The organism is Peptoniphilus catoniae, from assembly GCF_901447155.2.
GTDB classification, from domain to species: Bacteria; Bacillota; Clostridia; order Tissierellales; family Peptoniphilaceae; genus Peptoniphilus_E; species Peptoniphilus_E catoniae.
The window spans coordinates 1-48,835 of record NZ_LR588420.1; the positions used below are offsets into that span (position 1 = coordinate 1).

Consider the following 48,835-nt stretch of genomic DNA (forward strand, 5'->3'; position numbering starts at 1 on the left):
CTCCGCCGTATCTTTTGTTCATTATTAGGGTTATTGCTGCTGTTAGGGTTGTTTTACCGTGGTCTACGTGTCCGATTGTTCCTATGTTTACGTGTGGTTTGGTTCTTTCAAATTTTGCTTTTGCCATTATTATAAACCTCCTAAGGATTAATTTTTATTTTTTCCATCAAGTACTTCTTCTTTTATTGAGTTAGGTACTTGTTCGTAGTGATCGAATTGCATTGAATAAGTTGCTCTTCCTTGCGTATTTGAACGTAGTGCTGTTGCATATCCAAACATTTCTGCAAGGGGTACGTAACAAGTCACTATTTGAGCATTTCCAACTAATTCCATACCTTCCATTCTTCCTCTTCTTGAGTTAATGTCTCCAATTACATCGCCCATATATTCTTCAGGTGTTGTAATTTCAACTTTCATCATAGGTTCAAGAAGTATAGGATCTCCGTTTTGAAGAGCATCTCTTAAAGCCATTGATCCGGCTATTTTAAATGCCATTTCTGATGAGTCTACATCGTGGAAGGAACCGTCATATAGGGTTACTTTTATATCAAGTACTTCGTATCCTCCAAGTACACCTGATTGAAGTGCTTCTTCAATACCTTGTTGGGTTGGTCCAATAAATTCTTTTGGTATTGCTCCTCCAACAATTGCATTTTCAAATACAAATCCGCTACCTGGTTCAAGGGGTTCTACCTTAATCTTAGCGTGTCCGTATTGACCACGACCGCCTGATTGACGTACGTATTTTCCTTCTCCTTCTGCAGGCTTTGTAATTGATTCTCTGTAGGATACTTGTGGGTTACCTATGTTTGCTTCTACCTTAAATTCTCTTAACATTCTGTCTACGATAATGTCAAGGTGAAGCTCTCCCATTCCGGCAATTATTGTTTGTCCTGTTTCTTCATCTGTATAGGTTTTGAAGGTAGGATCTTCTTCTGCAAGTTTTTGAAGTGCTATTGCCATTTTATCTTGTGATGCTTTGGTCTTAGGTTCTATTGCTACTGAAATTACAGGTTCAGGGAATTCCATACTTTCAAGAAGTACAGGTTCTTTTTCATCACATAATGTATCTCCTGTGCCTGTTTCTTTAAGTCCTACTGCTGCAGCAATTTCTCCTGCATATACTTCTTCAACTTCTTCTCTCTTATTGGCATGCATTAAAAGTATACGTCCAATTCTTTCTCTTTTGCCTTTTGATGAGTTGTAAACATATGATCCTGCTTTAAGCACTCCTGAGTAAACTCTGAAGTATGCAAGTTTACCTACATAAGGGTCTGTTACTATTTTAAAGGCAAGGGCTGAAAGTGGTTCGTCATCTGACGCGTGTCTATCTACTTCTACATCGGGATCATCCACTGCTGTACCTACTATTGCCGGTATATCTATAGGTGATGGTAGGTAGTCAATTATAGCATCAAGAAGTAGTTGTACTCCCTTATTTTTATAGGATGAACCGCAAGTTACAGGTGTCATTTTAACTGCAAGTGTACCTGTTCTTATAGCCCTTTTAATAGCCTCATCTGTTACTTCTTCGCCTTCAAGATAAGCCATCATAAGGTCTTCATCAAATTCTGATACCTTTTCAATTAGCTCTTCTCTGTATTTTTCAGCCATTTCAAGGTAATCTTGCGGAATATCTGTTATTTCAATTTCTGTTCCGTCTTGGTTCTTATATACTTCAGCAACCATTTCAACCAAATCTATCATTCCTATAAAGTTTTCTTCTGCTCCCATTGGAATTTGAATTGGTACCGGGTTACCTTGTAATTTTTTATCTATAGTTTGTACTGATCTGAAAAAGTCAGCTCCTGTAACGTCCATTTTGTTGATATGGGCGATTCTTGGAACTTTATATTTGTCAGCTTGTCTCCAAACTGTTTCAGATTGTGGTTCTACCCCGCTTTTGGCGTCAAATAGAGCTACAGCTCCATCAAGAACTCTTAAAGACCTTTCTACTTCTACTGTAAAGTCAACGTGTCCCGGAGTGTCTATAATGTTAAGTCTGTATCCTTTCCAGAAGGCTGTAGTAGCTGCAGAGGTAATTGTTATACCTCTTTCCTGCTCTTGCTCCATCCAGTCCATTTGTGCCGCACCTTCGTGGGTTTCACCGATTTTGTGAATTTTTCCGGTATAATACAGAATACGTTCTGTAGTTGTTGTTTTTCCGGCATCAATGTGTGCCATGATACCTATATTTCTAACTTTATCTAGTGGTATTGCACGAGCCATTCGGCTATCCCCCTTTTACCATCTATAGTGAGCAAATGCCTTGTTGGCTTCTGCCGTTCTGTGCATTTCTTCTTTTCTCTTCACACTGCCGCCTAAACTGTTAGATGCGTCAAGTATTTCTTTTGCAAGTCTTTGAGACATGGTTCTTTCTCCTCTAGCCCTTGCATATCTTACTAACCATCTAAGTCCAAGTGTTTGGCGTCTTTCAGGTCTAACCTCCATAGGTACTTGGTAGGTTGCTCCCCCAATTCTTCTACCCTTTACTTCAAGTACGGGCATTACATTGTTTAAGGCCTTTTCAAATACTTCTATGGCATCTTGTCCTGTTGATTCACTTATGAAATCAAAGGCTCCATATACTATTCTTTGGGCTGTTCCCTTTTTGCCGTCTAACATTACATTATTAATAAGCTTTGTTACTACGACATTATCATATTTAGGATCAGCCATTACTTCCCTTTTTTGAATATGTCCTTTTCTTGGCATAAACTTCCCTCCTTAACTATATAGTCGATTCATTGGTACTCGGTTTTGTCCGTAAAGCCAAAAATCTATATATACGCATTAAAATCAAATTAATTCTTTGGTCTTTTAGTACCGTATTTAGATCTAGCTTGTCTTCTAGCATCTACTCCAGCTGTATCAAGTGTTCCTCTGATGATGTGATATCTAACACCCGGAAGATCTTTTACTCTTCCTCCACGAATAAGCACAACACTGTGTTCCTGTAGGTTATGTCCTATTCCTGGAATGTAAGCCATTACTTCATATCCGTTTGTTAAACGAACTCTGGCTACTTTTCTAAGTGCTGAGTTAGGCTTCTTAGGTGTAACTGTTCTAACCGCTACACAAACACCTCTTTTTTGAGGGGAGTTAACCTTGGTTTCTTCTTTCTTAAGAACGTCATAGTTTACATCAAGTGCTGGTGATTTTGATTTTGTTGTAATTTTCTTTCTGCTGTTTCTTATTAGTTGATTAATTGTAGGCATTCACGCACCTCCTTAAATATATTTATATTAATATTGCCGCAGTAGCAGCATTAATACCTATTCCAAAAAGTTTTCCCAATTCTTTTTTACTGTCTAAATACTTAATTTCAACCTTATGCTTTTCGCATAAGTCTACAAGACTTTCTTTTAAAAATCTGTCAGTATTTTCAGCTATGAAAACTTCTTTTGCCAATCCTTTTGTTACTGCTTTTCTTACTTGGTTCGTGCCCACTACCTTATTCAAATGAGCACCTCCTATCCTTACATAATTAAAACTACCTGGTTAAAAGGTAGTCTAAATATTTCAGATACTGTAATATTCTATCATTTCAAGCATTTTAAGTCAATAAGTTTATTTAGTGACTTTTACCCTTATATTTTACATCTATTATTTTTAAAATCAAATAAATTTTTAAAGGATATTTCTTTTTAAAATAACATATTCTTAATTTATTCATACTTTAAATTTTAATCTAATCAACAACCTACTTAGAGTAAGGTAGAGAATATATATTCATTGACATACAAAAGAAAAAGAGAGGTTGCCCTCCCCTTTTTCTTTTATCTTATTCAGTTGCTTCTACTTCTTCTTTATCAATAGCCTTTGTATCAAGAACTTCTGAGTCTTCAAGAAGCATGTAATTTTCCTTTAGCTCATCGCTAATGGCAACTTGCACTTTCTTGTTCTTTCTTACTCCTGTACCTGCAGGTATAAGCTGTCCTATTATTATATTTTCCTTTAAGCCTGCAAGAAAATCCTCTTTACCTTTTATGGCCGCATCTGTCAAAACTCTGGTGGTTTCTTGGAAAGATGCTGCTGAAAGGAAGGAATCCGTTGCAAGGGAAGCCTTGGTTATACCTAAAAGAGTTTGTTCTCCCTCTGCAGGTGCAAGCCCTTTTTCTTCCAGCTTCTTGTTTTCGGCCTTAAACTCTGCTGAATCTACAAGGGATCCTGGCAAGAATTTGCTATCTCCTGAGTCAAGAACCTTATACTTGGAGAGCATTTGCCTTACAATAATTTCTATATGCTTATCGTTAATGTCTACCCCTTGAAGTCTATATACTCTTTGTACTTCCTTGACTATATATTCTTCTACTCCCTTTACACCTTTTACCCTTAAAAGGTCTTGTGGGTAAACTGAGCCTTGTGTAAGTTCTTGACCTTTTTCAACAACGTCGCCTTCTTTTACTTTAAGCCTTGAACCATAAACTATATTATAGGTCTGAGCTTCTCCGCTCTCATTTGTAATTGTTACTTCACGTTTGTTGTTTTGCTCTTTAATTGAGACTGTTCCGTCAATTTCAGCAATTACTGCTAAACCCTTAGGCTTTCTTGCTTCAAAAAGCTCTTCAACACGTGGCAAACCTTGTGTAATATCTGCTGCTGATGCAACTCCTCCTGTATGGAAGGTACGCATAGTAAGCTGAGTACCAGGTTCTCCAATGGACTGAGCAGCTATTACCCCTACGGCTTCTCCTATTCCTACCTTATTGCCTGTAGCTAAGTTTCTGCCGTAACAATGGATACATACTCCGTCTTTACATTTACAGCCTAAAACTGATCTTACTTTAACTTCCTTTATTCCGGCAGCCTCAATTTTTTCAGCTATTTCATCTGTAATTTCTTGGTTGTTTTCAACAATTACTTCGCCGGTAGTAGGATTCTTTATTTCTCCTGCAGAGAATCTGCCTTCTATTCTGTCCTTTAATTTTTCAATTATTTCATTTCCATCTTTAAAGTCTTTTACAGTTATATATTCATCAGTTCCGCAATCTTCTTCCTTAACAATTACCTGTTGAGATACATCTACCAGTCTACGAGTCAAATATCCTGAATCGGCTGTTCTAATAGCTGTATCGGCAAGTCCTTTTCTGGAACCGTGGGCTGACATGTAAAATTCCAATACTGAAAGCCCTTCGCGGAAGTTTGAGGTAATCGGAACTTCTATGGTCTTTCCTGATGGAGATGCCATAAGCCCACGCATACCTGCAAGCTGTCTTATTTGGTTTTTGGAACCTCTGGCTCCTGAGTCCGCCATAATATAAATATTATTGAGTTTATCAAATCCTGCCATAACCTCATCAGTTAATTCTTCTGTAGCATCGTTCCAAATTTGTATTACCTTTTCATAACGTTCTTCGTCAGAAATAAATCCTCTTCTAAATACTTTTTCGTATTTATTTACTTCTTTTTGAGCCTTATCCAATATTTCCTGCTTAGTTTCAGGAATTTGAATGTCGGACATGGATATTGATATTGCGCCTACCGTAGAGTAGTGATACCCCGTTGATTTAATTGAATCAAGAAGTTCGGCTGTTTTTATATTTCCATGTTTCTTGTAGGTTTTTTCTATTATTCTTCCAAGATATTTTTTGTCTATTACATCATCTATTTCAAGGGAATATTTATCCTTGCTTCTATCAACAAAGCCAAGGTCCTGAGGTATAAAGGAATTAAATATAAATCTTCCTGCTTGTGAATAAACTATTTTACCAAGCTTGTCATCTTCACCTGCAAATATTCTAACTCCAACTTTTGCGTGTAAGCTCAGCTTATGTGAATAATAAGCGTGCATAAGCTCGTCAAAGTCTGTGAATATCATGCCTTCTCCCTTTAGTCCTGTTTGCTTTGTATCAACTGTTAAATAATAGCATCCAAGTACCATGTCTTGAGTAGGTGTTGTAATAGGCTTTCCGTCTTTAAGTGCCAAAATATTATTAGTTGAAAGCATTAAAAGTCTCGCTTCAGCCTGTGCTTCTGTTGAAAGAGGAAGATGGACTGCCATTTGGTCTCCGTCAAAGTCGGCATTATAGGCTGTACAAGCCAAGGGATGAAGTTTTATGGATTTACCTTCTACAAGAACAGGTTCAAAGGCTTGAATACCTAATCTATGCAAGGTTGGAGCTCGGTTTAACAGAACCGGATGATCCTTAATTACTTCTTCAAGAACGTCCCAAACCTCGGACTTTCCCTTCTCAACTATTCTTTTAGCGGATTTTATATTGTGAGCATGACCTTGTGCTACAAGTTCCTTCATAACAAAAGGTTTGAAAAGTTCAAGAGCCATATTTCTAGGCAAGCCGCATTGGTAAAATTTAAGTTCAGGGCCTACAACTATTACTGAACGGCCTGAATAGTCTACACGTTTACCTAAAAGATTTTGTCTAAAACGACCTTGCTTACCCTTTAGCATCTCAGATAGAGATTTTAATGGTCTGTTTCCAGGTCCTGTAACAGGTCTACCTCTTCTTCCGTTATCAATTAGAGCATCTACTGCTTCTTGAAGCATTCTCTTTTCATTTCTTACTATTATATCCGGTGCATTTATGTCCAAAAGTTTTTTAAGTCTATTGTTTCTGTTAATTATTCTTCTGTATAAATCATTTAAGTCAGATGTGGCAAATCTGCCTCCATCTAATTGAACCATAGGTCTTAAATCAGGCGGAATTACAGGGATTGCATCCAGTATCATCCATTCAGGTTTGTTGTGTGATTGTATAAAGGCTTCTATAACTTCAAGTCTTCTTGAAATTCTAACCTTCTTTTGACCTGTTGCCCCTTCAAGCTCCTCTGTTAGACTTTTAGATTCAGCTTCAAGATCTATGTCCAAAAGAAGATCTTTTACCGCTTCAGCACCCATTTTTGCAGTAAACTTATCTCCAAACTCTCTCTTATACTCTCTATATTCAGTTTCTGTGAGAATCTGCTTAACGTAAAGTGGAGTTTCTCCTGCTTCTACCTTAGTTACTACAAAGGCTGCAAAGTAAAGTATCTTTTCAAGAGCCCTTGGGCTCATGTCAAGTACAAGGCCCATTCTTGATGGTATGCCTTTAAAGTACCAAATGTGTGATACCGGAGCCGCCAACTCAATGTGACCCATTCTCTCGCGACGAACCTTCGCCTTTGTTACCTCAACGCCACATTTTTCGCAGACTACTCCCTTGTATCTTACTCTTTTATATTTTCCGCAATTACATTCCCAGTCCTTGGTAGGTCCAAAAATCTTTTCGCAAAATAATCCTTCTTTTTCCGGTTTTAATGTTCTATAGTTAATTGTTTCCGGTTTTTTTACTTCTCCATAAGACCATTGTCTGATCTTTTCAGGAGATGCTAAACCGATTTTTATTGAATTGAATAATTCGTGTTCGCTCAAGGAGCACCTCTCCTTTCCTCGGTAAATCACTCATCGTAATCTTCAGGTTCTTCTATTGAAAAACCTTCATTGAAGCTATCCTCATAATCTTCTTGTTCATCATAGTCATCAGAATCATAAGCATCTGAATTATTTGATATTTTTCTAATAGCTGAAGTGCTTGATTCAGAATTTTCTCCTAATTTATCACTTTGTGCATTGTTGCCATTATCAGAAATGTTATCTATTCTATCTAAATCATCATCATCTGATTGTAAATCTACTTCATTTCCTTCTTCATCAAGTACCTTTATTTGAAGTGCCAAGGATTCAAGTTCCTTAATAAGAACCTTAAATGATTCAGGAACTCCAGGTTGAGGTATATCTTCTCCCTTAATAATAGCTTCATAGGTTTTAACCCTACCTACTATATCGTCACTTTTTACTGTAAGCATTTCTTGAAGAGTATAGGATGCTCCATAAGCTTCAAGGGCCCAAACTTCCATCTCTCCAAATCTTTGTCCACCAAATTGAGCTTTTCCTCCAAGAGGTTGTTGTGTTACAAGAGAATAAGGACCAATGGATCTGGCATGGATTTTTTCATCAACTAAGTGGTGAAGCTTAAGCATATACATATAACCTACAGTTACCGGGTGATCAAAGTTTTCTCCGGTTCTTCCATCTCTTAGTTGAATTTTTCCGTCTTCAGGGTATCCTGCAAGCTTTAAAGAATCTATAATATCCTGCTCGTTGGCACCGTCAAATACAGGTGTCGCAACGTGCCATCCAAGCTTTTTAGCAGCAAGTCCAAGATGAACCTCAAGTACCTGACCAAGATTCATACGTGAAGGTACCCCTAAGGGGTTAAGTACTATTTGTATAGGTGTTCCGTCAGGCATATAAGGCATATCTTCCTTAGGAAGCACTCTTGAAATTACACCCTTATTACCATGACGACCGCACATTTTGTCTCCAACTTGGATTTTTCTCTTTGTTGCTACAAAAACTCTTACCATTTCATTTACTCCAGGTTGAAGCTCATCTCCCGCAGCTCTGGTAAAGGTCTTAACATCTACTACGATTCCGGATTCTCCATGAGGAAGTCTTAGAGATGCATCTCTTACTTCCCTGGCTTTTTCGCCGAAAATAGCTCTAAGCAGTCTTTCTTCAGCTGAAAGCTCGGTTTCTCCCTTAGGAGTAACCTTGCCTACTAAAATACTGTTAGGCTTTACTTCTGCTCCTACTCTTATTATTCCTCTTTCGTCAAGATCTTTTAGCATATCATCTCCGACATTAGGAATATCTCTTGTTATTTCTTCTGCTCCAAGCTTTGTATCTCTCGCCTCAGATTCATACTCTTCTATATGAAGTGAAGTAAGGGTATCATCTATTACAAGTTCTTGGTTAACAAGAACCGCATCTTCATAGTTGTATCCTTCCCAGTTCATAAAAGCAATTAAAATATTTTTACCAAGAGCCATTTCTCCCATATCTGTTGAAGGTCCGTCAGCTATTACATCGCCCTTTTTCACCTTTTGACCCATTTTTACTATAGGTCTTTGGTTTATAGTGGTGCCTTGGTTACCTCCGACAAACTTATGAAGCTTAAACTCTTTTGTATTTCCGTCTGAGTCATCCTTTAAAAATATATGATCTGAATCGACTTTTGTAATTTCTCCATCGCAAGGTGCAACAACGACTACTCCTGAATCCTTTGCCGCTCTGTATTCAATTCCCGTACCTATTATAGGTGCTTCAGTTTTTAACAAAGGTACAGCCTGACGTTGCATGTTGGCTCCCATTAAAGCTCTGTTTGCGTCGTCATTTTCAAGAAAAGGTATCATAGATGTACCTACAGCAACAATTTGTTGAGGGGATACATCCATATAGGTTACGCTTTTTGAGTCAAATATATCTACTACTCCCTCGTAACCTCTTGCTACAACCCTGTCATTTACAAATTTGCCGTTTTCGTCAAGCTGTTCATTTGATTGGGCAATAATTTGTTTATATTCTACATCCGCTGTAATATATTCTATTTCATCTGTTACAATTCCCTCTCCAACCTTTACCTTTCTGTAAGGTGTTTCTATAAAACCATACTCGTTAATTCTTGCATAAGTTGTAAGAGAGGTTATAAGACCTATGTTTGGTCCTTCAGGGGTTTCTATAGGACACATTCTTCCATAGTGTGAGTTATGGACATCACGCACTTCAAATCCTGCTCTATCTCTGCTTAGCCCACCAGGTCCAAGTGCAGACAACCTTCTTTTGTGAGTTAATTCTGATAGAGGGTTATTTTGATCCATAAATTGTGATAATTGTGACGAACCGAAAAATTCTTTAATCGCCGCAGTTACAGGTCTTATATTAATTAGGGATTGGGGAGTTGTTGCATCAACATCTTGAACTGTCATTCTTTCACGAATAACACGTTCCATTCTTGATACTCCGATTCTAAATTGATTTTGCAAAAGCTCTCCCACTGATCTTATTCTTCTGTTGCCTAGATGGTCGATGTCATCTACGGTTCCTATCCCTTGGAAAAGTCCGAATTCATATGAAACAGCTGAAATAATATCATCTATAATTATATGTTTAGGACTTAATATCTTAATATTCTTTTTAATTTCATTTTTAAATTCTTCCTCATTTTCTGAAAACTCATCATGTAATTGATTAAATAAAGGAAGATAAACTTTTTCTTTTAGCCCGAGATCTCTTAAGCTGAAGCCAAGATCTTTTTCATCTACATAAGCAAAATTATTACCTACAACTTTTACGTCCCTATCTTCTTCGTATTCCCTTTGGGCCTTAATTGTAACTATAATTTCGTTAATTCCGGCTCTTTCAATTTCTTGAGCTTTCTCTTCAGTTATAAGCTGTTCCTTTTCAACAAGAATTTCCCCGGTCTTAGGATGAACAATATCATCTTTAGCATAATGGTTTGCAATTCTTGCAGATATACCGAGTTTTTTGTTGAATTTATACCTTCCCACATGAGCAAGATCATATCTTCTATTATCGAAAAACATGTTTTCAAAAAGTGATGTTGCCGAATCAATTGTTGGAGGCTCTCCCGGCCTTAACTTTTTATAAATTTCAATTAAAGCTTCTGTTTTGTTAGTTGTAGAATCTTTTTCAAAGGTCTTACTTAATTGTTCGCTTTCCCCTAAAAGTTCTGTGATTTGTTGATTTGATTCTATTCCTATTGCTCTAAGCAAAATAGTTGCAGGTATTTTTCTAGCCCTGTCAATTCTTACATTAATAACCCCTTGAGCATCGGTTTCAAATTCTAACCATGCTCCTCTGTTAGGTATTAAGGTTGAAGAAAACAAATCATCTCCGGCCTTATCGGTCTCGCCTTTATAGTAGGCTCCAGGACTTCTTACAAGTTGTGATACTACAACACGTTCCGCACCGTTAATTACAAAGGTGCCTGTAGGCGTCATAAGGGGTAAGTCCCCCATAAATACCTCTTGCTCTTTAACTTCTCCGGTTTCGGTATTAATTAACCTTACCTTTACCTTTAAAGGTGCCGAATAATTAGTATCTCTTTCTTTTGCCTCGTCTATAGTGTATTTAATTTCATCTGATAAATAATAATCGACAAACTCTAAAATTAAATTCCCGGAATAATCCTCAATTGGAGATACGTCATCAAAAACTTCCTTAAGTCCACTTTTTAAAAGCCATTCAAAGGAAGATGTCTGAACCTCAATTAGATTCGGTATTGAAAGTACCTCCGGTATTCGAGAAAAACTCATTCTTTCTCGAACTCCATACTTTACAGGATGCACCATTTTTTTCACCCCTTAATTTCTAAATAAGTGTCTGCTACCTAATTTAGAGAATACTACACCAGTTTATTTTATTATATGCAATTTATTATTATAACATATATTGCAAGAACATCAAACATTTTAAGAATATATTCTTAACAAAATAAATATTTAATTTTCAGGCAATTTAATTACCGCCTTTATTAAATAAATTAATTTTAAATAAATAAAAAAGACCTATATTTTATAATATAAGTCTTCTATAATTCCTTATTATTAAATTTCTATTTTTCTAAATCCGGATCCCATTATTTCACTTGTTTCAGTTACTGCCATAAACGATGAAGGGTCAACTTTTTTTACTATTGCCTTTACAGTTACAAGTTCTCTTGAGGAGCATATAATAAATATTATCTTAACCTGATTATGCTTGTAACCGCCTTCGCCGTCAATATAGGTAATTCCCCTTCTCATATTATTATAAATTTCATTTTTTATGTCCTCATGTTTTCCTGAAACTATAAGTACCTGCTTTTGTTTTCCTACTCCCAGTTGAACCGCATCGGACACTTGATAGCCTACAAATAAGGCTATTAATGTAAACATTGCTTCATCAAAACTAAATATAAATCCTGAAATAGTTATAAGTATAAAGTTAATAGTCATTAAAATGCTACCTATTTTAATGTTAAATCTTGATTTTATAAATGCAGCAATTATATCAAATCCTCCCGTGGAGGTTCCGTTTCTTAAAGTTATGCCCATGCCCAAACCATTTAAACTGCCGCCGAATATACAGGCAAGGAGTATGTTATCTGTAAACTTAAATCCAACAGGTAGTGCCTTGGATATAAGCCCAACATAAAAAGATACTACAAATACAGACATCATTGAAAAAACCATAAATTTTTTAGGTAAAAATTTTAACCCTAACAGTACTAGAGGTAAATTTATAGCAAGTATAAGAATTGATATTGATATACCGGTTACGTGACTTATAAGGGTACTCATACCCAAAACTCCTGCAGGAATTAAGTTATTTGGTTTTAGAAAAATTACCAATGCGGTAGCACACAAAAAATTTCCAACAATTACCGCTAAAAGTTTTCTTATTAAAATATCTTTATCTAAATTAAGTTTTAAATTCATTTTTTTCCTCCAAGAGAACTTACCTAAAAAAATTATAACAAGAAGAGCATAAGCCCCTCTTGTTATAAGTATATAGCTATTTACTTGTCTTTTGTCAAGACATTATTGAAGATCAAGTTTAACCTTTGCTTCAACTGCCTCAAGTATAATGTCATTTGCAAGTAGTTCAGTTGCTTTTTCAAGTTCGTCATAGATTTCAACGTCTTTGTCTTTTTCTATGAATTTAACTTCTTTTCTAAATGCGTCATAAGCTGCTTGTGTACCTACTCCTAGTTTGTAGCCTTCTTCTTCTCTAAAATCTATAGCTTGACATGCAGCCATAGTTTCGGTTGCAACTACTCTTAGAGCGTTTTTGATTATTTCTCTTGCTTTTCTTGCAGCTATAGTTCCCATTGATACAAAGTCTTCTTGGTTTTCGCAGGAAGTAATTGAATCAACAGATGCAGGGTGTGCAAGAACTTTATTTTCTGATACAAGTGCTGCTGCTGCATATTGAGTAATCATAAAACCTGAGTTTAGTCCGGGTTCCTTTACTAGGAAAGAAGGTAGACCTGAAAGTTGATGGTTTACAAGTCTTTCAACACGTCTTTCACTTATGTTTGCAATTTCTGATGCTGCGATTCCCAGAAAGTCAAAAGGTTGTGCCATAGGTTCTCCATGGAAGTTACCTCCTGAAATTACATTTCCATCAGGTGTAACTATTGGGTTGTCTGTTCCGGCATTAATTTCAATTTCAACTTTTTCTTTAACATAGTTAATTGTATCTTTGTTAGCTCCGTGAACTTGAGGCATGCATCTTAAGGTATAAGCGTCTTGTACTCTAATTTCAGCTGTATGAGTAATAAAGGTTGAACCTTCTACAAGTGCTCTAAAGTTCTTAGCAGTTGCAAGACATCCCTTATGAGGACGAATTAAATGAAGTTTTTCATAGAAAGCATCTATTATACCTCTATGTGCTTCAAGTGAAAGTGCTCCTGCTATATCAGCTAATTTTAGAAGTTTAATTGCATCATAAGTTGCAAGAGCTCCTATTGCTGTTAAAACTGTTGTGCCGTTAATTAAAGCAAGTCCTTCTTTAGCTTCAAGTTTAATTACCTTAACTCCTGCCTTTTCCATAGCTTCCTTGCCGCTCATTAACTCTCCCTTATAATATGCACGGCCAAGACCAAGCATAGGAAGTACCATGTGAGCTAAAGGTGCTAAGTCTCCACTTGCTCCTACTGAGCCTTTTTCAGGAATATGAGGAACAACACCTTTGTTAAGCATATCAAGAATTGTTTGAACTGTTTCAAGTCTGATTCCTGAATAACCTTTTACCAAAGAATTAATTCTAATAAGCATAACTGCCTTTACTTCTTCTTCTGATAAAGGATTGCCATATCCTGATGAGTGAGTACGAATTAGGTTTTCTTGTAATTGTGAGCAATCTTCTTTTGAAATGCTTACTTCACTTAGAGATCCGAAACCTGTTGTAACTCCGTATACAACTCTTTCTTCTTCAACTATTTCATCTACTATAGCTCTTGATTTTTTTACTTTTTCAATACTATCTTTGGAGATTTCAACTTTAGCTCCTTGTCTAGCTACTGCTACGACATCTTCAAGGGTTAAGTTTTCTCCGTTTAATATAACTTTTTCCATACAAATTCCTCCCATTCATTATTAATAACATTTTATCGACTCTACTACAAAAAATAATAGCCAATAGAACGGAATTTTACAAGTGCAATTTTACATAAGATGTAAAATCCTCTCTTCCTAAATTAAAGCATCATTGATCCTATTACGCCACCGATAATTAGGAATACGTCGAAGGCTATAAAGGTAGGAACGCAAGTGTCCCAAATGTGATTGTGTTGACCGTCGGCATTAAGTCCTGATGTAGGTCCAAGAGTTGAGTCTGAAGCCGGTGATCCCGCATCTCCAAGAGCTGCCGCAACACCTATTAGAAGTATTGTTGCATGTGGTGAGAAGCCAAGTTTCATACATAAAGGAACATAAATTGCAGCAATAATAGGTATTGTTCCAAATGAAGTACCTATACCCATTGTAATTAGAAGTCCAATTAAAAGCATTATAAATGCTGATACAGCCGGTGATCCTTGCATATAGCCTGCAGCTGTTTCTACAAGAGATTCTACTGCTCCACTTGAAGTTAATACATTACCATATCCTGCAGCAACAAGCATTACAAAAGCTATAAAGCCCATCATGTCAATGCCGCCGTTCATAACTTCATCAATATCTTTCCATTTGATACATCCTGTAATAACCATAGTAAGAAGTCCTGCAATTGCAGCGTAAGGTAGAGATGTTGTAATTATAGATACAACAACTGTAACTAAGCAACCTATAAGTGCTCCCCAAGCTTCCTTGGTCATTTTAACTTCTCCTTGATCTTCTTCCTGTCCGGGAACAGGTAGGTCTTCATAATGTCTGTCTCTTCCGTATAGAAGAAGCACTGTAAGAACAAGTCCTACTAACATTGACGCTCCGCCTATCCACATTACACTTGCAGTATCCTTAATAGTAACTGCCATACCAAATTGAGTTATATTGTCTTCAAGTATTTGGTGAAATATTAGTCCAAATCCTACAGGAATTGATACATAAGGCGCTTTTAGACCGAAGGTAAGGGCGCAAGCCACTGCTCTTCTGTCTATTTTAAGCTTGTTCATTAGAGGTAGTAGCGGTGGGATCAAAATAGGAATAAATGCGATGTGTACCGGTACCAAGTTTTGTGAAAAACAAGCTATAAATGCAAGGGCAAATATCATTACAAATTTTTTGCCTTCCAATACCTTTGAAAGTTTTTTGGATAAAATTGTACCAAGACCTGACTTTGCAAGTCCGTAAGCAAAAGCTCCCAATAATATATAACTTAGTGCCGTAGCTGAGTTTCCACCCATTCCGTCAATTAACACTTCGATAATATTATTAGTTGCACCTTCTTGATAAATAGGCATTCCGGCAGTAAGGCCTGCAACTATTGCAGCTACTAGAATGGATAAAAGCACGTTGAACTTAATAAGGCAAAGTGCACACATTACTATTACCGAAATAACCACGGGATTAAATAACAACATTTTTGTACCTCCTTAATATAATATATAAAAACAAGCACAGGCTTGTAATTACCTAAACAATTAACTTATAATTTTATGTAGAAAATAGATTTATCTAATTTAAAAGATTGTAAACCAATAAATTTGTTATAAAATCGTTTTCAAAGCCACCATTCCAAACATTAAACAGAGGTCTTATTAGAACTCTTGCTAGAAAAAGACGGATAAGAGCATCAGTGCTTTAATCAGATATCAAAAAAACGTTATCACTTTATAACTTCTAAAAATATCCCATTAAACAAATACAACTTAGCACTAAGCGGAAATCCCTCTCCGTCTAACCCTAAGTTTAAATACATTAATTGTTTAAATTTTATTTCTGCCTTAATACTATCATTAACTTTAAATAATTTCAAGAAAAATAAAATTAAATTGCAGGTTTATTTCTTAATCCTTAATTTTATTTTTAGAAATTAATATAGAATCTTAAGATGATAAAATTAATATTCTGCGGTTTTTAGACGGTTATGCTTCTCTATTTATTTAATTTATAATTTTCTACTGTTTTACTCTAATCCCTTTTATATAGCCTTATGCTTCAAAATTTTACTTTTAATTTTATCTTTTTATATTTAAATTCTTTATTTATAATCATGTTTATTGACACTAAATTTTACTTGAATTATACTTATAGTCAGATCGAGGGCATTATTATCTGCCTATTCATAGTCTATTTTTAGGCAGACTTACATAAAGGAGTTTTTAGTTAATTTTATATATAACTTATTTAGAAAGGATGTATATATGGCGAAAATCTACGCGAAATTATTCGGAGTTCCGCAAATATTAAAAAATGGAGAAAAAGTCTTTTTCCCCTACGCCAAAATAAACGCTCTAATCTATTATGTAATCATAAACAAAATAGTTTCAAGAGATGAAATGGCAGGACTTTTGTGGCCTGATGAAAATGAAAAAATTGCAAAGAAAAATCTTCGTAACGCCCTTTATCAGGCAAAAAAATGTCTAGACGTGGATTTTATCGTTTCTCCAAAGAAATCTATTTTAGTTCTTAATGATCAAATAGATATTCAGTCCGACACGGATATTTTTAGCAGAGATCCTAAGAATAATCTTGACTTATACACTGGGGATTTCCTACAAGGTTTCTTTTTAAAGGAAGCGGAATCTTACGAGTACTGGATAACGAATAACAGAAGTGCCTTTCAAGATAAGTTTACTTCAGAGGCTTATCTTAAAATCGAAAATGACATTGAAAATGAAAACTACGATAATATAGAACAAAGAATTAACAGACTTGTTCAAATAGATGAGTTTGATGAAAGAAACTTCAGACTTCTTATGAAGTTTTATCAAAAAACCGGGCGAAACGGCAAGGTTGTAGAAACCTATCACGACTTGTCCAAGCTTTTATCCAACGAGCTTGGTGTAAGTCCTGATGCAGAAACCAAAAAAATTTACGATAAGTCCATTGAGTTAATAAACTTATCTAATACCAAGAAGAAAATTTCCGATCAATTTTTCTATGGAAGGTACAAGGAAATAGCAAATATTGAAAACATACTGAATAATTTTAAGGATGAGGGTATTGCAAAATCCATTTACCTGTCAGGGGAAGCCGGAATAGGAAAAACATTTTTAAAAAACAAGGTTCTTAAGAATCGAAAAAAGGATTTTTTAGTTATAGAGGCTTTTTGCTATCAAGCTGAACAAGGATACTCACTAAGGACTTTATCTGTAATTATTGATAGGCTTGAAGAAATCCTAAAGGATAAAGGAATAGAAATCTCAAGCTTTTGGAACAATACTTTAAATAATATAAATTATGACGAAAGTCACAGCAACATAGAAATGCCTGTATTTGAGTCCAAAGGACCTTTAAGCTCGGAAATACTTTCTCAAACTGTTATTGAGATTATTAAAAAAATCAGTCTTAGCAACAAGTTGATTATAGTAATTGAAGATATGCAGTGGATGGATCAAACTTCAATAAAGCTTTTAACTTCAATTATGCTTCACCTTAATAACGAAGCTCTTTTCTTTTTAACATCAAGACAGCAGTATAACATAGAGCTGGACAATTTAATTTCATCACTCCAAAGATACGACAAAATTGAAAAAATCGAACTTAGCAGATTTGACTATGAAGATTCTTGGGACTTTATTAAAAAGGCCCTACCTGATAAGGAAATTGACGAGAAAATTTCCAAAAAGATTTATTCAGAAAGTGAAGGCAATACTTTCTTTTTAGCAGAATATGTGAACCTTCTAAAGTCAAATAACGACATTGATATTTTCAGCTCTGAAATGATGGACACTCTTAAGTCCAGATTCCTTTACCTGTCTAAGGAAGAAAGGGATATTTTAAATATGCTGAGCTTTTTCTACGACAAGGTTGACATAGGTATAATTTGTCAACTGACCGGCCAGACAGAATTTAAAGTTATAGGATTTTTGGAGGAGTTGGAAAAAAGAAACATAATTAAAGAGATATCAAAATCCGACAATATAAGTATAGTTTTCACTCACTCGAAGCTTAGAGAATATATTTATATGGTTCAGCCTGATTCCAAGAAAAAGATTATCCATAAAAAAATTGGAGAAATTCTTGAAGAAAAGCTTTCTGATAAAAAGAAAAACCCTTACCTTTATTCAAAGCTTGTTTACCACTTTGATAAAGCTGGAGAACTTCTAAAGGCCTTCAGATATAAAATTGAAACTCTTAATTATTACTTAAGCTTTTCCCATGAGCTCTTTCCTATTCTTACAGTTCAGGAGGATTCAGAGGACAATATTTATATTTCAAGAGACCAAATTAGGGAAATGTTTGAAAGTCTTACGGAAAATTTCAATCAGCTTAAGTCCTCCTATCCTTCAGAAGAATTAAATTTAATTGAAATTGAGTTTTTCTATATGAAGGGACGTTATCTTATAAGAGAAGGTAATTATGAGGAAGGTCTAAGCGACATAAGATACGTTATAGGAAAAGCTGAGGAAATTGGAGAAAGAGATTTTGTACTTGACAGTTATAAGCAAATTATTTTCTATGATATTCAGACCAACAGTCCTGAAGAAATGGTTAAGTATATAGAGTTGGCACTGGATCTTGCAGTAAAGTGTAATTATCACAAGGAAATAGGTATTCTTCTAAGACTCAAGGGCTTGTATAATATAATGGTAGGTAACTATATAATGGCTGAAAGACTTCTTAATGAATCTATTACCACCCTTACAGTTACCAAAGAGGTTGCAGACAGGTACTCAATTAACATAGCTGCAGCAAATAATTATATAGGTGAGTTAAGGGCCCTGGATGGAGATTATGATGCCGCTGTTGAAAGATTTAAAAAAGCGATTGAGCTTTCAACAAATAAAAATGCCCTTTCATCCCTTTCAATTTTCTATATTAATTTAGGCAAAACATACTTTGCCAAAAATGAAATTGAAAATGCTAAAAAATACTTTAAATTAGCCTATAGCTTGTATGGCAAATTCGACTCCTTCTGGAAGAGAACAGTACTTGACTCCTATATGACACTTACTGAAATTAAACTTAATAACTTAGAGGAGGCTAAAGCTCACCTACTATCTGCAATGGGCTCTTCAGACACTATGAAAGACCCTAGAGATCTTGGAACTCTTAACTTTGCTCTTTACTTTATAGCTAAGGAAGGAGAAAAAGATAAAACTATTAAAGAAGCATTTAAAGATCTTCTTTCAAAAGAACCTTTACAATATAAGGAAGAAGCGTTAAAATATTTAGATAGGCACAGAGATCTTTATGAAATTAAAATCTTAAATGCCTAAAAAAATATTTTAGGGGAGCAGACGCTGAGAGGAATTAATATTCGACCCTTGAGCTGATCCGGATAATGCCGGCGTAGCGATTGTCTTCTCACCTATTCTTTGAAAGGTGATTTTTTATGGACAAAAAAACAAGAATCTTAACTCAGGCAGGAGTTATGATTGCCATGTCTCAAATTTTATCCTATGTAAAATTTTTTCAAATGCCTCAGGGAGGCTCAGTGACAGCGGCAAGCATGGCACCTGTCATTATTTTTAGTCTGATTTGGGGCGGCAAATACGGTTTGCTGGCTTGCACCACCTATGGCTTTTTACAATTTGCCTTTGGTGGAGAAGCTACGCTTAGTATCTGGTCAATACTTCTTGACTATATCCTTGCCTTTGGTCTTTTAGGTATAGCCGGCTTTTTTAATAAGGACCTTAAATCCGCTCTTTTCGGTACAACTCTGGCTATGTTGCTTAGATACCTTTGCCACTTCCTAAGCGGCTGGCTTATATTCTATATGTACGCACCGGAAGGACAAGCCCCTTGGTTGTATTCACTAATCTATAATGCCTTTATGATACCTGAAATTATAATTACCCTTCCTATAGTGGCAATTCTTTATAAAAGGGTTATTGAAAAACATCTATTAGATACTACTAATTAAAAAACAGGCTTCACATATAAGTGGAGCCTGTTCTTTTAATATTTTTTTCAGCAATAGGAAGCCTTTTAAGGTTCATTATTAACTTCTTTTTTTATAAACACAGCCTCTATAGTTGTGTTTTCTTTTATTATAAAGTTATATTCTTCGTCAAGAGTTCTCTTAGGTCTACCATTTACTAAAAGATAATCCAGTTTCATTCCCTCAGGTGAATGTATCTGAACCTGTACCCTTTCATTTTTGTTAAAAAATCTTCCCTTAGAGCAGCTTAAATGCTCTTTAAGTATAAGCTCCAATCTTTCATTGTAGCCTTCATCGTCAAAGGTTATAGTTATGCTTTTATCCCCTGAGTCCATATTTATATAGCTTGTCGCTTGGTATCCATAAGGGGAAACAGCTTTTAATAGGTATCTGCCCTTTTCTAAGGTTGAGCCGCTTATAAATGGCTGATTGTTAATATAGTAGTTTGCATCTACAGGGTTTCCCGAACTGTCTATTGCATTTATAAAAAGCCTGGGGTCCTGTAATTTTATTTTTAAAGAGTCCCTTGCCTCTCTTATTTCCTTTATAGACTCACTTACATCATAATCAGTAGCCCAGGATGCCAACAAAATTCTCTCTCCTTTTGCAATGGCTTCATTTAATCTTTGTGCACTTTCTTGACTATAGTTTGAAAGATTCAAATTTCTGGAATCGTTAACTAAAAATATCAACTCATTACAAAGCTCCTGACTTGGTCCCTGGGGCTTAGATGGAGTTTCCATTTTATATAAAGCTTCTCTTCCATATTTTTTTATAGCTAAACTGATAATTTTTGAGGCCTCTCCTCTTGTAAGACCTGAATTCGGTTTTAGGTTTGAATTACCGTATCCCTTAATTATTCCGTCTTTTAAAAGTGCTCCTATATAGGATTTAGTCAAAGGGTCAAGGGTATCTAGGTCATTAAAATACCTATAGTTATCCTCCTTATCTGATAATCCATAAATACTTCCTAAAATATTTATAAAATCTTTTCTTTCTATATTATCGTCTTTAAAATCTCTGTCATAATTTATATATCCTGCCTTAACCGCTCTTTTAAGCTCTTTTATATACCAAAGGTCCTTATCTTTATAGTCAAGATCAGATTCTTCCGAAAAGTTGAAAATTCTATTTATTATTTTATATATTTGTGATTTTTTAATAGGTTCATCAGGTCTGAAGCTTCCATCCTCAAATCCGTTAATAAGTCCTTCATCGTCCATATAATCTATGTATTCTTTTGCCCAATGCCCTTGAATGTCCTTGTATTCTGAAGCCTTTAAGCAAGTAGGAATTAAACAAAATATAAGTACTGTCAAAATGAAAGTTCTTTTCATTTCATCCCTCCTCTATATTATGATAACTCTTCAAATAAAATAAATCAATTTTACCTTTTATTTGTACTTATTTAAGGTACAATGTTTATGGAGGTAAGTGAATGGACAACATAACTGAAGTTTATAAAAATATTTATAGAGCTGTAATCCCTTTAAGGGGCAATCCCCTGAAATCAATTAACATATTTATAATAAAGGGTGAAGATAAAACACTTATAGTTGACACAGGCTTCAATACTGAAGAAGTAAGATCATGTACCGATGATTATATAGAAAAATTAAATATAGACCTTAATAAAACCATTGTCTTTATAACTCATCTTCACTCGGACCATACAGGTCTTACAGGCTACTTTACAGAAAAGGGCGCCAAGATTTACATGCCAAGTCTTGATGCAGAAATAATGGATGATATGAGAAAATCCAATGGTAAGTATTGGAAGAGAATACAAGACTTTGCACATATACAGGGACTTGGCGTTGACGGACTTAGAATAGAGGATCACCCTGGCTTTAGATTCAGAACAAGAGATTCCTTTGACTTTGTTGCAAAAAATCCGGGAGATGAAATTTCCCTAGGCGACTTTAATTTTAAGGTAATCTCCCTTTCAGGTCATACTCCGGGAATGGTGGGACTGTACGATAAGGATAAAAGCATACTTTTTTGTGGAGATCATATTCTATATAAGATAACTTCCAACATACAGTTTTGGGGTTTTGACTTTGGAGACTCACTTGGCAATTACCTTAAAAACCTTAAAAAGGTAAAAGAGCTTAATATAAAATACCTATACGGTTCCCACAGAAATCGTATAAGAGATGCCAATAAAAGGATAGATGAGATTTTCCTTCATCATGACAAAAGGTTAAAGGAAGCCTACAGCGCTTTAGAAAATGGTCCCTTAACTCCAAGAGATGTTACTGTAAGAATGAAGTGGGATATTACGGCAAAGACCTGGGAAGAATTTCCTAAATCTCAAAAGTGGTTTGCCGTAGGAGAAGCTCATGCTCACCTTGAACATCTTAGAACCTTGGGGAAAGTGGATTATATTGACAAAAATAAAGATGGTGTCCTTTATTATTTTATAAAAAAATAATATATTCATCTGTTTATCTTAAAGTTTTTAATATATAATTTTATTAGAATATTGCAAGGAGGCAAAATGGATTTAATAAAAGAATTAAAAGAAAAAATTAAGGAAAAGAAACCGGTAATTGTCTATCCTGAAGGAGAAGACCCGAGAATTCTTGCTGCTGCTAAAAAACTTCAAAATGACGGTTATGTAAGACCTATTATACTGGGTAAAAAATCCGAACTTGAAGCCACTGCAAAAGATTTGGGAATAGACCTATCTAAAATCAACTACATTGACCCAAATGAATATGAAGATCTGGATTACTTAGTTGAAAAGCTTATGGAAAGAAGAAAGGGAAAGCTTGATGAAGAAAAGGCAAGAAAATTAATTCTTGACCCTAACTATTTCGGAACTATGCTTGTATATACAGGCAAGGCTGAAGGAATGGTATCAGGTGCAGCCCATACAACAGCTGAAACTGTAAGACCTGCTTTACAAATTATTAAAACTAAAGAAGGCGTTAAAAGAACAAGTGGTGCCTTTTTAATGCTTAGAGGAGAAGAGGTTTATCTAATGGCGGACTGTGCCATTAACATCGAACTTGACTCACAAGGCTTGGCTGAAGTAGCTGTGCTTTCAAATGAACTTGCTAAACAATTTAAAATGGATCCTAAAATTGCTATGCTTTCCTTCTCAACTAAAGGCTCAGCATCCCATGAGCTTGTAGACAAGGTTGCAAACGCAGTTAAACTTGCTCATGAAATGGATCCTGAAATGAAAGTTGACGGCGAATTTCAATTTGACGCAGCTTTTGTTCCTGAAGTTGCTAAAATTAAAGCTCCAGGCTCAGAAATTGCAGGACATGCAAATGTATTTATCTTCCCGTCAATAGATGCAGGAAATATCGGTTATAAGCTTGCTCAAAGATTTGGAGGCTTTAGAGCAATAGGACCTATTCTTCAAGGACTTAATGCTCCTGTAAATGACCTTTCAAGGGGTTGTACATCAGACGAAGCTTATTACCTAGGTATAATAACAGCTGCTCAAACTATGATTTAAAAATAAATCTCTAAATAAAATACCCTGTAGACCTATCTTATCTACAGGGATTTTTTATTGCGCCGGTTTAAGCTCTATATCAAAATCTAAAGTTTCTATTTCGTTGCCTGTGCTTTTTACTCTTATTTCACTATCTTTATCAGGAATCTTCCCTCTTTCTTGATCATTATAGAAATAATGTCCTTCACTTATATTTTCCTTGCCAAGTAGTGCTTCCATTACATGCTGATTACCAAAATATTGGGTCTTTTGGTCATGCCCGTCCATAGTAATAATAAATTCAATTTTATCAATGTCTTCAATACCTTCTACTTCTTCACCAACATAGCTTATGTAGGTTTCCGCCTTATAAAGAGGTCTGTCATCTTGAAACTGTAAATATTCAGGAGAGTCTTCTCCGTATTCTTTTTTAATATGGTTCAAGTCCTCGTCGGAAAAAATAGAAATTTTCATAACAATATTATAATTTTCATCAGATCCGCTAAATTCTTTTATGACTGAAGGGTTGCAAGCTGTATCGTTAGGTCCACCATCTACATTTTCATTATTTTCATCTTTTCCTTTGCCGCAGCCTGTTACCATAAAAGCAAAAATTAAAAGGACCAGTAATATCTTTTTCATTTCCTCACCTCTTTAATATTTTACCCGATTTTTTTAAATATTTCACAAAATAAATATAAAAATAATATTAAGTGCTTATTTGGATGCCTTACAAACATAAAAATAAATCCTCCCAACAGTTTCCTGTAAGAAGGATTTATTAATTTAAATTATAAGTTTACTTCTTCATCCTTTTTTATAGCTACTCCTGATTTATACATTACTAGGAAGAAAACTATACCTACAATGCCTATAATATCTGTAATTGTTTCAGGAATTACAAGTACGAAAGCAATTACTAAAAGTAAAATTCTAAAAGGCATTTTTATAGTTTTTCCTACCCAGCCCTGCATGCCCGCAGCTAAACAAATACACCCCGTTATACCCGTTGCAAAAGCTTGAAGTATTCCAAGAGCGGGACCTTGCATAAGTAATGCTTGATTGTAAACAAACATATAAGGAATAAGGAAAGCTACTAAGCCTATTCTAAAGGCTGTAAGGCCTACCTTCCACATGTCAGCCTTGGCAAGAGCCGCCGCAGCATAACTTGCTAGAGCTACAGGAGGCGTAATTACACTTATAGCGCAGAAGTAGAATATAAATAAGTGAGCTGCCATAGCCGGCACTCCAAGGTTTATTAAAGAAGGTCCTATAGCTGAACCTGCTATTGCATAAGCTGCAACAGGAGGCACGCCCATACCTAATATAATTGATACAATCATAGTAAGTATTAAAGCTATAGCCAAATTTCCACCTGAAAGTTCAACAAGTAAAACTGAGAATCTGTGTCCCAAACCTGTTAAGCTCATTACTCCTACTACTATACCTGCAGTAGCACAGGTTGAAGCTACTGAAATCAAGTCCTTAGGTGCAAGCGCCAAAGATTTTAATATTTGCTTAGGCATTACCCTATCTCTAGTAGATTTCTTTACAGCTCCGAAAACTATTATTGAAATTGCTGAATAAGCTGCTGATTTAAGAGGTGAAAAACCTACAACAGTTAAGAAGAATAGAAGTACAAGGATAGGTAATAAAAGCAATCCGTGTTTTTTTCTAACTTCATTAATTGTAGGAAGTTGGTCTTTAGGTATACCTAAAAGTCCATTCTTACCTGCCTCAAAGTCAACCATTGCAAACAAACTTATATAATACATTAGTGCCGGGATAATAGTTGCAAGTACAATTGTAGAATAATTTACAGAAAGTACTTCTGCAATTAGAAAGGCTGCAGCTCCAAGTACCGGAGGTGTTATTTGTCCTCCTGTAGAGCTTACCGCCTCTACAGCACCTGCAAATTCAGGTCTGTATCCGGTCTTTTTCATTAAAGGTATTGTAAAGGTTCCCGTTACAGTTACATTGGCAACGGCTGAACCTGATATTGCTCCGAAAAGTGAACTTGAAAGGATAGATACCTTTGCAGGTCCCCCTCTCATGCCTCCGGCAATAGCGGTTGAAAAGTCTATAATAGCTTCACCACCGCCGGAATTGTTAAGCAAGGTTCCAAACAAAATAAACATAAATACGAAAGTTGATGAAACCCCTACAGGTTCACTGTAAATACCTTGAACTCCAAATAAGAAACTTATAATTCTCTTATATGAATATGCCGGGTGACTGAAAAGTCCCGGAAGATTTGAACCCCAAAGAGCATAGGCTAAAAATACAAAGGCAATTATAGGAAGTGCCAAGCCTGATGTCCTTCTTGAAAGCTCAATTATTACAATAATAAGAAGAGTACCGAAAATTACGTCAGGTAAATTCGGGTTTACACCACTTCTTATTACTATGTTTTCATAGTCATAAATTACATAAACTATAATTCCCAGTGCTGCTAGGAACAATAACCAGTCTATAATGGAAGGTTTTGTATTAGAAGCGGATTTATAGCCTTTCATATACAAGAAGCCTAGCATTGCAAGTACAGACACGTGTACAGACCTAACTAAAAACGGATCCATAGGTTTTATAAACAAAGTCCATAATTGCCATACTGACATAAGCACTCCGATAAAATAAGTTATCTTTAGAAAATTAGCATCTAATTCCCTGGAGTTACTGGTTTCAACGTCAAAACTTTTTTCATCTAGGGCTTCTTCTTTCTTCTTTCTGAACATTCGCTCCTCCTCTCCTGTCTTTTAAGATAAGCAAATAAATTAGTCTATAGGTTTAGCAGCATCAGGTACTTCTATTCCCATTTCTTGATAGTATTTATAAGCACCTTTGTGTAGAGGCATTACTATACTCTTAACAAGTTCAGGATCCATAGTTTCAAATCCTGCAAAAGCTTTTACTAATTCGGCCTTATTTTCAAAAACTGCCTTTGTAAATTCGTAAACTATTTCCTCAGGCATATCTGCTCTAAAGAAGTATACGTTGTAGTCAGCAAGTGTAGGTACGTCTTTATCTTGTCCAGGATATGTTCCTGCTGGTAAATTAACCTTCATAAAGAAAGGCATTTCAGGTATAACCTTGTCAGCTTGTTCATCAGAAATACCTATTATTTTTGCTCCTAAAGTGTTAGCACATTCTGAAACAGCACTTGCAGGTGTTCCCATACTACTTCCGAAAATGTCAACAAGTTTATCTCTTAACATATTAGGTGAGTCTGAGAATGCAGCGTTTACAAATTTAGAAGGTTTAACTCCTAAAATTTCAAGTACGTTTTTAGTATATTGATCTGATGTTCCTCCTGCAGGTCCACCACAAGCTATTTTGCCTTCAAATGCTGAATAGTCTTCTGCACTTTGATCAAGAGTCCAAGCGTGCATATAAGCAGGTTGAATACAGAAGCCTGCTCTTAGAGTCTTTGCAGGTTCTTGTCCTTCAAATAGGCCTTCGCCCTTAGATGCTTGGTAAGCTGTACCTTGAGAAATTATAGCTGTAAGCATTTCTCCTGATTCAATTAGGTTACAGTTTTGAATTGAGCCTCCGGTTACTTCTGCTGATGCAGATACTCCAACCTTTTGCCATTCATTTACTAAAGCTCCACCTGCTGCATATAGTGCTCCGCCTATACTTGCGGTACCTATACCTACAGATTTTACTTCAGTCATTTCTTCAATTTTTGGTTCTTCGCTTGAATTTTCCTTAGCATTGTTTTCTGTTGCGGTAGTATTGTTTGTTTTTGCGGTGTTTGCGTTTTCCTTCTTACCGCAAGCAGTTACTACTGAAAGCATCATAACCATAGCTAATAATAATGATAATAATTTCGATGTTTTTTTCATGTTTTATCCTCCTTCGAATAATAAATATTTTAACATCCGTCTTCTATTCTAATATAAATAAGCTTCCATTTCAATACATTATTATTTCTTTATAGCAAATCAATAAAGTATCAAAAATCCATTAAAATAGAGAAAACGTTTCTTACAACATAATTATATCAAAAAAACCCTGTGATAAAGTGAAATTTTTTTCACAATTCTTTCACATTTCAAAGGGTTTATTTTGATCGAATTATAAATTAATCTCTAGTCAAGATATGTCCTGATTATAGACTTAACCTTTCTTATAGGTCTTGATTTTAGGGATACATATTTAAAATTTTTAATTACTTTACTATAAAGTCCATATACTGATTTTGCAAACTCCTCTTCTCCATAAATTTTGGAGCTTTTAAGAGCATTCTCGGACATTTCTATAAGCAGATCCGGGTTAGATGTAAGATATGTAATTTTATCTTCAAAATCCTTATAGGAATCTATAAAGTATCCATTATATCCGGGTTCTAACATACCATCTAGGCAATTGTCATACTTGCATAAAATAGGAAGTCCGTTTGCCAAAGCTTCTACGTAGGTGAGCCCTTGAGTTTCAGATTGAGAAGCACAGACAAATATGTCGGAAAGCTTATAGTATTTATAGACTTGGTCAGGAGATATCATACCGGTAAAATAGATTTTGTCTTCCCCTGAGTATCTTTCTATAAGTTCCTCCACCATAGGGCCTCCTCCTGCTACTACAAGACTGAAGCCTTTATGACTCTTTTTAAATTCTATAAAGTGATTTATAATTTTTTCTATGTTTTTTTCCTTGGCAACTCTACCTAAGCTTAAAAGGATTTTGTCAGAGGGATTTATTCCCATTTCCCTTCTAAGATTCATCTTATCCTCTTCAGTGAACTCCTGGTTAAACTTTGAAAGATTTATTCCTGTAGGTATTACTACCATGGGATTGGTAAAGCCGTAATTTTTAAGATTTTCCTTTACCTTTTCAGTAGGGGTAATTATATATTCAAAGGCCTTCAACCATTTCTTTAATAAAACCCCAACAAAGGTCTTACCCGCCTTCTCAGTAGCGGCGGACTTTAAAGCGTATCTTAAATAATGTTCATACATGGTGTGATAGGTGTGAACCATAGGAGCTTTAGTTCTTATAGATATAATCTTTGCAAAGTTCATAGTAGAAAATTCGCACTGGGTATGTATAATGTCAGGTCTCCACTTAATAAGCTCTTTTATACACTTATTTTTTATAGAGAATGAAGCTCTTATATCGGGATAAAACCCTACAGGAAAAGATGACACATAATATATATCTCCTTCCTTGTAACTTCTCCTACTTCTTGAAAGGGTTAGAATCTTTACCTCCACCCCCATTGCCTTTAGGCTTTCATAAAGATTTACTACTGAAGTTACAACTCCATTAACTTGAGGTTTGTATAAGTCTGTCGTTATTAGTACTTTCATATTCCTTCCTCCAATGTTATTTTATCATTAGGCCTGTAAAAAACAATTAAGGACAGGCAAGATTAATATTAAATTTTTATTAATTTATTTAATATGGAACTTTTTTCTTAAATTTAAGTCTAATTAGGTGAGGAGGTAGACATGAACAGAAATGAGGCTTTTAAAAATTTAATTAACAATCGTGAAGACAAGCTCTACAGAATCGCCTTTTCATATGTAAAAAACAGAGAGGATGCTCTGGACTGTCTGCAAGCCGCCCTGCTTAAAGGGCTTGAAAATTTCAACACTTTAAAAGATCCCTCTTACTTTGACAGCTGGATGGTAAGAATTCTTATTAACCAGTGTCTGGATTTAATTAAAAATAAAAAATCTGATTTATCCTTTAGTGATGAAATTGATCCCAAGGAATTCGAAAGATCCCCCGAAGAAACTATAGATCTAATTAACTCCATCGGTCTTCTTAGTGGAGACCAAAGGGAAATAATTTTTCTAAGGTACTTTATGGGACTTAACTATAAGGAAATATCATCTAAGCTTAACCTTAAAGAGGGTACTGTAAAAAGCAGACTTAACAGAAGCATAATTAAATTAAGAGAATTATTTAACAGTTAGGAGGTATATTATGAACTTAAATAATTTAGACAATATAAAAGTTCCAAAAGATGATATTGAGAATATAAAAAATTCACTTTACCCCAAGAAAAGGAAAGGATTTAAACTGTCCTATGCTCCTATTGCCCTTGTCTTTTGCTTTATAATAGGCTTCGCCTTTCCGGCTTATACAGGATCTCTTCCTGTCTACAGAAATATATTTCATATGCTTGGTAGAGACGACTATCAAGCTGCAAGTAAAAACTTCAACGAGGTTTGCGAGGCTAATGGAGTTAAAATTACCCTTGCAGATGCTATCTACTCAGATAAATCCATTATTACCAGCTTTTTAATTGAAGCTGAGGAAGACCTTGGAGAGCTTGGAGAAAATGTAAATCCTATGGTATACACAAAATTTAAAAATGCAAGGAATAATGCACTTTACGAATCACTTTACTTTACCCCTGTGGGAAAAAACGCCTATATTGGTCGTATAAACCAAACTGCGGATTTTAAAAAAGAAAATATTTCTCCTTTGAAAGTAAAGTATACAATAGATGAGATTAAATTTACTGGAAAAAATAGCAAGACAAAAGTTGTAAAGGGACCCTGGGTCTTTAATATAAGGCTTGATCAGCTAGATAAGAACCAGTATGCTCTTGCGAAAACTATGGACAAAAATGGTATTTATGCACAAATTGACACAGTGATTCTTGATAATTTAGGTGCTGTCTTTAATCTTAAATACTGGAACAATAAAGGGATCCTTCCCTATGCTTTTACTATACATGATATCAGCTTAATAGATGAAGAAGGCGAGACTAAAGGCTTTGAAGACGGAGGAGGTATGTCCGACTCAAAGATTTTTAAAATTCAGTATAGAACCTCTAAAAAGCTAGAATTAGACGAACCCTACACCCTTAAAATAGAATTCACCAAGTCTGGTGGAGAGTATTATAGTGCTCCTGCTGATGGCTCAGCTCCTGCAAAAAAATATACTGAAAGCTATGTTTACAATAAAGACTTTATCAGTACTCCCGACCCTACAGTTATAGAAATTCCCTTTACCTTAAAGTCTAAATAGAAGCTCCTTTACTTAAATAAGTACCCTACACCCTTTTATAAAAGAAGCCCCTAACTCATTAAGTTAAGGGCTTTTTCTTATGTTAAAAACATTTATAAAATTTTAAAGGCTCTTGTGTAAATCCAAAAATCTTTTTATCCTTTCAAGGTCAAAAAATCCTGACGTCCTTTCAATTTCCTTGTCCCCTTCTAAAAGAAGCAGCGTTGGAAAGGAATATACCCCATACTCACCTCTAAGCTTAGGATGAGTTTTAAGTTCTATAAGGTCAAGGGGAAGCTTATAAGAGCTCAACTCTCTTTTAACCTTAATTTCCATACCCTGACAAAGGCCGCAATCCTCTCCCTGAAAAAATAAAAGTCTTAAATTTTTATTATTTCTCTCATCTTTCATAAATTCTTCTCTTATTAAATCTAAAATTAATTTTTAAAGCTGTGAATAGGAGCAGGAATAAGTCCTCCTCTTTCAATAAACCTTTTTGCGCTATTGTCTCCTATATCCATAATAGGCGCATAGCCTAAAAGTCCTCCGAATTCAGCCTTGTCTCCAACACCCTTTCCATAAACGGGAATAACTCTTACTGCTGTTGTTTTGTTATTAATTACTCCTATAGCAGCTTCATCAGCTATAATGGCGGATATTGTTTCCTTTGGAGTATCTCCCGGTATGGCAATCATGTCAAGACCTACTGAGCAAACTGATGTCATAGCTTCAAGCTTGTCAAAACTTAAATGACCTGAAGCTGCTGCCGCTATCATACCCTCGTCTTCAGATACAGGGATAAAGGCTCCTGAAAGTCCTCCTACATGAGAGGATGCCATTATACCGCCTTTTTTAACAGCGTCATTTAACATGGCAAGAGCTGCAGTGGTTCCGTGACCTCCCACTGTATCTATTCCGATTTCTTCTAAAATTCTTCCTACACTGTCGCCTATTTCAGGTGTCGGTGCTAAGGAAAGATCTATTATACCGAATCTGCTGTTAAGTCTTTTTGATACTTCCCTGCCTACAAGCTCACCCATTCTGGTGATCTTAAAGGCTGTTTTCTTTATAGTTTCAGCAACATCATCAAAGCTTTTTCCCCTTACGCTTTCAAGTGCGGTTTTTACAACTCCCGGTCCTGAAACTCCCACATTAATTGTAGAGTCTGGCTCTCCCACTCCATGAAAGGCACCTGCCATAAAGGGATTGTCTTCAACTGCATTGGCAAATACAACAAGCTTCGCGCAGCCTATTGAGTCCTGATCCTTAGTTTTGTAGGCAAGCTCTAAAATCTTTTCTCCCATTTTAGCTACAGCTTCCATATTAATACCTGTTTTACTTGAGCCTACATTTACTGATGAACATACATAATCAGTAGATGCCAGGGCATTAGGTATTGAATCTATTAAAGTATAGTCCGCCTTGTTAAAACCTTTTTGCACCAAGGCTGAAAATCCTCCTACAAAATCAACTCCAACCTCCTTTGCCACCCTATCCAGGGTCTCAGCATAGGGAGTGTAGTCCTTTAAGTCGCTGGCTCCTGCTATTATTGATATGGGAGTAACTGAAATTCTGTTGTTAATAATTGGAATGCCATAAAGCTCCGATACCTCTCCTGTGGTTTTTACCAAATTTTCAGTATGGTACATCATTTTGTCATAAATCTTTCTGTTGGCAGACCTCCAATCACTGTCAATGCAGTCTAAGAGAGATATGCCTACAGTAACAGTCCTTATATCTAAATGCTCCTGCTCCAACATTTTTATGGTTTCAAGAATTTTTCTGTTATCCATGCTTCCTCCTTAAATTTGGTGCATTGCCTTAAATATATCTTCGTGTTGTACCTTAATATACATACCTATTTCTTCACCGAGTTCTGTAAAAGCCCTTACTATTTCGCTAAACTCAACAGTGCTTTCAGAAATATCTACAATCATTATCATGGTGAAATAATCATCCATTATGGTTTGGTTAATATCAACTATATTAAGATGGTATTTTACAAGGATCTCCGTCGCCTTATGTACTATACCTATTTTATCATTTCCTATAAAAGTAATTACAGCCTTCATTATTTCCTCCTTTAATACTATTGGTTGAAGTATAGCATATTTTAAGATTTTTTTACATATTAGGCAGTCGACAAATTTAACCTGTATAAAACTTAACCTTTATGGAGAAATTATGTATAATATAGATAAATTGGAGGTATTAAAATGGAATATTTAGTTTGTGTAAAGCTTGTACCGAGATTTCCCAATAAGGTTAAGCTTGACCCTGTTACAAATAATTTAATTAGAGACGGAGTAACATCGGTAATTAACCCTGCCGACTTAAATGCTTTGACTATGGCACTTGACCTTCGCAGAATAACCGGAGGTAAGGTATCAGTTCTTTCTATGGGTATACCTGATGCTATAAACAGTCTTAAACAATGTATAGCAAGGGGAGCCGATAAGGCCTATCTTGTTACTGACGGAAGCTTTAGAGGTTCAGATACTCTAGCAACCTCATACACACTTGCAATGGCTGCAAAGCACATCGGCAACTTTGATTTGATTTTTACCGGCACTCAAACAACAGACGGAGATACAGGTCAAGTAGGGCCTGAGCTTGCAGAGCTATTAGGTGTAAATCAAGCCAGCTATGTTAAGCTAGCTAAATATAAGGAGGGATCCTTAACTGTACTTAGATCCCTTTATAACGGAACCGAAAAGCAAAATGTTAAGACTCCTGCTCTAATCAGCGTAGTTAAGAACGCCAATGAGCCGGCGGAAATAAGAAAATCTATTCTTGAAAAGGTAAAAGATGAAGATGTAGTTATACTTAATGCTTCTGATATAAAAGCTGATTCTGAAAAAATTGGAGCTTCCGGATCAGCTACTCAAGTAGTAAGAACCTTCCAGGATGAGGAGCTCCCTAAGGGCGAATATATTAAGGGAAGTGCCCAAGAACAGGTAGACTCTTTAATTGAAATCTTTAAAGAAAAGCAATTTATATAGGCGGTGTTTAAATGGAAAAAGATATTTTAGTCGTATGTGCCTTGGAAGAAGGCTCTCTTACAAATCCATCAATTGAAGCTATAGGCAAGGGACGTGAGCTTGCAAATGACCTTAAGGAAAATGTTCTTGCTCTAATTTGCGGCAAAGACCTTAATAAGGCTGCCAAAGAGGCTATAGGCTACGGAGCAGACAAGGTTATAAAGGTAGAAGACCCACGCTTGTCAAATTATACCACTCTGCCATATACAAAAGTTTTAGACAAGGTTATAGATGAATTTAAACCCTTTGGAGTTTTAATACCTGCAACTCAAAATGGACGTGACCTTGGCGGAAGAATATCAGCCAGAAGATCCATAGGTCTTGTAGCTGATTGCATAGAGGTTAAAGTCTTAAAAGAAGAACGCGACCTTACCTGGACAAGACCCACCTTTGACGGTCAACTTTTTTCAGACATTAGAATAACTTCTTCTCCTAAAATAGGAACTATAGGACCCAGCACCTTTAAAATGCCTGAGTTTGACCCTGATAGAAAGGGCGAAATAATAGAATATTCTTCTCCTGTAACTAATGAAGACATTATGATCGAAATTTTGGGATTTATTAAAAAACATAATTCAGATCCTGAGGTATCAAGTGCTTCCATAATAGTAGCAGGAGGCTTGGGACTTAAAGAGCCTAAAAATATAAAAATTATTAAGGACTTAGCTGAGGTAATGGGAGCTGCAGTATCCGGATCAAAACCTTTGGCAGATCAGCTTTGGATACCTCAAGACAGCTTTGTTGGAATGAGCGGACTTAAAGTAAGTCCAAGACTTTATATAGCTATAGGCATATCAGGAGCTGCTCAACATATACAAGGCATGAGAGATTCAGGTATGATAGTTGCAATTAACAATGACCCTAATGCAGCTATATTTAAAGAAGCCCACTACTGCATAGTGGGGGATTTATTTGAAATAGTTCCTCAGCTTACAGAAAAGATTAAAGAGCTTAAAGCACAATAAGCTTTATATTTCAATATCATCTATAGAATAAAAAATAGGTTTCCTCAAGGGAAGCCTATTTTTATATACTTTTAAAAATTATAGAAATATTTAATTTATTTTTTTACTTTCCAAGAGGTAGCCCATTTCCTTCAACACTCTTTCAGCTTCATCAAGACTCTCTTCATCCCTTGCCACTAAGGTATGATAGTGGTAATTTTTAGTCAGGTTTTTTAAGGGACTGCTTATGCCAGAATTTATCCTTTCAATAAACTTTGCCACATCTCTTCTTGAAAAAATATTCATATCAACGACAATTTTGCCATAAACCCTATGATTTATAAAGACATCCCTTATTCCAACGCCTAAATCTACTATTGCATTAAGTTCTTTTTCTATTTCATCATCTTCGTGGACAACCTTAACCTGTCTTTTCAGATATTTATCCTCTTTAAGAAGGTAACCTCTATTTGTAGAATAAATATTCTTCCCTTCAGCCTTTAAAAGAGCTATATCTTGTACTATAACTTGTCTTGAAACTCCTGTTAGTTCAGCAAGCTCACTTCCTGATACAGGGCTCTTTGAGTCCTTTAATATTTTTAATATTTCTTCTTTTCTGTTGGATTTTTCTTTTGGCATTTATCCTCCATTTTTTATCATTTTATTTAAAAGAAGCTTGTAATCTTTTTTATCTTCTACAGGCTCTACAGTCTCCAAGTCGGAGGCTTCCTCGTAATTTTCATTTATATATTTTGCAGCTCTTTTAGCAAATACAACAGACTCTAAAAGAGAATTGCTTGCAAGTCTGTTTGCTCCATGAACTCCTGTACAGGCAACCTCTCCTGCTGCAAGAAGCCTATCCATAGATGTAAGACCATTTAAATCCACCTCTATACCTCCCATCATATAATGCTGGGCAGGTACTACAGGCACATAATTCTTGTTAGGATCTATTCCCTTTTCCTTCAGATAGCCATATATTTTTGGAAATCTTTCCTTTATTTTTAGTGGAATAGGTTTCATATTTATCCACTCATAGTCTCTATTATCCTTTTCCATTTCTTTTAACATGGCCTTTGAAACTATGTCTCTGGGTTTAAGCTCGTCTACAAATCTTTCTTCTTCTTTATTTAAAAGCTCTGCACCTTCACCTCTTACAGATTCTGAAATCAAAAATCTTCTTCCTGCCTCTTTCTCATAAAAGGCTGTTGGGTGAATTTGAACATAATTCATGTCTTTTAACTTAATCTTGTATTTTAGAGCCATTGCAAGTCCATCTCCACTTATGTGAGGGTAGTTAGTTGAGTGCTTATATAGCCCTCCTACTCCCCCTGTAGCTAAAATGGTATAGGATGCTCGAATTTCAAATTCTTCAGAGTCTTTATTCACAAGAATTCCAAAGCACCTGTTATCACTTACTATAAGATCAGTCATTTTACATTCTTCTATTACCCTTATATTGGATCTTTTTTTTACTTCCTCTATTAAGGCCTCCATAATTGAAGCTCCTGTGTGATCCCCGCAATAAAGAATTCTATTTTTACTATGACCTCCCTCTTTTGTATAGAGAAGTTCCCCATCCTTTTCTTCAAATTTTACTCCATAGCTTATTAAGCTTTCTATTGCCGATCTTGATTCGTCAACCATAACTTCTACGGATTCTCTTTTGTTTTTATAGTGGCCGGCTTTCATTGTGTCTTCTATAAAATCTTCTCTGTCATTTTGGTCCCTTTTTACACATATGCCTCCTTGAGCCAAATAAGAGTCACTGTCCTCCAATTTTTTCTTAGTTATTAGGATCACCTCTCTATCCTTTATAGATAGGGAAAAAATTAGACCCGCTACTCCTGATCCCACTACTACAATATCTGTTTTCACTTTGCACTTCCCAGCTCAAGCATTCTTTTTAGAGGAATTTTTGCAGCCTCAGTAATTTTTTCATCAACTTGTATTTCGTTAATTTCCTTTTCCAGTAACTCTTCTACTTTTTCAGGAGTAATTAATTTCATATCCCTGCAAATCATAGCTTCCGGAAAATGTATTTCAGCATCCGGACATCTGTTTTTAATTTCTGAACCTATTCCCTCTTCAGTAACTACTATATATTGGGCTTTAGGATTTTTTTCAATTTCTCCAATTATTCCTGATGTGCTTCCAACATAGTCAGCAATCTCAACTACTTCAGATCTACACTCAGGATGAGCGAGGACTTTAGCATTAGGGTAAGACTTTTTCATATTCCTTACCTTTTGAGCGTCTATGTTATTGTGAACAGGACAATAGCCTTGATTTAATATTATATTTTTTTCAGGCAAAGCCTTTGCTATATTCCCACCTAAATTTTTATCCGGTATAAAGAAAATATTTTTTTCTTTTAGCTTTCCAACTATTTTAACTGCATTTGATGATGTGCAGCAAAGATCTGAATGAGCTTTTATTTCAGCTGTTGAGTTTATATAGCAAACTACTGCCAGGTCATCATACTTTTTTCTCATTTCTTCTATTTCTTTAACGCTTATCATGTGAGCCATGGGACAGTCGGCTTCCAAGTCTACCATATAGACTTTTTTATCAGGATTTAGAATTTTTACACTCTCTCCCATAAAATAAACCCCTGCCATAATAACCTTGTCAGCTTTTATCTCCGTTGCCTTTCTTGCAAGATAAAATGAATCTCCCACATAATCAGCTATTTTTTGAACTTCCCCATCTACATAGTAGTGAGCAAGTATAACTGCATTTTTTTCTTTTTTTAGTTTATTAATATTCAAATCCGTCACCTTTCTTAAAGTTTTAAACATTATAACAAAAATAGCTTTTACTGACAAGACACTTGTATGTACTATCTTTTGCCTCCCAACCACACTATGGTAAGACAGGATACAAAAATTAAAATAGAAGAAAATATTTGCATTAGACTAAACTGTTCCTTTAAAAAAATCATGCCTATTAAGGTTACCATAAGAATTTCCAAGGTCATAATCATAGAAGAATCTGTTGGTCCTATAAGTCTAAGACCTTTTTGATAATAGTAAGCTGCTCCAAGAGTAATAGCAAAGGAATAAAGAAAAAGTAAGAAGAAATTACCGGGATTAAAATCCAAGTAAATCTTTCCCCATGAAATATTTATATACAAAAAGAGAAAAAAGGAAGCAAAGAGATTTACATAAAAAAGGACCTTTAGGTTATTAACCTTGGATAAATGATCCTTACCCATTTCAATGGCATACTTAGCAAAGGCCAAGGCCCCCATAAAGGCATAGAGGACTCCTTTAAAATTATTAACCTCCTTAAAATCGGAAGAAAGAACGAGACCTGTTAAGGCTCCTATTAGAGCAAAAAATTCAAATCTTGACGGCTTTCTTTTATTAGCAAAGCATTCCCCTACAAAAACCAATATAGGATATAAAAAGTAGATTGCAGTAGCTGTACCTGAATTTATATAAGTATAGGATTTAAAGATACAGGCTCCGGATGCTCCAAAACAGGCACCACAAAAAACCAAACCTAAAAATTCTTCAAAAGATAATTTCATGTCTATTTTGTAATAAAATATATTTATTAAAAGTATAGGCAGCAAGGATAAAAACATTCTGTAGAAAATAGCCTCTGTAGAGTTAAGACCTAAGGAATAAACTCTCTTAGTCATAAGAGGCATAAGAGAAAATATTATTGCTGAAAAAACTGTATATATAAATCCCTTTTTTCTCATAGTATCACCTCAAATATATTTTACCTTATCTTTATATTTTTTACCTAAAATAAAAAAGAGGAAATTATAATTTCCTCTTTTACAGTCTGCACATTATTATAAAATACATTGTAAATAATTTATAAGTTTTTCTTCAAGACTTCAATAGCTTTTTGTAATTGCTTATCCTCCTTAAGGTAATCAAGGCCTATTCCCTTTACATCTTCAGGAAGATCCACCTCTATATCAGGTTTGATTCCTTTTTTGTGAATATTTTCTCCATTAGGTGTGAAGTATTGTGAGGTTGTAAGTTTAATTCCGTCTCCTCCGGGGAACATTCTGGCTGTTTGCACTATACCCTTGCCAAAGGTCTTTTTGCCTATTATTGTACCTGCCTTATAGTCTCTTACAGCGCCTGCCAATATTTCAGAAGCTGATGCTGAGCCTTCATTTACTAAAACAGTCAAAGGTATTGACAACTTTTCATCATCAGACTTAAATTCAAAGACCCTGTTTTTATTTTTATCCTCAGCATAAACTATCATTCCCTCAGGCAATAGTCTGTCAGCTATAGCTGAAGCAGATTCCACTATACCTCCCGGGTTTCCTCTAAGGTCAAGAACCAGACCCTTAACATTATCCTTTAACAAATCATCAAGAGCCTTGTTAAAATCATTGGCTGTATTTTCATCAAACTCCGTTATTCCTATATAGCCAAGATTTCCGTTATCAAGCTTTCCCTTAATAACAGTTTCAACACTTATCTCATCTCTTTTAAGTTTAATGTTTTTAGTTTCCCCTGTAGCCGGTCTATAAATAGTAACCTCCACCTCGGTGCCCTTATCGCCTTTCATAACTTTGGTAGCTTCATTAATTTTATCTGCAGAGTACTCTTCACCATTAACCTTAATAATTTTATCCTGAGCTTTTATTCCGGCCTTATCTGCCGGAGAGCCTTTTATAGGTGAAATAACAGTAATTAAATTATCTTCACCCTTGGTTATCACAACTCCTATACCGAAAAACTTGCCCTTAGTAAACTCCATAAGCTCTTTATATTCTTCCTTAGTGTAATATTCTGAATAAGGGTCATTAAGAGAAGCTACAAGTCCTTTAAGCTTTCCGACTTCAAAGTCTTCGTCTTTTACATCGTATAGGTAATTTTGTTTAATAAAATCTTCCAAATATTTAATTTTTACATTACCCGCTGAGTTTGAATTGCTATATCCATAAATTAATGATGCAGCGGTAAATAGGTTAGTTCCTACAACAATTGCTAAAACTCCTAATATGACAAGTATCTTTTTTTTCATAGTTACCTCTTTATCTTAATAATTATTTTTAGTCCATCTATTATACCATAGAAATAAATCTCTTTAAAATATTCTCTAAAATACGAGATAAATAACAAAAAACGCACCTCAACCGATGCGTATTGTTTTTAAATATAATTTAAAGGATCTACAGTTTTTCCGCCTACTCTCACTTCAAAGTGAAGGTGGGGGCCTGTTGAAAGACCTGTTGAACCTACAAGAGATACAACATCTCCTGCATTTACCTTTTGACCTACAGATACCTTTAAGGAACTGTTGTGAGCATAGACCGTAACTATATCTCCATGATCAACCATAACTACATTTCCATAACCACTCATGGATCTAGCCATAATAACTACACCAGACTTAACCGCAACTACAGGAGTGCCTGCCGGTGCAGGTATGTCGACTCCTGAATGAAACTTATATGTTTTAAGAATAGGGTGAAATCTGTTGCCATAGTAGGAGGATATACTTGTATGTCCCGGAACCGGCCAAGGTAAATTTCCACTGGATCTGGGCTTTGATGAAATATTTCCTCCCTTAGAGGATTCATTTATTTGGGCCTCTTTGATTTCCTTCTGAAGTCTTAAAATTTCACTGTCAAGATTTTTCCAGTTTGCCTGTGCCTTTTCATATTCAGCTTCATAGGCAGCCTTATCTGAAACTAAAGATTCCATATAAATACGCTTTTGGTCACTTACCTTAGCATACTGAGCCCTTTCAATTTCAAGACTGGACTTGGCTATGTCAAGGTCATTTTTATCCGATTCAAGCTTTGCCTTATTAGACTCAATTATATCCACTTGCTCAGTTATGTAATCTACCAGTTCCTTGTCGGATTTTGATATGGAAACTATTATTTCATTATTTCTAATAAGCTCTTCCATGCTTTTTGAATTAAGGACTACTTCCAAATAAGAAGCCTTGCCCTCCATGTACATGGCTCTTACTCTTTCCTGAAAGACTTCCTTTTTTTCATCAAGATTTTTTTGAGCCTCTATAAGCTCCTCTTGAACCCTATCTATTTCTCCCCTAAGTTCATTAATTTGACCTTCAAGAGTAGAAATACTTGTGGTTAAACCGCCTATTTTTTGGTCAAGAACATCAATTTCGGAATTAACTTGATCCACATTGCTTTGAATCTTTTTTATTTCTTCTTTTTTTAACTGCATCTCTTGAGATGCCTTGTCCTTTTGTTTAATTTTCTCTTGTTTTTGCTTTTCTAATTGTTGACTTCCGGCACTTGTAACAGTGGGAATTAAAAGAGCACCCACAAGAGAAAAAATAATGAATTTATTCTTCATACAACACCTCAAACATCTAAAAATCTGCTTGTCGAAAGTAGGGAGCCTATATATCCCACTCCTACTCCTATGGATAAAAATATAAAAGACAAATTGTCAAAAATACTTTTGGGATCTAAAATATTTATTCCATAGTTTTTGATTTCTTCTCCAACTCTTCCATGACAGAAATTATAGATATTATATACTATTATAAAGGCTATTAAAGCCCCGATAACCCCAAAGATTATCCCCTCTATTAAAAAGGGTCCTCTTATATAGCCATTAGTGGCTCCTACATACTTCATTATATTAATTTCCCTTTGTCTGTTGGAAACTCCTATTTTAACTGTGTTATGAATTATAAGTATAGAAACAAAAAATAACACTGCAACTATGGCGTAGCCTACATACTTTACTCCCCTTTCAAGGTTAATCATTTTATTAACTAAATCATAATGGTATTTAACCTTAAAAACTGCACTATTATCCTTAAACATACTTGCGACCTGTGATGAATAGGAAAGATCCTTCAAGCTTATTACTAAAGAGGCAGGCATAATATCCTTTTCAACTGAAGCTAAAATATCAGATCTGTCCCCGAAGCTTTTTTTGAAATCTTCAAGAGCCTCTTCCTTGGAAGTATATTTAACTTCCTTTACTCTCTCATCGCCACTTATCATAACCATTAAATTATTAACATCATCAGCTGATACATTATCTTCCAGATAAACAACTACCTTGTCCAACTCATTACCAAGTCTATATACTGTAGAATTAATTCCAAGAATCAATATAAATACAAATCCGAACAAGGTAAGCATAGCAGCAATGGATATTATTGAAGCTAGGGACATGGCTGAATTTCTGAAGATCCCCTTTATGCTCTCCTTTAAAACATTTACGGATTGCCTAAATATCTTCATAGTATCCACCCCTTTCAACATTGCTTACAATTTGGCCATTTGATAAACTCACAACGTGTCTTTGTATCTTATTTACTATTTCAACGGCATGAGTTGCCATAATTATAGTCGTCCCCTCTTCATTTATCTTAGTAAGGGCTTTCATAATTTCCCAAGCAGTTTCCTGATCCAAATTTCCTGTAGGCTCATCACATACAAGAACAGGGGCTCTATTTACTATTGCCCTGGCTATAGAAACCCTTTGCTTTTCTCCCCCTGAAAGCTCATGGGGATAACAGGCTTCCTTATGAGATAAATTTACCAGATCCAAAGCATAAGCCACAGATCTCTTAATAGTGGATTTACTCTCTCCCTGAATTTCAAGGGCATAGGCTATATTTTCAAAAACTGTTTTTTTATCAAGTAATCTGTAATCTTGAAATACAACGGAAACATCTCTTCTAAGTTTAGGTATTCTTGTCTTTCTAATTTTAGTAATATCTGTGTCATTTAAGAGGATTCTACCTCTTGTAACTTGTTCCTCCCTAATTAGAAGCTTAATCATAGTGGACTTACCTGCACCGCTGGGACCCACTAAAAAAACAAAATCTCCCTTAGGGATTTTAAGATTAATATTGGAAAGAGCTATAACCTTGTTTCCATATTCTTTAAATACATTTTCAAACTCTATCATAATTTTCCTTTCTACTCAGATTCATATTATATTACAAAATAGTTACAAAATACAAGCCTTTAAGTAAAAGTCTCTTGAAATTCCCATTTTAATGAAAAGTTTCCCTATTAAAGTATTTTCAAGATTTTTTTAAAGTTTTTCTGTTAGGAAAAGACATAATATAGTATAATAAGCAGCGGAGTGATTGCATGGATAAAAAAGAGTTCAGATCTTTAATGCTTAAAAATAGAGACAGCCTTAAAGACCAATACATGAAAAAAGCTAATGAAGGTATTTTTAATGAGTTCATTAAATCAGACCTATATAAAAACAGCAAAAATATTTTTATCTTCGTCAGCTACAAAAAAGAGGTGGATACTCATAAAATTATTAAGTATGCCCTTAAGGAAAATAAAAATATGTACGTACCTATAGTAAATAGGCAAACAAAGCTTCTTGAAGTTTCAAAGCTCTCTTCCTTTGATGTTTTAAAAGAAAGTTATATGGGAATTTTGGAACCGGATAAAGAGGATTATAACCTTGTTGACCCTAACATTATAGACTTAGTCGTAACACCTGGACTTGCCTTTGACAGGTCAGGCTATAGAATTGGCTATGGTGGAGGTTTTTATGACAAGTTTTTTGCAAGTTTAAACTCTAGTCCCGTTAAAATGGGAATAGGTTTTAATAAACAATTAGTGGAAGCTGTAGTCCATGATACCGAGGATCAAACCTTGGATTACTTTTTAAGTGAAAATGGACTATGTAAATTAGGAGGAAATTAATGCAAAGATATTTTGGTACTGTAGTTAGAGGTATTAGAACTCCCATTGTAAAAAAAGGTGACAATCTTGTAGAAATTGTTACTCAATCAGTTATTAGTGCTTTGGAATCTGAAAACATAAAAATGCGTGACAAGGATGTAATAGCTGTTACTGAATCCCTTGTAGCAAGAGCCCAAGGCAATTATGCAACTATTGAACAAATCGCGGAAGACATAAAAGCAAAATTTAAAGGTGACATAGGATTGGTATTTCCAATACTTAGTAGAAACAGGTTTTCAATTATACTTAAAGCTTTTGCTCTAACAGGCAAAAAACTTCATTTACTTTTGTCCTACCCATCTGATGAAGTCGGAAATCATCTAATGGACAGAAGCCTTTTATATAAGAATAAAATAAATCCATATTCAGATGTTATGGAAGAATCCGACTACAGAAGAATATTTGGAGAAGAAGTTAAACATAGATTCACAGGAATAGATTACGTAAAGCTATACAAGGAAATATCTCCTAACTGCGAAGTTCATTTTTCAAATGATCCTACAACTATTCTTAACTATACAAAGGATGTAATGGTATGCTCAGTTCACACAAGAAAATTCGTAGAAATGGAACTTAAGGATGCAGGAGCAAACTTGGTTTATGGATTAGATGACCTTTTAACAAAATCAGTTGACGGATCCGGTTATAATGAAGAGTTCGGAGTTTTGGGAAGCAACATGGCTGGAGAAAATTACGTTAAGCTTTTCCCAAGAGATGGAGACAGCTTTGTGGAAGCTCTACAAAAAAACCTTATAGAATATTCAGGTAAGCAAGTAGAGGTAATGATTTACGGCGACGGAGCCTTTAAAGATCCCGTAGGACAAATTTGGGAGCTTGCTGATCCTGTAGTATCCCCCGCTCACACAAAGGGACTTGTAGGTACACCTCACGAGCTTAAAATCAAATACATTGCAGATACTGAGCTTGCTAACCTTGACACTAAAGAAGCTGAAAACATCTTAAAGGAAAAAATTTCATCTAAAGATATGAAAGACCAGCAAGCAAGTCTAGGTACTACCCCAAGAAGAATTACCGACCTGTTAGGTTCCTTATCAGACCTTACATCAGGCTCAGGTGATAAGGGTACTCCTGTAGTTTATATTCAAGGCTACTTTGATAACTATGCCAGCGAATGAGATTAAATTATTGATCTTTTAAATTTTAAAATATTGATAAAAAGACTGTGGAATATTTTCTACAGTCTTTTTTGTATGTATAGATCTTCTTAATATGATAAAAAAATAAAATTTTTATTTATTTTTATATTTTAATGCCCGGTAAATGATGTCTAATATCAATTAGATTAGGGGGTTACTATGAAAAAAATAAATTTAGACTTACCTGTTGCAAATTTAGTTGAAGAATATCCAGAACTTAAAAATATTTTAAAGGATTTAGGCTTTACTGAAATAGTAAATCCAATTGCCCTTTCCACAGTCGGAAAAGTGGTAACTTTAAAAAAAGGTTCTCTTATAAAAAATATAGATTTGGGAAAGATTATAAAAAAATTAGAAGACGAAGGTTTTGAAGTCCTTAACTCAGGAATAAACTCTAATGAAGAAGAGAATATTTCAGAAGAAAACTTGAGCGAAAAGAAAGAAAAAAATAAGGATGATAGACTCGAACTATTAAAATCTTATATACAAAGACTTAGTCTGGGGCAAGATCTTGAAGAGGTAAGAAAAGACTTTGTAAAAAACTTTAAGGATGTTTCCTCCAAAGAAATTGTGGAAGCAGAACAATCCCTTATACTTGGTGGTGTTCCACTTGAAAAAGTCCAAAAGCTTTGTGATATCCATTCTGCCCTATTTCATGACCAAGATATTATTGACCAAAGTGGCAAGGACTTTGAAAAAGTGCCTGGTCATCCCTTAAATATTTTATCTTTAGAAAATAAAGAAATAAAAAAACTAGTTGAAAATATAAAAAATAGCCAAGATAAGTTGCCAGAAATAAAAAAACTCCTAGCCATAAATTCTCACTACGGCAAAAAGGCTGGACTTATCTATCCACTTTTAAAAACAAAATATAAAATAAGTGGTCCTAGCGATGTTATGTGGGGAGTAGATGATGAAATAAGAAAATCCCTTTCACAAATTGTAAAATCTAAAAGCTATGATGAAAAAGATTTAGAACAAGTTTTAAATAGAGTTGAAGAAATGATCTATAAAGAAGAAAACATCCTATTTCCTATCTTAAAAGACCACCTTACAGAAGATGAGTGGAATAAAATTTATGCTGACCTAAGCGAATACGGACTTGATCTTCCTGGCGATATTCCAATATGGAAGGACTATATAGAAAAAGAAAAAATAAAAAACGAAAATTCTACAAGTTTAAATTTTGAAACTGGATCTTTGACAGCTAAAGAAGCAATTCAAATTTTTAGAACCATCGATGCGGAACTAACATTTATAGACAAAGATGACATAGTTAGATACTATTCTGAGGGTGAAAACAAAATTTTCCCAAGACCAAAATCTTGCCTCGGAAGAGATGTTACTTCATGCCATCCACCAAAAGTAGTTCCTATTGTAAAGAACTTACTAGAAGATTTTAAAAATAAAAAACGCGACCGTCTAGTAGTATGTAGAAAAATTAAAGACAGGGACATTTTAGTCAAGTATCTAGCAATTTATGATAATGGAAACTACATCGGTACTTTAGAAACTGTCGAAGATATAAGTGAATATAAATAACAAAAGCCACTATAATAGTGGCTTTTTATTTTATAAAAAATTTATAATATTTTGAATTGTCAAAGAATTTCATAAAGCATTATCATCTTTAAATTTTATAGTATAAATAATTTTTATTTTACATACTCTAGCATATTTTATAACTCACCCTATGAAAATGAGCATAAATTTCCTATTTTCCAATAAAAAAAGAACCCACAAAAGTAAGTTCTTTATGGTGCCCAGAGCCGGAATCGAACCAGCGACACGAGGATTTTCAGTCCTCTGCTCTACCGACTGAGCTATCTGGGCAAAAAAGCTATCCTTAAGATAGCTTCATAGTAATGGTGGGCCTTCAGGGACTTGAACCCCAGACCTACCGGTTATGAGCCGGGCGCTCTAACCAACTGAGCTAAAGGCCCTCACCATTTTGGCGGAGAAAGAGGGATTTGAACCCTCGCGACCCTAAAATGAGCCCTACTCCCTTAGCAGGGGAGCCTCTTCAGCCTCTTGAGTATTTCTCCATTCTAGACGGTCGTTTTCTGAACCGCTTTGTTTATTATATGTTACTTTAAAAATATTGTCAATATAAATTTACCTAAATTTTTCAGTCACCCTTTGATTTCAAATTTTGCTTATAAGACTTAAAGGATTAGGTCTTAAAATAAAAAACTGAGGTTAACTTAAATCAGCCTCAGTTTACTTTTAATAACTATTTTTAATATAATTTTGATCCCGCTGGAATATTGCTATCCAATATTATTAGGTTTAGAAGCTCTTCTCCATTATATTCGCATATTGCTGATAGAAGCATTCCACAGGATTTAATCCCCATCATTTTTCTCGGTGGTAAATTTGTTATTGCAACTAAAGTTTTTCCAACAAGCTCCTCTGCACTGTAGAAATTCTTTATACCTGATAAAATTATTCTGTCTTCTCCTGAGCCGTCATCTAAGGTAAACTTCAACAATTTTTTAGACTTAGGCACTTCCTCACAAGATTTAACTTTTACAACTCTAAAATCTGATTTTGAAAAAGTATCAAAGTCTACAAAGTCTTCAAATAGAGGTTCAACCTTTACCTTGGAAAGGTCAAGCTTTTGAACAGCCTCTTCTTTAAAGGATTCTTGACGGCTTTCTCTTTCTTCCTTTTCTTCTCCAATAGGTTTCATTGTTGGGAAATACTTAACATCATCAAAAGAACAAACGCAATAATAAAACAAATTGCTATCGGATAATTTCTTATGCTAAGAAAGAAGTACAATGAGCACAAAAACGTCGTAAATATAGCTATTATCAATAGCGTATTTCTGAACTTTTCTAATCTACATTTACGCAACATAAAGCCTCCAAACTCTCTGACAATTATCTATTGCAAGGTTTAATGCAGTAACTTCAACAATGGCTGCACCTGCCGCGGTAGCAGCTTCACCCGCTGTCAAGCCCGCATCTAAATATGTCAAAACCGCCAATAAAACTATTGCACTACCTTCGGCTAAAACCGCTAATTTTGTCTAAAAACGACAAGAAGCAGGATGATACTAACAATCAAACATACGCCAAATTTCATTCACATTACCATTGGCGAAACACTCCATTCAGGATGATTTGCCGCTGCTATATAATCTTTAACTAACAAATATGTCCCGATCATAGCAGGAATTAAAGAACCGAAAACTTTTGCTACAACTTTTAACTTCATATAGCATCCTCCTCCTTAATAAACTGAACTTGCTACAGGGGGATTTCCATAATATACGGTCTCAAAATATGGAATACCTACCCCAGTAGAATACAAATTGCTATAAGATTTTATACTTTGCATTGTAGCTGTTGGAGTATTTGGCACACCTGCACTAACTGTTGTAGAACAAACTGAATTCCATACTTTTGTTGCAAACGTTGAACAATTTGATCACACAGTCCATGAATCATTATTCTTTATATTTTGTGAAACTGTACTCAATAAGTTAGAAGATAAATCTACCCTAAATGATACAGCATTATCGTATGCATTGGAACTATTTTGGAAATACCCCTCAAGATTATACCATAACCCTGTATGTTCGTCTTTATTTCCCCAAGTCCCTACAGTAACAGTCTTACCAGAACCGACTGATAATACTCCAAAATTTGTTATATATAAAAAATTATTGATTAATAATTTTTTCATAAATTTCCTTTATCTCCTTTGCAAGTTTCGCATACCCTTCATCACTTCTTGAAGTTGATCCTTGGATAAGGAGATCAAAATCTTCTTTAACATACTTTGCCAATTCTTTTTCTGTAAGTACTTCTTTCAAATGGCTATCTACTTTTAAACCATTTTCCTTAAATACCTTAAACAAATCTTCAGCTTTCATTGTTTCAAGCTGTTCTTTGTTGTACCTGATGTCATGATTACTACAACCAGAGCACCCGACAATTCCTAAACAGAAGATCCCAATCAAAACTGCATAAACAATACGCTTAGCATAATTCATATTAACCTCCTACAATTTAATCGATAAACACGATTTTAAGCAAAACCATCACCGTTCCTATACCTCTGAGGATTTTTGTAATTCATTAACACCACCCCCATTTTACTAAATATAGTCATATAATTCCTAACAACAATTACGACTATGACATTTATATGTTTCTTCTCCATCCAAATCAAAAATCTGATACATACAAACCCCTAAAGCATTTGCTATATCGTTAGCAGTTTTAAGACTCGGAATTGTTTTCCCAGTTTCTATTTTGTTTATACTCGTCCTTGATATACCTACTTTTTCCCAAGTCTATGTTGCGATAAACCTAAAGGTTTACGGTATTTCTCGATTCTATTTTCCATTATATCACTTTTCTTTGGTTAACTATAGTTAACATAATTTCGTTTGAATGTCAATACTTTTCATATTTTTTTGTTACCTTTTTTTAATTTTGTCATTACATAATATCTATACTAATATTTTTACATTTTTTCTCATTACTCTAAGTGTTTCTTTAAATTCTTTTGTCTTTGTTGCTTCTTCTGGTAGGATTTTTATTTTTTCATCTGTTAGTTCTTCTGCATTTTCTATAAGACTTTCTAAGATTGCTCCTCTTGTTATTAGCCTATGAGTTCTTTCTTTTCTTCTTTTCACTATGTCTTGTTTTAATATCTTTTTTTCTTGATTTTTTAGTTGCCTTAGTCTTTCTTCTGTATCGTCAATTTTATTTTTTATTTCTTTTTACTCTTG

The 48,835-nt window shown here is 34.9% G+C and carries 43 protein-coding genes and 3 tRNA genes; 11 read left to right on the plus strand and 35 right to left on the minus strand.

Annotated elements, in window-relative coordinates:
* From PEPCATONIAE_RS08185 to PEPCATONIAE_RS08230, 10 genes are all read right to left on the minus strand, one after another.
* On the minus strand, positions 1-127 hold a 127-nt coding region (locus tag PEPCATONIAE_RS08185), incomplete at its 3' end, for a GTP-binding protein (RefSeq protein ID WP_246060462.1).
* A 20-nt stretch (positions 128-147) separates the two neighbouring features.
* On the minus strand, positions 148-2,229 hold the full coding sequence (gene fusA, locus PEPCATONIAE_RS08190) for an elongation factor G (RefSeq protein WP_138160657.1): 2,082 nt from the start codon (positions 2,227-2,229) through the stop codon (positions 148-150).
* A gap of 15 nt (positions 2,230-2,244) precedes the next feature.
* The gene (gene rpsG / locus PEPCATONIAE_RS08195) at positions 2,245-2,715 is read right to left on the minus strand and encodes a 30S ribosomal protein S7 (RefSeq protein WP_138160658.1); all 471 of its coding nucleotides are present in this window, start codon (positions 2,713-2,715) and stop codon (positions 2,245-2,247) included.
* Positions 2,716-2,804: 89 nt separating this feature from the next.
* Positions 2,805-3,218, minus strand: coding sequence for a 30S ribosomal protein S12 (rpsL, locus tag PEPCATONIAE_RS08200; protein WP_138160659.1), 414 nt, complete (start codon positions 3,216-3,218; stop codon positions 2,805-2,807).
* Positions 3,219-3,240: 22 nt separating this feature from the next.
* On the minus strand, positions 3,241-3,462 hold the full coding sequence (locus PEPCATONIAE_RS08205; protein ID WP_180339383.1) for a L7Ae/L30e/S12e/Gadd45 family ribosomal protein: 222 nt from the start codon (positions 3,460-3,462) through the stop codon (positions 3,241-3,243).
* Between the two features lie 322 nt (positions 3,463-3,784).
* Positions 3,785-7,372 carry a DNA-directed RNA polymerase subunit beta' gene (gene rpoC, locus PEPCATONIAE_RS08210; protein ID WP_138160661.1) on the minus strand — a complete coding sequence of 1,196 codons (3,588 nt, stop codon included), beginning with the start codon at positions 7,370-7,372 and terminating at the stop codon, positions 3,785-3,787.
* A 26-nt stretch (positions 7,373-7,398) separates the two neighbouring features.
* Positions 7,399-11,154, minus strand: coding sequence for a DNA-directed RNA polymerase subunit beta (gene rpoB / locus PEPCATONIAE_RS08215; protein ID WP_138160662.1), 3,756 nt, complete (start codon positions 11,152-11,154; stop codon positions 7,399-7,401).
* A gap of 255 nt (positions 11,155-11,409) precedes the next feature.
* Positions 11,410-12,282: a YitT family protein gene (locus PEPCATONIAE_RS08220; RefSeq protein WP_138160663.1), complete on the minus strand. Its 873-nt coding sequence runs from the start codon at positions 12,280-12,282 to the stop codon at positions 11,410-11,412.
* A 102-nt stretch (positions 12,283-12,384) separates the two neighbouring features.
* Positions 12,385-13,923 carry a histidine ammonia-lyase gene (gene hutH / locus PEPCATONIAE_RS08225; RefSeq protein ID WP_138160664.1) on the minus strand — a complete coding sequence of 513 codons (1,539 nt, stop codon included), beginning with the start codon at positions 13,921-13,923 and terminating at the stop codon, positions 12,385-12,387.
* A gap of 122 nt (positions 13,924-14,045) precedes the next feature.
* On the minus strand, positions 14,046-15,368 hold the full coding sequence (locus PEPCATONIAE_RS08230; protein WP_138160665.1) for a Na+/H+ antiporter family protein: 1,323 nt from the start codon (positions 15,366-15,368) through the stop codon (positions 14,046-14,048).
* Positions 15,369-16,151: 783 nt separating this feature from the next.
* On the opposite strand from PEPCATONIAE_RS08230, the gene PEPCATONIAE_RS08235 reads away from it, so the two are divergent.
* A complete protein-coding gene (locus PEPCATONIAE_RS08235; protein ID WP_138160666.1) occupies positions 16,152-19,172 on the plus strand; it encodes an ATP-binding protein in 3,021 nt (1,006 codons plus the stop codon).
* Between the two features lie 116 nt (positions 19,173-19,288).
* Positions 19,289-19,819 (plus strand): energy-coupled thiamine transporter ThiT, encoded by a 531-nt coding sequence (thiT, locus tag PEPCATONIAE_RS08240; protein ID WP_138160667.1) that lies wholly within the window; start codon positions 19,289-19,291, stop codon positions 19,817-19,819.
* A gap of 65 nt (positions 19,820-19,884) precedes the next feature.
* On the opposite strand, the gene PEPCATONIAE_RS08245 is transcribed toward thiT, so the two are convergent.
* Positions 19,885-21,174, minus strand: coding sequence for an S-layer homology domain-containing protein (locus PEPCATONIAE_RS08245; RefSeq protein WP_138160668.1), 1,290 nt, complete (start codon positions 21,172-21,174; stop codon positions 19,885-19,887).
* Positions 21,175-21,275: 101 nt separating this feature from the next.
* On the opposite strand from PEPCATONIAE_RS08245, the gene PEPCATONIAE_RS08250 reads away from it, so the two are divergent.
* Together PEPCATONIAE_RS08250 and pta are read left to right on the plus strand one after the other, a co-directional pair.
* Positions 21,276-22,271, plus strand: a complete 996-nt coding sequence (locus PEPCATONIAE_RS08250; protein ID WP_218975537.1) for an MBL fold metallo-hydrolase — start codon at positions 21,276-21,278, stop codon at positions 22,269-22,271.
* A 66-nt stretch (positions 22,272-22,337) separates the two neighbouring features.
* A complete protein-coding gene (gene pta / locus PEPCATONIAE_RS08255; protein ID WP_138160669.1) occupies positions 22,338-23,309 on the plus strand; it encodes a phosphate acetyltransferase in 972 nt (323 codons plus the stop codon).
* Between the two features lie 54 nt (positions 23,310-23,363).
* Here pta and PEPCATONIAE_RS08260 read toward each other — a convergent pair whose 3' ends face one another.
* The 4 genes from PEPCATONIAE_RS08260 to PEPCATONIAE_RS08275 all read right to left on the minus strand — a co-directional run bounded on the left by PEPCATONIAE_RS08260 (position 23,364) and on the right by PEPCATONIAE_RS08275 (position 28,597).
* A complete protein-coding gene (locus tag PEPCATONIAE_RS08260; RefSeq protein WP_138160670.1) occupies positions 23,364-23,930 on the minus strand; it encodes a hypothetical protein in 567 nt (188 codons plus the stop codon).
* Between the two features lie 149 nt (positions 23,931-24,079).
* Positions 24,080-26,023: a TRAP transporter permease gene (locus PEPCATONIAE_RS08265; protein WP_138160671.1), complete on the minus strand. Its 1,944-nt coding sequence runs from the start codon at positions 26,021-26,023 to the stop codon at positions 24,080-24,082.
* Between the two features lie 39 nt (positions 26,024-26,062).
* The gene (locus PEPCATONIAE_RS08270) at positions 26,063-27,133 is read right to left on the minus strand and encodes a TAXI family TRAP transporter solute-binding subunit (RefSeq protein ID WP_138160672.1); all 1,071 of its coding nucleotides are present in this window, start codon (positions 27,131-27,133) and stop codon (positions 26,063-26,065) included.
* A 246-nt stretch (positions 27,134-27,379) separates the two neighbouring features.
* Positions 27,380-28,597 carry a glycosyltransferase gene (locus tag PEPCATONIAE_RS08275; RefSeq protein WP_138160673.1) on the minus strand — a complete coding sequence of 406 codons (1,218 nt, stop codon included), beginning with the start codon at positions 28,595-28,597 and terminating at the stop codon, positions 27,380-27,382.
* 141 nt (positions 28,598-28,738) lie between these two features.
* Here PEPCATONIAE_RS08275 and PEPCATONIAE_RS08280 point away from each other — a divergent pair, with 141 nt between their 5' ends.
* Both PEPCATONIAE_RS08280 and PEPCATONIAE_RS08285 read left to right on the plus strand, forming a co-directional pair.
* Positions 28,739-29,209 (plus strand): sigma-70 family RNA polymerase sigma factor, encoded by a 471-nt coding sequence (locus PEPCATONIAE_RS08280; protein WP_138160674.1) that lies wholly within the window; start codon positions 28,739-28,741, stop codon positions 29,207-29,209.
* A 10-nt stretch (positions 29,210-29,219) separates the two neighbouring features.
* Positions 29,220-30,272, plus strand: a complete 1,053-nt coding sequence (locus PEPCATONIAE_RS08285; RefSeq protein WP_138160675.1) for a DUF4179 domain-containing protein — start codon at positions 29,220-29,222, stop codon at positions 30,270-30,272.
* Between the two features lie 102 nt (positions 30,273-30,374).
* Here PEPCATONIAE_RS08285 and PEPCATONIAE_RS08290 read toward each other — a convergent pair whose 3' ends face one another.
* The 3 genes from PEPCATONIAE_RS08290 to PEPCATONIAE_RS08300 are packed head-to-tail and all read right to left on the minus strand — an operon-like array spanning position 30,375 to position 32,323.
* Positions 30,375-30,689 carry a thioredoxin family protein gene (locus tag PEPCATONIAE_RS08290; RefSeq protein WP_346265080.1) on the minus strand — a complete coding sequence of 105 codons (315 nt, stop codon included), beginning with the start codon at positions 30,687-30,689 and terminating at the stop codon, positions 30,375-30,377.
* Entirely contained in the window at positions 30,689-32,044 is a 1,356-nt protein-coding gene (locus tag PEPCATONIAE_RS08295; RefSeq protein WP_138160677.1) for a PFL family protein, read from the minus strand. Before PEPCATONIAE_RS08295 ends, PEPCATONIAE_RS08290 begins: the two co-directional genes overlap by 1 nt.
* Positions 32,045-32,053: 9 nt before the next feature.
* A complete protein-coding gene (locus PEPCATONIAE_RS08300; protein ID WP_138160678.1) occupies positions 32,054-32,323 on the minus strand; it encodes an ACT domain-containing protein in 270 nt (89 codons plus the stop codon).
* 144 nt (positions 32,324-32,467) lie between these two features.
* Here PEPCATONIAE_RS08300 and PEPCATONIAE_RS08305 point away from each other — a divergent pair, with 144 nt between their 5' ends.
* Entirely contained in the window at positions 32,468-33,253 is a 786-nt protein-coding gene (locus PEPCATONIAE_RS08305) for an electron transfer flavoprotein subunit beta/FixA family protein (protein WP_138160679.1), read from the plus strand.
* Positions 33,254-33,264: 11 nt separating this feature from the next.
* Positions 33,265-34,257 (plus strand): electron transfer flavoprotein subunit alpha/FixB family protein, encoded by a 993-nt coding sequence (locus PEPCATONIAE_RS08310; RefSeq protein ID WP_138160680.1) that lies wholly within the window; start codon positions 33,265-33,267, stop codon positions 34,255-34,257.
* Between the two features lie 90 nt (positions 34,258-34,347).
* Here PEPCATONIAE_RS08310 and PEPCATONIAE_RS08315 read toward each other — a convergent pair whose 3' ends face one another.
* From PEPCATONIAE_RS08315 to ftsE, 8 genes are all read right to left on the minus strand, one after another.
* Entirely contained in the window at positions 34,348-34,875 is a 528-nt protein-coding gene (locus PEPCATONIAE_RS08315; RefSeq protein ID WP_138160681.1) for a transcription repressor NadR, read from the minus strand.
* Positions 34,876-36,114, minus strand: coding sequence for an L-aspartate oxidase (locus PEPCATONIAE_RS08320; protein ID WP_138160682.1), 1,239 nt, complete (start codon positions 36,112-36,114; stop codon positions 34,876-34,878).
* Entirely contained in the window at positions 36,111-37,007 is an 897-nt protein-coding gene (gene nadA / locus PEPCATONIAE_RS08325) for a quinolinate synthase NadA (protein WP_246060464.1), read from the minus strand. Before nadA ends, PEPCATONIAE_RS08320 begins: the two co-directional genes overlap by 4 nt.
* 71 nt (positions 37,008-37,078) lie before the next feature.
* Positions 37,079-37,948, minus strand: a complete 870-nt coding sequence (locus PEPCATONIAE_RS08330; protein WP_138160684.1) for a DMT family transporter — start codon at positions 37,946-37,948, stop codon at positions 37,079-37,081.
* A gap of 119 nt (positions 37,949-38,067) precedes the next feature.
* Entirely contained in the window at positions 38,068-39,240 is a 1,173-nt protein-coding gene (locus PEPCATONIAE_RS08335; RefSeq protein WP_138160685.1) for a S41 family peptidase, read from the minus strand.
* A 128-nt stretch (positions 39,241-39,368) separates the two neighbouring features.
* Positions 39,369-40,550 carry a murein hydrolase activator EnvC family protein gene (locus tag PEPCATONIAE_RS08340; protein ID WP_138160686.1) on the minus strand — a complete coding sequence of 394 codons (1,182 nt, stop codon included), beginning with the start codon at positions 40,548-40,550 and terminating at the stop codon, positions 39,369-39,371.
* 8 nt (positions 40,551-40,558) lie between these two features.
* Entirely contained in the window at positions 40,559-41,455 is an 897-nt protein-coding gene (gene ftsX, locus PEPCATONIAE_RS08345; RefSeq protein ID WP_138160687.1) for a permease-like cell division protein FtsX, read from the minus strand.
* Positions 41,442-42,128, minus strand: coding sequence for a cell division ATP-binding protein FtsE (ftsE, locus tag PEPCATONIAE_RS08350; protein ID WP_138160688.1), 687 nt, complete (start codon positions 42,126-42,128; stop codon positions 41,442-41,444). The genes ftsX and ftsE overlap by 14 nt, the downstream gene beginning before the upstream one ends.
* A gap of 188 nt (positions 42,129-42,316) precedes the next feature.
* On the opposite strand from ftsE, the gene PEPCATONIAE_RS08355 reads away from it, so the two are divergent.
* The 3 genes from PEPCATONIAE_RS08355 (at position 42,317) to PEPCATONIAE_RS08365 (ending at position 45,630) form a co-directional block, all read left to right on the plus strand.
* Positions 42,317-42,892 carry a 5-formyltetrahydrofolate cyclo-ligase gene (locus PEPCATONIAE_RS08355; protein WP_138160689.1) on the plus strand — a complete coding sequence of 192 codons (576 nt, stop codon included), beginning with the start codon at positions 42,317-42,319 and terminating at the stop codon, positions 42,890-42,892.
* Positions 42,892-44,067, plus strand: a complete 1,176-nt coding sequence (locus PEPCATONIAE_RS08360) for a coenzyme F420-0:L-glutamate ligase (RefSeq protein WP_138160690.1) — start codon at positions 42,892-42,894, stop codon at positions 44,065-44,067. The genes PEPCATONIAE_RS08355 and PEPCATONIAE_RS08360 overlap by 1 nt, the downstream gene beginning before the upstream one ends.
* Before the next feature lie 180 nt (positions 44,068-44,247).
* Positions 44,248-45,630 carry a DUF438 domain-containing protein gene (locus PEPCATONIAE_RS08365; RefSeq protein WP_138160691.1) on the plus strand — a complete coding sequence of 461 codons (1,383 nt, stop codon included), beginning with the start codon at positions 44,248-44,250 and terminating at the stop codon, positions 45,628-45,630.
* A 215-nt stretch (positions 45,631-45,845) separates the two neighbouring features.
* Here PEPCATONIAE_RS08365 and PEPCATONIAE_RS08370 read toward each other — a convergent pair.
* The 9 genes from PEPCATONIAE_RS08370 to PEPCATONIAE_RS08410 all read right to left on the minus strand — a co-directional run bounded on the left by PEPCATONIAE_RS08370 (position 45,846) and on the right by PEPCATONIAE_RS08410 (position 48,820).
* Positions 45,846-45,921 (minus strand) — tRNA-Phe (locus PEPCATONIAE_RS08370).
* A 33-nt stretch (positions 45,922-45,954) separates the two neighbouring features.
* Positions 45,955-46,031, minus strand: a tRNA-Ile gene (locus tag PEPCATONIAE_RS08375).
* A gap of 9 nt (positions 46,032-46,040) precedes the next feature.
* A tRNA-Ser gene (locus PEPCATONIAE_RS08380) sits at positions 46,041-46,133 on the minus strand.
* A gap of 194 nt (positions 46,134-46,327) precedes the next feature.
* A complete protein-coding gene (locus PEPCATONIAE_RS08385) occupies positions 46,328-46,780 on the minus strand; it encodes a methionine--tRNA ligase (RefSeq protein ID WP_138160692.1) in 453 nt (150 codons plus the stop codon).
* A gap of 398 nt (positions 46,781-47,178) precedes the next feature.
* Positions 47,179-47,310 (minus strand): hypothetical protein, encoded by a 132-nt coding sequence (locus PEPCATONIAE_RS08710; RefSeq protein WP_282957753.1) that lies wholly within the window; start codon positions 47,308-47,310, stop codon positions 47,179-47,181.
* Between the two features lie 213 nt (positions 47,311-47,523).
* Positions 47,524-47,781, minus strand: a complete 258-nt coding sequence (locus PEPCATONIAE_RS08395; RefSeq protein ID WP_138160693.1) for a hypothetical protein — start codon at positions 47,779-47,781, stop codon at positions 47,524-47,526.
* The gene (locus tag PEPCATONIAE_RS08400) at positions 47,759-48,091 is read right to left on the minus strand and encodes a hypothetical protein (protein ID WP_138160694.1); all 333 of its coding nucleotides are present in this window, start codon (positions 48,089-48,091) and stop codon (positions 47,759-47,761) included. Before PEPCATONIAE_RS08400 ends, PEPCATONIAE_RS08395 begins: the two co-directional genes overlap by 23 nt.
* A gap of 126 nt (positions 48,092-48,217) precedes the next feature.
* Positions 48,218-48,376 carry a helix-turn-helix transcriptional regulator gene (locus tag PEPCATONIAE_RS08680; protein ID WP_346265081.1) on the minus strand — a complete coding sequence of 53 codons (159 nt, stop codon included), beginning with the start codon at positions 48,374-48,376 and terminating at the stop codon, positions 48,218-48,220.
* 177 nt (positions 48,377-48,553) lie between these two features.
* Complete coding sequence (locus PEPCATONIAE_RS08410; RefSeq protein WP_428842303.1) at positions 48,554-48,820, minus strand: DUF3847 domain-containing protein; 267 nt, start codon at positions 48,818-48,820, stop codon at positions 48,554-48,556.
* Between the last annotated feature and the right edge of the window lie 15 nt (positions 48,821-48,835).

Excerpts from the sequence above, each read along its gene's own strand:
- fusA (WP_138160657.1), bottom strand. The coding sequence starts at position 2,229 with ATGGCTCGTGCAATACCACTAGATAAAGTTAGAAATATAGGTATCATG.
- rpsG (WP_138160658.1), bottom strand. The coding sequence starts at position 2,715 with ATGCCAAGAAAAGGACATATTCAAAAAAGGGAAGTAATGGCTGATCCT.
- rpsL (WP_138160659.1), bottom strand. The coding sequence starts at position 3,218 with ATGCCTACAATTAATCAACTAATAAGAAACAGCAGAAAGAAAATTACA.
- rpoB (WP_138160662.1), bottom strand. The coding sequence starts at position 11,154 with ATGGTGCATCCTGTAAAGTATGGAGTTCGAGAAAGAATGAGTTTTTCT.
- PEPCATONIAE_RS08220 (WP_138160663.1), bottom strand. The coding sequence starts at position 12,282 with ATGAATTTAAAACTTAATTTAGATAAAGATATTTTAATAAGAAAACTT.
- hutH (WP_138160664.1), bottom strand. The coding sequence starts at position 13,923 with ATGGAAAAAGTTATATTAAACGGAGAAAACTTAACCCTTGAAGATGTC.
- PEPCATONIAE_RS08230 (WP_138160665.1), bottom strand. The coding sequence starts at position 15,368 with ATGTTGTTATTTAATCCCGTGGTTATTTCGGTAATAGTAATGTGTGCA.
- PEPCATONIAE_RS08235 (WP_138160666.1), top strand. The coding sequence starts at position 16,152 with ATGGCGAAAATCTACGCGAAATTATTCGGAGTTCCGCAAATATTAAAA.
- thiT (WP_138160667.1), top strand. The coding sequence starts at position 19,289 with ATGGACAAAAAAACAAGAATCTTAACTCAGGCAGGAGTTATGATTGCC.
- PEPCATONIAE_RS08245 (WP_138160668.1), bottom strand. The coding sequence starts at position 21,174 with ATGAAAAGAACTTTCATTTTGACAGTACTTATATTTTGTTTAATTCCT.
- PEPCATONIAE_RS08250 (WP_218975537.1), top strand. The coding sequence starts at position 21,276 with ATGGACAACATAACTGAAGTTTATAAAAATATTTATAGAGCTGTAATC.
- pta (WP_138160669.1), top strand. The coding sequence starts at position 22,338 with ATGGATTTAATAAAAGAATTAAAAGAAAAAATTAAGGAAAAGAAACCG.
- PEPCATONIAE_RS08260 (WP_138160670.1), bottom strand. The coding sequence starts at position 23,930 with ATGAAAAAGATATTACTGGTCCTTTTAATTTTTGCTTTTATGGTAACA.
- PEPCATONIAE_RS08265 (WP_138160671.1), bottom strand. The coding sequence starts at position 26,023 with ATGTTCAGAAAGAAGAAAGAAGAAGCCCTAGATGAAAAAAGTTTTGAC.
- PEPCATONIAE_RS08270 (WP_138160672.1), bottom strand. The coding sequence starts at position 27,133 with ATGAAAAAAACATCGAAATTATTATCATTATTATTAGCTATGGTTATG.
- PEPCATONIAE_RS08275 (WP_138160673.1), bottom strand. The coding sequence starts at position 28,597 with ATGAAAGTACTAATAACGACAGACTTATACAAACCTCAAGTTAATGGA.
- PEPCATONIAE_RS08280 (WP_138160674.1), top strand. The coding sequence starts at position 28,739 with ATGAACAGAAATGAGGCTTTTAAAAATTTAATTAACAATCGTGAAGAC.
- PEPCATONIAE_RS08285 (WP_138160675.1), top strand. The coding sequence starts at position 29,220 with ATGAACTTAAATAATTTAGACAATATAAAAGTTCCAAAAGATGATATT.
- PEPCATONIAE_RS08295 (WP_138160677.1), bottom strand. The coding sequence starts at position 32,044 with ATGGATAACAGAAAAATTCTTGAAACCATAAAAATGTTGGAGCAGGAG.
- PEPCATONIAE_RS08300 (WP_138160678.1), bottom strand. The coding sequence starts at position 32,323 with ATGAAGGCTGTAATTACTTTTATAGGAAATGATAAAATAGGTATAGTA.
- PEPCATONIAE_RS08305 (WP_138160679.1), top strand. The coding sequence starts at position 32,468 with ATGGAATATTTAGTTTGTGTAAAGCTTGTACCGAGATTTCCCAATAAG.
- PEPCATONIAE_RS08310 (WP_138160680.1), top strand. The coding sequence starts at position 33,265 with ATGGAAAAAGATATTTTAGTCGTATGTGCCTTGGAAGAAGGCTCTCTT.
- PEPCATONIAE_RS08315 (WP_138160681.1), bottom strand. The coding sequence starts at position 34,875 with ATGCCAAAAGAAAAATCCAACAGAAAAGAAGAAATATTAAAAATATTA.
- PEPCATONIAE_RS08330 (WP_138160684.1), bottom strand. The coding sequence starts at position 37,948 with ATGAGAAAAAAGGGATTTATATATACAGTTTTTTCAGCAATAATATTT.
- PEPCATONIAE_RS08335 (WP_138160685.1), bottom strand. The coding sequence starts at position 39,240 with ATGAAAAAAAAGATACTTGTCATATTAGGAGTTTTAGCAATTGTTGTA.
- PEPCATONIAE_RS08340 (WP_138160686.1), bottom strand. The coding sequence starts at position 40,550 with ATGAAGAATAAATTCATTATTTTTTCTCTTGTGGGTGCTCTTTTAATT.
- ftsX (WP_138160687.1), bottom strand. The coding sequence starts at position 41,455 with ATGAAGATATTTAGGCAATCCGTAAATGTTTTAAAGGAGAGCATAAAG.
- ftsE (WP_138160688.1), bottom strand. The coding sequence starts at position 42,128 with ATGATAGAGTTTGAAAATGTATTTAAAGAATATGGAAACAAGGTTATA.
- PEPCATONIAE_RS08355 (WP_138160689.1), top strand. The coding sequence starts at position 42,317 with ATGGATAAAAAAGAGTTCAGATCTTTAATGCTTAAAAATAGAGACAGC.
- PEPCATONIAE_RS08360 (WP_138160690.1), top strand. The coding sequence starts at position 42,892 with ATGCAAAGATATTTTGGTACTGTAGTTAGAGGTATTAGAACTCCCATT.
- PEPCATONIAE_RS08365 (WP_138160691.1), top strand. The coding sequence starts at position 44,248 with ATGAAAAAAATAAATTTAGACTTACCTGTTGCAAATTTAGTTGAAGAA.
- PEPCATONIAE_RS08385 (WP_138160692.1), bottom strand. The coding sequence starts at position 46,780 with ATGAAACCTATTGGAGAAGAAAAGGAAGAAAGAGAAAGCCGTCAAGAA.
- PEPCATONIAE_RS08710 (WP_282957753.1), bottom strand. The coding sequence starts at position 47,310 with ATGAAGTTAAAAGTTGTAGCAAAAGTTTTCGGTTCTTTAATTCCTGCT.
- PEPCATONIAE_RS08395 (WP_138160693.1), bottom strand. The coding sequence starts at position 47,781 with ATGAAAAAATTATTAATCAATAATTTTTTATATATAACAAATTTTGGA.
- PEPCATONIAE_RS08400 (WP_138160694.1), bottom strand. The coding sequence starts at position 48,091 with ATGAATTATGCTAAGCGTATTGTTTATGCAGTTTTGATTGGGATCTTC.